General features: G+C 44.7%; 55 protein-coding genes. 25 read left to right on the top strand and 30 right to left on the bottom strand.

Going from position 1 to position 56,556, the window contains the following annotated elements; genetic code table 11:
- Positions 1 to 1,056 precede the first annotated feature (1,056 nt).
- From ABL924_RS05345 to ABL924_RS05335, 3 genes are all read right to left on the bottom strand, one after another.
- A complete protein-coding gene (locus ABL924_RS05345; protein ID WP_349026040.1) occupies positions 1,057 to 1,455 on the bottom strand; it encodes a glycine zipper family protein in 399 nt (132 codons plus the stop codon).
- A gap of 101 nt (positions 1,456 to 1,556) precedes the next feature.
- Positions 1,557 to 4,040 carry an FtsX-like permease family protein gene (locus tag ABL924_RS05340; RefSeq protein WP_349026039.1) on the bottom strand — a complete coding sequence of 828 codons (2,484 nt, stop codon included), beginning with the start codon at positions 4,038 to 4,040 and terminating at the stop codon, positions 1,557 to 1,559.
- A complete protein-coding gene (locus tag ABL924_RS05335; protein ID WP_349026038.1) occupies positions 4,037 to 4,720 on the bottom strand; it encodes an ABC transporter ATP-binding protein in 684 nt (227 codons plus the stop codon). Before ABL924_RS05335 ends, ABL924_RS05340 begins: the two co-directional genes overlap by 4 nt.
- Between ABL924_RS05335 and ABL924_RS05330 the strand changes: the two genes are divergently transcribed.
- From ABL924_RS05330 to ABL924_RS05310, 5 genes are all read left to right on the top strand, one after another.
- The gene (locus ABL924_RS05330; protein WP_349026037.1) at positions 4,719 to 5,321 is read left to right on the top strand and encodes an arylesterase; all 603 of its coding nucleotides are present in this window, start codon (positions 4,719 to 4,721) and stop codon (positions 5,319 to 5,321) included. The genes ABL924_RS05335 and ABL924_RS05330 overlap by 2 nt on opposite strands.
- Positions 5,322 to 5,341: 20 nt before the next feature.
- A complete protein-coding gene (locus ABL924_RS05325; RefSeq protein WP_349026036.1) occupies positions 5,342 to 5,770 on the top strand; it encodes a heme-binding protein in 429 nt (142 codons plus the stop codon).
- 606 nt (positions 5,771 to 6,376) lie between these two features.
- A complete protein-coding gene (locus ABL924_RS05320; protein WP_349026035.1) occupies positions 6,377 to 6,709 on the top strand; it encodes a hypothetical protein in 333 nt (110 codons plus the stop codon).
- A 110-nt stretch (positions 6,710 to 6,819) separates the two neighbouring features.
- A complete protein-coding gene (locus ABL924_RS05315; protein WP_349026034.1) occupies positions 6,820 to 7,275 on the top strand; it encodes a hypothetical protein in 456 nt (151 codons plus the stop codon).
- A gap of 188 nt (positions 7,276 to 7,463) precedes the next feature.
- Complete coding sequence (locus ABL924_RS05310) at positions 7,464 to 7,769, top strand: hypothetical protein (protein ID WP_349026033.1); 306 nt, start codon at positions 7,464 to 7,466, stop codon at positions 7,767 to 7,769.
- 227 nt (positions 7,770 to 7,996) lie between these two features.
- Here ABL924_RS05310 and ABL924_RS05305 read toward each other — a convergent pair whose 3' ends face one another.
- Together ABL924_RS05305 and ABL924_RS05300 are read right to left on the bottom strand one after the other, a co-directional pair.
- Complete coding sequence (locus ABL924_RS05305; RefSeq protein WP_349026032.1) at positions 7,997 to 8,380, bottom strand: hypothetical protein; 384 nt, start codon at positions 8,378 to 8,380, stop codon at positions 7,997 to 7,999.
- Positions 8,381 to 8,698: 318 nt separating this feature from the next.
- Entirely contained in the window at positions 8,699 to 8,974 is a 276-nt protein-coding gene (locus tag ABL924_RS05300) for a hypothetical protein (RefSeq protein ID WP_349026031.1), read from the bottom strand.
- A gap of 515 nt (positions 8,975 to 9,489) precedes the next feature.
- Here ABL924_RS05300 and yrfG point away from each other — a divergent pair.
- On the top strand, positions 9,490 to 10,146 hold the full coding sequence (yrfG, locus tag ABL924_RS05295; protein WP_349026030.1) for a GMP/IMP nucleotidase: 657 nt from the start codon (positions 9,490 to 9,492) through the stop codon (positions 10,144 to 10,146).
- On the opposite strand, the gene ABL924_RS05290 is transcribed toward yrfG, so the two are convergent.
- Positions 10,109 to 11,473 carry a DEAD/DEAH box helicase gene (locus ABL924_RS05290; RefSeq protein WP_349026029.1) on the bottom strand — a complete coding sequence of 455 codons (1,365 nt, stop codon included), beginning with the start codon at positions 11,471 to 11,473 and terminating at the stop codon, positions 10,109 to 10,111. The genes yrfG and ABL924_RS05290 overlap by 38 nt on opposite strands.
- Positions 11,474 to 11,571: 98 nt before the next feature.
- On the opposite strand from ABL924_RS05290, the gene trxA reads away from it, so the two are divergent.
- The 4 genes from trxA to ABL924_RS05270 all read left to right on the top strand — a co-directional run bounded on the left by trxA (position 11,572) and on the right by ABL924_RS05270 (position 14,818).
- Entirely contained in the window at positions 11,572 to 11,898 is a 327-nt protein-coding gene (trxA, locus tag ABL924_RS05285) for a thioredoxin TrxA (protein WP_349026028.1), read from the top strand.
- A 187-nt stretch (positions 11,899 to 12,085) separates the two neighbouring features.
- Positions 12,086 to 13,342, top strand: a complete 1,257-nt coding sequence (gene rho / locus ABL924_RS05280; RefSeq protein ID WP_349026027.1) for a transcription termination factor Rho — start codon at positions 12,086 to 12,088, stop codon at positions 13,340 to 13,342.
- Positions 13,343 to 13,377: 35 nt separating this feature from the next.
- Positions 13,378 to 14,205 (top strand): undecaprenyl-diphosphate phosphatase, encoded by an 828-nt coding sequence (locus ABL924_RS05275; protein ID WP_349026026.1) that lies wholly within the window; start codon positions 13,378 to 13,380, stop codon positions 14,203 to 14,205.
- Between the two features lie 82 nt (positions 14,206 to 14,287).
- The gene (locus ABL924_RS05270) at positions 14,288 to 14,818 is read left to right on the top strand and encodes a hypothetical protein (protein ID WP_349026025.1); all 531 of its coding nucleotides are present in this window, start codon (positions 14,288 to 14,290) and stop codon (positions 14,816 to 14,818) included.
- 156 nt (positions 14,819 to 14,974) lie between these two features.
- On the opposite strand, the gene ABL924_RS05265 is transcribed toward ABL924_RS05270, so the two are convergent.
- From ABL924_RS05265 to ABL924_RS05255, 3 genes are read right to left on the bottom strand one after another with little or no spacing between them, the layout of a single operon-like run.
- Complete coding sequence (locus ABL924_RS05265; protein ID WP_349026024.1) at positions 14,975 to 15,247, bottom strand: oxidative damage protection protein; 273 nt, start codon at positions 15,245 to 15,247, stop codon at positions 14,975 to 14,977.
- Between the two features lie 2 nt (positions 15,248 to 15,249).
- The gene (gene mutY, locus ABL924_RS05260; RefSeq protein ID WP_349026023.1) at positions 15,250 to 16,293 is read right to left on the bottom strand and encodes an A/G-specific adenine glycosylase; all 1,044 of its coding nucleotides are present in this window, start codon (positions 16,291 to 16,293) and stop codon (positions 15,250 to 15,252) included.
- Between the two features lie 18 nt (positions 16,294 to 16,311).
- A complete protein-coding gene (locus ABL924_RS05255; protein WP_349026022.1) occupies positions 16,312 to 18,453 on the bottom strand; it encodes an AsmA family protein in 2,142 nt (713 codons plus the stop codon).
- A 167-nt stretch (positions 18,454 to 18,620) separates the two neighbouring features.
- Here ABL924_RS05255 and ABL924_RS05250 point away from each other — a divergent pair, with 167 nt between their 5' ends.
- Entirely contained in the window at positions 18,621 to 18,905 is a 285-nt protein-coding gene (locus tag ABL924_RS05250; RefSeq protein ID WP_349026021.1) for a hypothetical protein, read from the top strand.
- A 52-nt stretch (positions 18,906 to 18,957) separates the two neighbouring features.
- Here the strand turns inward: ABL924_RS05250 and ABL924_RS05245 are convergent, their stop codons facing one another.
- Positions 18,958 to 19,563, bottom strand: a complete 606-nt coding sequence (locus ABL924_RS05245) for a peroxiredoxin C (protein WP_349026020.1) — start codon at positions 19,561 to 19,563, stop codon at positions 18,958 to 18,960.
- 284 nt (positions 19,564 to 19,847) lie between these two features.
- Between ABL924_RS05245 and ABL924_RS05240 the strand changes: the two genes are divergently transcribed.
- A complete protein-coding gene (locus ABL924_RS05240) occupies positions 19,848 to 20,357 on the top strand; it encodes a hypothetical protein (protein ID WP_349026019.1) in 510 nt (169 codons plus the stop codon).
- Between the two features lie 275 nt (positions 20,358 to 20,632).
- On the opposite strand, the gene nhaD is transcribed toward ABL924_RS05240, so the two are convergent.
- The 11 genes from nhaD to ABL924_RS05185 form a co-directional block, all read right to left on the bottom strand.
- Positions 20,633 to 22,054, bottom strand: coding sequence for a sodium:proton antiporter NhaD (gene nhaD, locus ABL924_RS05235; protein ID WP_349026018.1), 1,422 nt, complete (start codon positions 22,052 to 22,054; stop codon positions 20,633 to 20,635).
- Between the two features lie 63 nt (positions 22,055 to 22,117).
- Positions 22,118 to 22,765: a DedA family protein gene (locus ABL924_RS05230; RefSeq protein ID WP_349026017.1), complete on the bottom strand. Its 648-nt coding sequence runs from the start codon at positions 22,763 to 22,765 to the stop codon at positions 22,118 to 22,120.
- Between the two features lie 45 nt (positions 22,766 to 22,810).
- Positions 22,811 to 23,221 (bottom strand): biopolymer transporter ExbD, encoded by a 411-nt coding sequence (locus tag ABL924_RS05225; protein WP_349026016.1) that lies wholly within the window; start codon positions 23,219 to 23,221, stop codon positions 22,811 to 22,813.
- 2 nt (positions 23,222 to 23,223) lie between these two features.
- Complete coding sequence (locus ABL924_RS05220; RefSeq protein ID WP_349026015.1) at positions 23,224 to 23,892, bottom strand: MotA/TolQ/ExbB proton channel family protein; 669 nt, start codon at positions 23,890 to 23,892, stop codon at positions 23,224 to 23,226.
- Between the two features lie 90 nt (positions 23,893 to 23,982).
- A complete protein-coding gene (locus ABL924_RS05215) occupies positions 23,983 to 24,735 on the bottom strand; it encodes a TonB family protein (protein ID WP_349026014.1) in 753 nt (250 codons plus the stop codon).
- A 411-nt stretch (positions 24,736 to 25,146) separates the two neighbouring features.
- Positions 25,147 to 25,545 (bottom strand): type II toxin-antitoxin system VapC family toxin, encoded by a 399-nt coding sequence (locus ABL924_RS05210; protein WP_349026013.1) that lies wholly within the window; start codon positions 25,543 to 25,545, stop codon positions 25,147 to 25,149.
- Entirely contained in the window at positions 25,542 to 25,790 is a 249-nt protein-coding gene (locus tag ABL924_RS05205; RefSeq protein WP_349026012.1) for an AbrB/MazE/SpoVT family DNA-binding domain-containing protein, read from the bottom strand. Before ABL924_RS05205 ends, ABL924_RS05210 begins: the two co-directional genes overlap by 4 nt.
- 206 nt (positions 25,791 to 25,996) lie before the next feature.
- Positions 25,997 to 27,211, bottom strand: a complete 1,215-nt coding sequence (locus ABL924_RS05200; protein ID WP_349026011.1) for an exo-alpha-sialidase — start codon at positions 27,209 to 27,211, stop codon at positions 25,997 to 25,999.
- A 324-nt stretch (positions 27,212 to 27,535) separates the two neighbouring features.
- A complete protein-coding gene (locus ABL924_RS05195) occupies positions 27,536 to 28,678 on the bottom strand; it encodes a PepSY-associated TM helix domain-containing protein (RefSeq protein WP_349026010.1) in 1,143 nt (380 codons plus the stop codon).
- A gap of 352 nt (positions 28,679 to 29,030) precedes the next feature.
- A complete protein-coding gene (locus tag ABL924_RS05190; protein WP_349026009.1) occupies positions 29,031 to 29,603 on the bottom strand; it encodes a TonB-dependent receptor in 573 nt (190 codons plus the stop codon).
- The gene (locus ABL924_RS05185) at positions 29,600 to 31,267 is read right to left on the bottom strand and encodes a TonB-dependent receptor (RefSeq protein ID WP_349026008.1); all 1,668 of its coding nucleotides are present in this window, start codon (positions 31,265 to 31,267) and stop codon (positions 29,600 to 29,602) included. The genes ABL924_RS05190 and ABL924_RS05185 overlap by 4 nt, the downstream gene beginning before the upstream one ends.
- 808 nt (positions 31,268 to 32,075) lie before the next feature.
- On the opposite strand from ABL924_RS05185, the gene petA reads away from it, so the two are divergent.
- The 3 genes from petA to ABL924_RS05170 are packed head-to-tail and all read left to right on the top strand — an operon-like array spanning position 32,076 to position 34,817.
- A complete protein-coding gene (petA, locus tag ABL924_RS05180; protein ID WP_349026007.1) occupies positions 32,076 to 32,675 on the top strand; it encodes a ubiquinol-cytochrome c reductase iron-sulfur subunit in 600 nt (199 codons plus the stop codon).
- Complete coding sequence (locus ABL924_RS05175; RefSeq protein WP_349026006.1) at positions 32,672 to 34,090, top strand: cytochrome bc complex cytochrome b subunit; 1,419 nt, start codon at positions 32,672 to 32,674, stop codon at positions 34,088 to 34,090. The genes petA and ABL924_RS05175 overlap by 4 nt, the downstream gene beginning before the upstream one ends.
- Before the next feature lies 1 nt (position 34,091).
- On the top strand, positions 34,092 to 34,817 hold the full coding sequence (locus tag ABL924_RS05170; RefSeq protein WP_349026005.1) for a cytochrome c1: 726 nt from the start codon (positions 34,092 to 34,094) through the stop codon (positions 34,815 to 34,817).
- On the opposite strand, the gene ABL924_RS05165 is transcribed toward ABL924_RS05170, so the two are convergent.
- Positions 34,814 to 34,963: a hypothetical protein gene (locus ABL924_RS05165; protein ID WP_349026004.1), complete on the bottom strand. Its 150-nt coding sequence runs from the start codon at positions 34,961 to 34,963 to the stop codon at positions 34,814 to 34,816. The genes ABL924_RS05170 and ABL924_RS05165 overlap by 4 nt on opposite strands.
- Before the next feature lie 23 nt (positions 34,964 to 34,986).
- Between ABL924_RS05165 and ABL924_RS05160 the strand changes: the two genes are divergently transcribed.
- Together ABL924_RS05160 and ABL924_RS05155 are read left to right on the top strand one after the other, a co-directional pair.
- Positions 34,987 to 35,592 (top strand): glutathione S-transferase N-terminal domain-containing protein, encoded by a 606-nt coding sequence (locus ABL924_RS05160; protein ID WP_349026003.1) that lies wholly within the window; start codon positions 34,987 to 34,989, stop codon positions 35,590 to 35,592.
- The gene (locus ABL924_RS05155) at positions 35,589 to 35,966 is read left to right on the top strand and encodes a ClpXP protease specificity-enhancing factor (protein ID WP_349026002.1); all 378 of its coding nucleotides are present in this window, start codon (positions 35,589 to 35,591) and stop codon (positions 35,964 to 35,966) included. Before ABL924_RS05160 ends, ABL924_RS05155 begins: the two co-directional genes overlap by 4 nt.
- A 162-nt stretch (positions 35,967 to 36,128) precedes the next feature.
- Here ABL924_RS05155 and ABL924_RS05150 read toward each other — a convergent pair whose 3' ends face one another.
- The 4 genes from ABL924_RS05150 to glgC form a co-directional block, all read right to left on the bottom strand.
- Complete coding sequence (locus ABL924_RS05150; protein ID WP_349026001.1) at positions 36,129 to 37,115, bottom strand: malate dehydrogenase; 987 nt, start codon at positions 37,113 to 37,115, stop codon at positions 36,129 to 36,131.
- 155 nt (positions 37,116 to 37,270) lie between these two features.
- A complete protein-coding gene (gene malQ / locus ABL924_RS05145; RefSeq protein ID WP_349026000.1) occupies positions 37,271 to 38,749 on the bottom strand; it encodes a 4-alpha-glucanotransferase in 1,479 nt (492 codons plus the stop codon).
- A gap of 28 nt (positions 38,750 to 38,777) precedes the next feature.
- Positions 38,778 to 40,466, bottom strand: coding sequence for a glycoside hydrolase family 57 protein (locus ABL924_RS05140; RefSeq protein ID WP_349025999.1), 1,689 nt, complete (start codon positions 40,464 to 40,466; stop codon positions 38,778 to 38,780).
- 20 nt (positions 40,467 to 40,486) lie between these two features.
- The gene (gene glgC, locus ABL924_RS05135) at positions 40,487 to 41,746 is read right to left on the bottom strand and encodes a glucose-1-phosphate adenylyltransferase (RefSeq protein WP_349025998.1); all 1,260 of its coding nucleotides are present in this window, start codon (positions 41,744 to 41,746) and stop codon (positions 40,487 to 40,489) included.
- A 90-nt stretch (positions 41,747 to 41,836) separates the two neighbouring features.
- Here glgC and glgB point away from each other — a divergent pair, with 90 nt between their 5' ends.
- From glgB to ABL924_RS05120, 3 genes are all read left to right on the top strand, one after another.
- The gene (gene glgB / locus ABL924_RS05130) at positions 41,837 to 44,011 is read left to right on the top strand and encodes a 1,4-alpha-glucan branching protein GlgB (protein ID WP_349025997.1); all 2,175 of its coding nucleotides are present in this window, start codon (positions 41,837 to 41,839) and stop codon (positions 44,009 to 44,011) included.
- 86 nt (positions 44,012 to 44,097) lie between these two features.
- The gene (gene glgA, locus ABL924_RS05125; protein ID WP_349025996.1) at positions 44,098 to 45,531 is read left to right on the top strand and encodes a glycogen synthase GlgA; all 1,434 of its coding nucleotides are present in this window, start codon (positions 44,098 to 44,100) and stop codon (positions 45,529 to 45,531) included.
- A 41-nt stretch (positions 45,532 to 45,572) separates the two neighbouring features.
- Positions 45,573 to 46,385, top strand: coding sequence for a secretin N-terminal domain-containing protein (locus ABL924_RS05120; protein ID WP_349025995.1), 813 nt, complete (start codon positions 45,573 to 45,575; stop codon positions 46,383 to 46,385).
- 414 nt (positions 46,386 to 46,799) lie between these two features.
- Here the strand turns inward: ABL924_RS05120 and ABL924_RS05115 are convergent, their stop codons facing one another.
- Positions 46,800 to 46,982 (bottom strand): hypothetical protein, encoded by a 183-nt coding sequence (locus ABL924_RS05115; protein ID WP_349025994.1) that lies wholly within the window; start codon positions 46,980 to 46,982, stop codon positions 46,800 to 46,802.
- A gap of 910 nt (positions 46,983 to 47,892) precedes the next feature.
- On the opposite strand from ABL924_RS05115, the gene ABL924_RS05110 reads away from it, so the two are divergent.
- The gene (locus ABL924_RS05110) at positions 47,893 to 48,657 is read left to right on the top strand and encodes a complement resistance protein TraT (RefSeq protein WP_349025993.1); all 765 of its coding nucleotides are present in this window, start codon (positions 47,893 to 47,895) and stop codon (positions 48,655 to 48,657) included.
- Between the two features lie 469 nt (positions 48,658 to 49,126).
- Here the strand turns inward: ABL924_RS05110 and ABL924_RS05105 are convergent, their stop codons facing one another.
- The gene (locus tag ABL924_RS05105) at positions 49,127 to 50,950 is read right to left on the bottom strand and encodes a hypothetical protein (RefSeq protein WP_349025992.1); all 1,824 of its coding nucleotides are present in this window, start codon (positions 50,948 to 50,950) and stop codon (positions 49,127 to 49,129) included.
- A 12-nt stretch (positions 50,951 to 50,962) separates the two neighbouring features.
- Positions 50,963 to 51,442: a putative lipoprotein gene (locus tag ABL924_RS05100; RefSeq protein WP_349025991.1), complete on the bottom strand. Its 480-nt coding sequence runs from the start codon at positions 51,440 to 51,442 to the stop codon at positions 50,963 to 50,965.
- A 392-nt stretch (positions 51,443 to 51,834) separates the two neighbouring features.
- Between ABL924_RS05100 and ABL924_RS05095 the strand changes: the two genes are divergently transcribed.
- From ABL924_RS05095 to ABL924_RS05085, 3 genes are all read left to right on the top strand, one after another.
- Entirely contained in the window at positions 51,835 to 52,398 is a 564-nt protein-coding gene (locus tag ABL924_RS05095; RefSeq protein WP_349025990.1) for an SRPBCC family protein, read from the top strand.
- Between the two features lie 28 nt (positions 52,399 to 52,426).
- A complete protein-coding gene (locus tag ABL924_RS05090) occupies positions 52,427 to 53,389 on the top strand; it encodes a beta-propeller fold lactonase family protein (protein WP_349025989.1) in 963 nt (320 codons plus the stop codon).
- A 132-nt stretch (positions 53,390 to 53,521) separates the two neighbouring features.
- Complete coding sequence (locus tag ABL924_RS05085; protein ID WP_349025988.1) at positions 53,522 to 53,812, top strand: hypothetical protein; 291 nt, start codon at positions 53,522 to 53,524, stop codon at positions 53,810 to 53,812.
- A gap of 589 nt (positions 53,813 to 54,401) precedes the next feature.
- Here the strand turns inward: ABL924_RS05085 and ABL924_RS05080 are convergent.
- Positions 54,402 to 54,692 carry a hypothetical protein gene (locus ABL924_RS05080; RefSeq protein WP_349025987.1) on the bottom strand — a complete coding sequence of 97 codons (291 nt, stop codon included), beginning with the start codon at positions 54,690 to 54,692 and terminating at the stop codon, positions 54,402 to 54,404.
- Between the two features lie 532 nt (positions 54,693 to 55,224).
- On the opposite strand from ABL924_RS05080, the gene ABL924_RS05075 reads away from it, so the two are divergent.
- A complete protein-coding gene (locus ABL924_RS05075) occupies positions 55,225 to 55,872 on the top strand; it encodes a pilin (protein WP_349025986.1) in 648 nt (215 codons plus the stop codon).
- Positions 55,873 to 56,556: the final 684 nt, after the last annotated feature.

Below are 56,556 nucleotides of genomic sequence, written 5' to 3'. Positions count from 1 at the left end.
CACTCAAAACTAGGCTGTCAAACCCCGTTGGAATTTGTGAGGGATTTTGATAGGAATGCCGCCTAAAAAAGTGTCCGGTTTTAGTTGACCATTACAGTGGTTTGGGCTAGGTCCTTCCAGGACATGGGCTGTTGCTCGGTCTTGAATAAAGGCTTATTTTACCTGTTTTGAGGCTTGGGGTCGTGCAAAGGTCTCGTAATCATAGAGCCATAAAAAATACAACCCTCATCTGAACACTTGTCTGCCTGATAACCTTATCGAGCAAGTGAAAGAAAAGCTATTGCCAGTTCGACCATTATGTGCAAATTATATTCAAAAAAAGTATTCCAGAATTTAATGCTTATGAAATTTTAGAAATAGAATAAATCAAAAACATGGCTATGAACTTGCCACGGATCGCTAAATATAAATTCTGATCTGTTTACCTGGAGAACAGGGATAAACGACAAGTTTTTAGGAATATCAGCTGCACTTTTCGGATGTAAATCCATGTATTCAAGCCCCAAACATATTAAGGTTGTTTTATTCATTGTTGCGTTCGATACCGAGTAACATCTACGAAAAAGCTCGTGAGAAAATCATTTAAATTGGTAGATGTGCCCACAGGGGATGGTTCAATCCCATGAGTTCCGTCCTATTTGCAGTCTTTCAAGCAAGTGCCCTTCATTAGATCCCTGTCTGCACCTTTGTTAATAGCTATGATTATGCGCCTACATTTTTAAGCAATGAGCATCTGTTGTTGACGATGTGAACGTTAGCTATCGGAAAGTGTGAGCGGCTGTAATTAGTCGACAACAGGCGGCCAAAACTCGGTCAATTTACTCATTGTGAGCGACCGCTTCCGCGTTTTTGGCCGATTACACTTCGGAGTTGAATCCGCCGTTAAATTACTAAATCCAAGTGGCTGGTTGAAATATAAGGGTTGCTTGGTTAAACAGTTACTCAGTTTAGCTAAAAAACCGTAACGGAAAAACTCAAAGTTTTCATCAGTATTAGAATAGCTAAAAAAGCAACACATTCATGTGTTGCTTTTTCATAAAATATTGATTTACAGGCTTATCTGATCACGTTATGTCCACGACCGCTCATACATTGATTATAGGCATTACGGAATCTGTCTTCAGCTGTAAAGCCTTGCTTGGCTGCGCCGCCAAAGCCACCCGCCGCCGCACCTATGGCCGCTCCCGCTGCTGGATTTCCCGTGAATGCGCCGACCACGGCTCCACCCGCAGCGCCGACCAAGCCACCTACGCCAGCACCAATTGCGGTTTCTTTTACAGTGCTGCCACCAGATGAGTGTTGTGCTAACTGTCTGCATTCTTCCATATCCTGATTGATACGATACGCGTTTGGATTGTTGTAGGTATCAACGGTAGGCGTGTAGCCTCCTTGACTGTAGCATGCTGATAACATCAGGGCGCTTGTAATAAGCATACTGGCTTTAACTATTTTCATTTTTACTACCTCGTTGAGTGATTGTTTACATTGTTGGCGTTAGTTTAGACCATCAATTATGAATGCTCCATGAATAGGGTCAACATCATAGAAAAACAACATTAGCTCTCTCTTAAAACCCGAAGTGGTGGGCTGGTGACAACACGGCGCACACCCCAACACCCTGCTAATCCAACCATAAATGCACCGATTAACGGTAAGGCAATCCATAAGTACCAGGTTGGGGCGTAATCCAAATGCAACGCCTTTGAATACAGTGCAAAGAGCAAGGCTTCTGAAATCATCACCGCCAGCACACCAGAAACCAACCCCAGCAAAGCAAATTCTATAATATGTGTTCGTCGCAATAAAGAACGGTTAGCACCGAAAGTCCGTAGCAATGCGCTCTCGTAGATACGGTTGTCCAAGGTCGAATAAATTGCCGAAAACAAGACGGTAAAACCTGCCATTAGCGCAAAATACAGCAGGTAATTGATGGCTTCAGTCAATTGCGAGAGGATAGTTTTAAATTGTTTTAGGATTAAATCCACTTCCAAAATTGTTATCGCTGGATAGTGTTTTACCAGTTGATTTAGATAAGTTTTTTTGTTTTCTGGGAGGTAAAAACTGGTTAAAAAAGTGCTTGGAAATGATTCTAAAGTCCCAGGTGAAAAAATCATATAGAAGTTTGGCTTCATAGTGTCCCACTGGAGCGACCTTATATTACTGACGGTTGCAGTTAATTGCTGACCACCGACGACAAACAGTAATTTATCCCCAAGATTAATTTTTAGGCTCTCCGCCAGTTTTTGCTCGACCGAAACTTCTGGTTTTTTTTCAGGAGACCACCACGTACCGACAATGATTTTATTGTCTTCGGGTAGCTTTTCTGTCCAAGTCAAGCTCAGCTCCCTATGTGTCGCGCTTTCCCCTTGCGAATCTTTACTGACAATTTTTTTTACAGGTACGCTGTTTATCTCCGTTAGCCGTCCTCTTATCACCGGAAAAAATTGACTGTTTTCAATACCGTTGTCTTTAAATTCTGTTTGCAGCCCAGGTAATTGTTCAGGGAAAATATTTAGGGCAAAATGATTAGGCGCGTGTTCCGGCAATTGTTTGTGCCAGTTTTCGATCAAATCGCTACGCACGGTGAAACTTAGTGTCATCGCCACTAGCGTGATGGTGAAGGCAAGGATTTGACTGACTGTAGCGCGGCTATTTCGCAATAAGCCTTGCAAGCCGAAGCGCCAATTCAAAGGCATGGAAGACAAATACCGATGCGCCAACATCAGCATCAAGTAAACCAGCAAGCCAAGAACCAGCAATAACACTAAACCCGCACAGAAAATAGTTACCGTCATATTGAGGTCTTCGGTGTATCGCCAGATCAATATCCCCACAATGCCACCTGCCAAACCGTAAACCAACCATGCGCTGGTAGGTAAGGGTTCTAAGTCACGGCGCAATACTCTGGCCGGAGAAACTTTTTTAAGACGAAGCAAGGGCGGTAAGGCGAAGCCTATTAGTATCGTCATGCCCGTCATCATGCCAAAGAAAATCGCCAACCATCCTGGATTGGCAACGCTTTGGGGCAGTAAGTTCCGTAACAACTTAAAGAGCATTTCCTGAACAAACCAACCCAATCCGCAAGCTAAAGCGCTGGTCAATAAGCCCAAAAGTAGAAATTGACTGATAAACAACCAAAGCACCTCGTTTTGCTTACAGCCCAGGCAGCGCAGGATGGCAGTCGCATCCAGATGACGCTCGGTGTAACGCCGGGTAGCCATGGCGATAGCCACACCGGAAATAATGATGACCACAATGCTGGATAAGCCCAGATAGCGTTCTGCACGGTTCAATGCCGAACCTAACTCAGGGCGGTCTTCATGAATATCCATGATGCGCTGGGCAAGATTCAATTGTGGTTTAACCCAGCGTTTGAATTCAGCCAGTTGCGTCTGCTCACCGCTAAACTGAAAAAAATAATGGACGTGACTGCCCGGCTGGATAACTCCGGTTTCCTGTAAATCCTGCTTATTGATTATCACGCGCGGTGACAGGCTGTAAATATCACCCTGCTTATCTGGCTCGTAAGTAATGATTTTACCGATCACCAGTTTTTTTTCGCCGACCATGATCAGACCACCTACGTTAAGCTTAAGTGCCGACAAAACCCGCTTTTCTACCCAGGCAAATCCAGGCTCTGGGCCTTTGTGTTCGATAGTTTCATCTGCATAATCTGATGTGGTGGTTTTTAAAAAACCGCGCAGAGGATACAAGTTGCTAGCGGCTTTAATCCCCGCAAGCAATAATTCGTCATTCTCGATCAGGACACTGGAGAATTCTGCCGTTTGTGCTTGCGCTAAATTCAGTTGCTTTGCTTTTTCTAACCAGGATTCAGGAATGGTGGCATGGCTGCTGATAACCATATCAGCCGCCAAAAATTCAGCGGTTTGGTTGGTCATCGTTCGTTCCAAACGGTCTGAGAACAGCGCAATGGCTGTAGAACTGGTGACCGCAATCAGCAAAGCCAGAAACAGGATGGTCAGCTCTCCCGCACGGCTATCTCGCCAAAGCAAGCGCACGGCGAGGCCAAACGGCTTCATACTATTCTCCCAGCATCTAGCTTGATGATGCGTTGGCAACGATTTGCTAAGGTTTGGTCGTGGGTCACCAATATTAATGTCGCATTGTTTTCAAGATTCAACTCAAACAAGAGTTCTATGACTTTTGCCCCCGTTTTACTGTCCAGATTACCGGTTGGTTCATCAGCAAATAAAATGGCAGGTCTGGACACGAATGCCCGCGCCAATGCCACGCGTTGTTGTTCTCCACCGGAAAGTTGTCTAGGTGTGTGCGTGAGGCGTTCAGATAAACCTACCCGTTCTAATAAGCTAATAGCCGCATTCTTAGCATTTTTGTCACCTCTCAACTCCAGCGGCAGCATCACATTTTCCAGCGCAGTAAGCCCTTGCAGTAATTGGAAAGACTGGAACACAAAGCCGACCAACTGATTACGCATTGCCGCCCTACCATCTTCATCCATGCCGGTTAGGGATTTGCCATTAAGACTAATCGTGCCGATAGTCGGCGTATCCAACCCTGCCAGTAAGCTGATTAACGTCGATTTTCCTGAGCCGGATTCCCCAGCGATGGCGATGCTTTCGCCAGATGCCACCTGCAAGTTAATATCTGCCAAGATATGCAACGTTCCACTGGAAGTCTTAACTGACTTACCGAGATTTTCAGTTACAATGATGTTTCTTGATTGTTGAGTTTGCATCATGCTTAAGTATTTGGTTGCGATGGTTTTTGCGTTAGTATCCGTGTCCGCCACGGCAAAATCAATTGTTGTGTTAGGCGACAGCCTCAGTGCCGCTTACGGAATTGAAGTGGGACAGGGCTGGGTGGCTTTGGTTCAGAACAAGTTACAAGAAAAGCACAGCGACTACAGCATCAACAACGAAAGTATCACCGGCGATACCAGTGCCGGAGGATTGGCGCGAATTGACGATGCGTTGACCAGGCATAAGCCCAGCGTCGTCGTCATTGAGCTGGGGGCGAATGACGGTTTACGGGGGCTGTCGCCCGCTATCCTGAAAAACAACCTTGCCGAAATCACCCGTCGCGTACAGAAATCCGGTGCTAAGGCATTATTGCTCAGTATGCGAATTCCGCCCAATTATGGCAAACGCTACACCGAGATGTTTTACAATGTCTATCCGCAATTGTCCAAAGAGTTAGGCGTACCTTATGTGCCTTTCATTCTTGAAGATGTCGCATTGGCGAAACAATTGATGCAGGCAGATGGCCTACATCCCAATGAAAAGGCACAAGCCATGATTGTCGAAAAAATATGGCCGCATTTAGTTAAATTATTAGAATAAAAGCAGAAAAGAGATCTCAAATGACACCACTTACACTTGAAAAAGCCAATAAAATCATCAACGCCGCCACCCAAAAAGCCAGGTCATTAAACATGGCTCCACTGACTGTGGTGGTACTGGACGCATCGGGACATCTGAAAGCGTTGCAAAGGGAAGATGGCGCGACCGTCATCAGGCAGCAAATCGCCACGGCGAAAGCTTGGGGGGCCGTCAACATGGGCATATCCTCACGAAGTTTGGCGGCGGTAGCAGAACACCGCCCAGATTTTATGAATGCCTTGATTACCATCGCAGAAGGGCAGATTATGCCAGTTCCTGGCGGCGTATTGATCCGTGACAAAGGTAACACGATTATCGGTTCTGTCGGTATAAGTGGCGATTCATCAGAACAAGATGAGCGTTGCGCGATTGCGGGGATAGAGGCGGCGGGGTTTGTGGCGGGGGTTTAGATAGCGATGGATTTTGCGTTTAGAATGTATTAAAAAATCCGTTCGTGGTGAGCCTGTCGAACCAATGGGATGGACTTGCACAAAATATGTAACCGTCATTCCGGCAGGGATTGCCGGAATCCCGAATACAGGGATGTGAAAATATTAATGTGTCGTTAACGCGACGAGTATTTGAATGTGGGCTCTCGTATCCACGGACGAGATACTTCCTTTTGCTTCTTCAAGCCACAGGGAGGTGGTGAATGCGGTTGTGCAGGAGTACAATCAGCAAAAGAAAGTATCCAAAGAAAAGGCATCCCACCCCCTAGGGCTATTCTCGATAAACGCTCCGATGGTCAGCGCAGCGTACGGGATAGAGAAGTTAACTGTGGGTTAGGCGCACACAACAAATCACGCTAAGATTGTTTAAAGTTACCCGTGCGACGTAACCCAGCATTGGGCGGCAATTTTATCGCCAAACGTTGGGTTACGACGCGACCAAACACACATGGTTGTTTTGTCATTGTTGCCATGCGCGTCTAACCCAACCTTACCGGGCTTGGGGCTGCATTCCCACGCGGAGCGTGGAAATGATGAATGTTTTTCAAAGAATTTAACGGGGCTTAAATGTTAGCACGCTTAAAAACAATCCAATCTCAACTTGATAAATTAAAACTTAGTGAGTTTTCTGTTAAGCAACTTTACAAGGATATAGAAGATAAGATCAATGAAAGAGAAGGAAAAATAGAGGAAGTATCACGCATTGTTATTGATTTAGAAACAACTATAGGTGCTAATATCTATTGGAATCACCAAAGTGACTTAGCTCGGTTTACTGAAAAGAATTTAACTAATATCGGGACGCATTGGATAAATACCATAAACAATGATGCCGATTGGTACTTTGTACAAAAAGAAGTAAGAAGTACTGACTTATTGATTCGGCCTTTTAATGTTTGAACCGTTCGTGCTGAGCTTGTCGAAGCACACAAGCCTTTCGACAGGCTCGAGGCGAACGGAAGTTAAAACTTCACAAGGCCGAATCTATAGATTGGCTATTAATACAAATATTGATAGTACTTACATACTTAAATCAAAAAAAAGCAATCGATGAAAAGATTAGTAATTTTTTATTACCGAACATCAAAATATATGTAGCAAACTGGTTTGACGGAAAATACATTGCTATCTTGATTCAAACGTTAATGTTTTTAATTAAGTGGATTGTAATTCTTAGTATATTAATTGCGTTGTTTGCCAATTCAAGTGAAAACGTAGCGTATGGCTTGCTTGGTTGTGGATTTATTTTTTATTGGTTATATGGGCATTATAAAAACAAAATGCTTTACAACAAGTACAAGGAAGATGGTAATGAGAAGTTATTAATGATTCAGCGTGTATATGATTTAGTAGCGAGTTCAAATGTACATTGGGATATTTTAGAAAAAGAATTAGACACAACTAGAATGAGTGGGATCACGTGGCCGAGTGCTTTACATACAGCAATTAAGCAAAATAAAAAATAATAAGCACGTAGGATGCGGTTCGTAACTCACCGCATCCTACATTAACGCACGTTACGGGTTGAGATACGAGAAGGCTTAAATATATTAGCAGAGCAGCTCCGTACGGAAGTAACGCGAAAACGTGGTTTTTTTGGATAGTGCCGAGGGTGTCGTGCATTCTCCAAGTTTCGTTTTTTGAAGAGAACTTTATGGCAGCAGACTGCAATCAAGTGGACTGGTATTTAGAATTCCTTAAGGTCACGCCAACTTTGATCGTTGGGATTATTGCTGTAATTATTACTTATCAACAACGCAATATCGCCAAAGCAAAATTAAATCTCGATCTATTTGAGCGGAGATTAATGATTTTTAATGAAACGTGGGTGGTGGCATCAAGCGCGATTCAAAGCGTTGAACCTATATATGCCCCACCTAGCTTTACAAATTTATATCCCGAAGCCTCTTTCTTGTTTGGTGGTGAGGTTGAAACATATATGAAAGAATTAGCACGGTAGGTTGGGGTGAGGAACGAACCCCAACATAACATCGTTCATTATGTTTGTTGGGGTTAGCAAGTTAACTCCTCTACAATTGTCTCCATCTCACGTATGCCGCTCCGAGTATCGGAGCATTTATCGGAAATAACACGTAAGGCGGATTCGCCGTGAGGCAATCTGCAAAAATGCAATAAAAGGAGTTAGTTGTGCTGATTACCCGTCGAAAATTTCCTGAACCTGATACCTTATTTGTTAATGTAAACATTCCATGCCCGTAAAGCATTGCAACCGTCATTGCTTTCGGAAGTCACTTTAATCCACGCTTTACCTTCCAGCAAGGGTTCGGGCAACTTGCCCTTGACACGGAAATGCCCACTGGCAAGCGGCACGATGTCAGCATCAAGCAATTTATTATTCACCCACACCTTGATGGTTTTACCATCGGTATTGTCTGAAGTCATAAACTCGAATTCTTGGAACGAGCTAACGTGTGCGTTATCGAGCGGTTTTTCTTGGATAAATTTTGGCGGATGGCAGGTAACAATGAAATCGCCATGATGACCGGTGCGTGCCCCAGAAACTGCATTTGCCGATAGCAGCAAGAATAATAAAAACAATATATTTTTCATATATCACGATCCTATAACTAATTATTTATGTACCTAAATAACGGCCGAACTTGGATCTCAAAATGAACCTTGGTTGCTCTCATAGTCCATCGTAACCTAGCGTTAGGGTATATTCTTATACATCAGCCGTGTTGATTTGGATCAAGAATTCGGCATCCATCTGATTGAAAAATTAAAATTTTTGACCTTGTACGGTGGGATGGTTGCAGGGCGAGGTTAGCCGCGCAATTCACTATGCCTAAACTACGACTGGTGTCCATGCGCGGCGTAACCCGCCGAATGTGATGGGCTTCACTTTAAGCACATCCTGCAACCTAATTACTGTGCAGCCGGTTTATCCTGCTGCTGGCCCTCTGGCGGTGTTTGAGTTTCTGCTGGTTGCCCTTGCTGGGCTTCAGCCGCTTTTTTAGCTTCGGCCTCTTTTTTTCTGTTTTCAAGCTTTCTTTCTTTCACAGCCCTTTGTTCCGTGGCCTCATTTGCAGCTTTACTCCCACTACCACCGAGCTCTGCCTGGGTTAGTGCAGGAAATAAAAGTGCTGACAGCGCACAAAAATATAATGGCAAAATAATTTTTTTTGATCTGAAATTCAACATAATCACCCCTTTTATTTAAAAGTGTTTCAAAATTAGTGCAACGCGGTAAGATGTTCAAAAAATGCGAACTGACAACATACACTTCTACGACTATTTACACCGTAAATTAATTCAATAAAGATGCAAACTTTTTGCTTGCGAATGCCATAAAAGCCTGAAATAGTCAAACATCTGGGAAGGGTGCATTTCATGCGCCATAAAACGACAAATCATGAAACTGTCAGATTTGGGAGAGTGTTGCTACAAACACCGATGATTTTGGTGCGTAAAACGCACCCTAGTATGCTATGACAATCGCCCCGTTCCCGTATGCCGGGCCAAGTACCGGAGGTTTTGGCGGGAATCGCCTGAAGGGGTGCGGCAGCGAGGTAGCCTGGATGAAACATAGTGGAATCCAGGGTTATTAGTCCCCGTATTACGCTCTTTTCCTTACGGGCTACGTTATTTTAATGTCAAAGTTAATGGTTTTGCATCGTACTTCAGATTAAATCTAAGCTTAAATATAAATCACTCTCATGGTTAATTGGAAAGAAATTGATACGGTATTCCTAGATATGGATGGCACTTTGCTGGATTTGCGGTTTGATAACCATTTCTGGAAGGAGTTTGTGCCGCTTAAGTTTGCAGAAAAAGAAGGGTTGTCGGTTGACGATGCCAAAACTCATCTGATTCCTCGCTTCAAAAGCAAAGAGGGAACATTGGATTGGTATTGCCTAGATTATTGGAGCGATACCTTACAGTTGGATATTGCCGGACTAAAAGTCGAGCTTGCCGAATTGATAGCGGTGCTGCCTCATGTCAGCGAGTTTTTGGAGAAGATCAAGCAATCTTCGCAGCGGGTTCTGTTAGTGACTAATGCCCACCGCGACAGCCTGGATTTAAAGATGGAGAAAACGGGTTTGCTGCCGTTTTTTGACGGCCTGGTTAGTTCCCACGATTTTGGTTTGCCTAAAGAACATGCCGATTTTTGGCATCGCCTACAACATCAACATTCTTTTGAAAAGCAAACGACGCTATTGATTGATGACAGCCTTGCGGTGCTGAATTCAGCCCGTCAATACGGGATTGTCCATTTGGTGTCGGTAAGCCGCCCAGATTCTGGGTTGCCCAAGAAGGAGATAACAGATTTCCCTGCTATCGAGGATTTTCGGGAGTTAATGCGGGGGCTTTAGGTTTACGATTTTGGCTGTGTGGCGGACGTTTGGGACGCTGGGCTGGTCTGAATTCTTTAGGCTTTCGTTCTGGCTTTATGACCTCTGCCAATAATTCTTTGACTATGGCTTTGACGGGGATTTTTTGTCCGATAAATTCTTCAATATCCGGCATGGAATAGGCATATTCCTCGCAAATAAAGCTGATGGCTTCGCCGCTTGCACCAAACCGCGCTGTCCGTCCTATCCGGTGAACATAATCTTCTACATCTTGGGGTAAGTCATAATTGATAACGTGGGAAACATCGGCGATGTGCAAACCTCTAGCCGCAACATCGGTGGCAATCAGCAGTGAAATTTCGTTCTCCTGAAAACTAAGCAATAACTTCTGCCGTTTTTCCTGCGGTACGTCACCACTTAAAGCAGCAGTTTTGTAGCCATTAGCATTAAGTGTGGCATCCAGTTCTTCCGCACAGCGTTTGGTATTGACGAAGATAATGCTTCGTTGCGGTTGGTCGTGTTTCAATATACCCAATAGCAGCGGTATTTTTTGCTCGTTTGACGGGCAGTAAGCACTTTGATTGATAGCTTTGGAGGTGACTTCTTCGGTCTCAATTTTCACCAACACTGGGTTGTTCATATGCTCATAAGCCAGTTCAGTTACCTTATACGACAAAGTTGCCGAGAACAGCATGTTCAGGCGTGTTTCCGGTGCTGGCATACGGCGCAGTAGAAAACGGATATCCTTGATGAACCCTAAGTCAAACATGCGGTCTGCTTCATCCAACACCATGACTTTGACATGATCTAGCGTGAACGCGTTTTGTCGATAAAAATCGATAATACGCCCTGGCGTACCGATAATAATATCGACATTTGATTTTACTTTGACCAGTTGCTTTTGGTAATCCGTGCCGCCATAGATTAAGGCAAATGTAAGGTTAAGATGTTTGCCCAATTGCAACGCATCTTTATGAATTTGAATGGCTAATTCTCTGGTTGGTGCGAGTATGATCGCTCTGGGATAATTGATGGTTTTGTTTCTAACAGGTTTAACGATTACCTTTTCTACTGCCTCATCAATAGCATCTTCATCGTCATCCTCTTCTTCATCTAGATCAGTTTCATCATTGATAAGGTGCTGAAAGGTAGCCAGCAAAAATGCCGCCGTTTTGCCTGTTCCAGTTTGCGCTTGACCTGCCACATCCTTGCCCCGTAGTGCCAAAGGTAGGGTTTTATCTTGTATCGGTGTGCAGTGATGGAAGCCCGCTTCTTTTAAACCTTGCAGGATGGCCTCGGACAACTCAAGGTTGCTGAAAAGGATTTCGGTTAAATGGGTATTATTCATGGGTTATAGCATACCGTAAAAAGCAGTTTAGCCGAAAATTGATTGACGGCTTAGTTTATCCCTCCTATAGTTACGCTTTTAAATGTTGGAGATGTAATGTGAGCGACTTGGTTCTTCATGTCAATGATAGTAATTTTAGTGAAACTGTTCTTAGTGCCACTGGGCCTGTATTGGTTGATTACTGGGCGGAATGGTGCGGCCCTTGTAAGATGATTGCCCCAATTTTGGATGAAATTGCCAAAGATTATGAGGGTAAATTGACTGTAGTTAAGTTAAACATTGATGATAACCCAGCGACTCCACAACATTATGGCGTACGAGGTATACCTACGCTTATGCTATTTCTAGATGGCGAAGTAGAAGGAACAAAAGTGGGTGCCTTGACAAAATCACAACTTGCCGGATTCGTTGACAACTACCTGTAATAAAAAATAAGAATCAGACCCGTTACAAAATATTGGACGGGTCTAAATACTTACGATATACTGCTCCGACGCGACGGAACTTGCTCGCGTTTTCAAACCGCATCGTCCGATAGACCGCACCCCTGAATCCTAAACCCGTCTTACAGCTTAAATGCGTAGGCGAATTCTTTCGAATTTTCTCTCCCTTATGAACCTTACCGAGTTAAAACAAAAACCAATTAATGAAGTCATTGAAATAGCCGAATCTCTGGGGCTCGAAAACGTAGCCAGATCCCGTAAACAGGATCTCATCTTTGCTATTCTTAAAAAGCAGGCAAAAGCGGGCGACGACATCTCTGGCGATGGTGTTTTGGAAATTTTACAAGATGGCTTCGGTTTTTTACGAACCCCCGGCTGCTCTTACTTGGCGGGCCCGGATGATATTTACGTTTCACCTAGCCAAATCAGGCGATTCTCTCTCAAAACTGGCGATACTATTACTGGCAAGATCAGACCACCGAAAGACACTGAACGTTACTTCGCTATGCTCAAAGTTGACCAAATCAATTTTGAGCCACCCGAAAACACCAAAAACAAAATCAACTTTTCAAACCTGACACCGCTCTTTGCTAAACAGCGCTTCGTGCTTGAGCAAGGCAATGGCAGCAGCGAAGATTTGACCCGACGCATAATAGATTTGATCGCCCCCATCGGGAAAGGTCAGCGCGGCTTGATTGTGTCGCCACCGAAAGCCGGTAAAACCATGATACTGCAAAGCCTAGCCCAAGCAATTGCTGAGCAGAACCCCGAATGCTACCTCATCGTATTGTTAATCGACGAACGCCCTGAAGAAGTTACCGAAATGGAACGCTGTGTCCGTGGCGAAGTTATTTCAAGCACTTTTGATGAACCAGCAACCCGGCACGTACAGGTCGCCGAAATGGTTATCGAAAAAGCCCGTCGTCTGGTCGAGCATAAACACGACGTGGTTATCTTGTTAGACTCGATAACCCGACTGGCAAGAGCGTATAACATGGTAGTGCCATCTTCCGGCAAAATACTAACGGGTGGTGTCGATGCCAATGCCCTGGAAAAACCTAAGCGTTTTTTTGGCGCGGCACGTAATATCGAAGAAGGCGGTAGTTTGACCATCATAGCCACTGCTCTGGTTGATACGGGCTCAAGAATGGACGAAGTCATCTACGAGGAATTCAAGGGTACGGGCAACATGGAGTTGCATCTTGATCGTAAAATTGCCGAAAAACGGATTTACCCTGCCATCAACATCAACCGTTCCGGCACACGTAGGGAAGAATATCTGGTTGATCCCGACACCCTGCAAAAAACCTGGATACTGCGTAAAATTCTTCAACCGATGGACGAAACCGCTGCTTCCGAATTCCTGATCGGAAAACTCAAAGATTTTAAAACCAACGCGGAATTTTTCGATTCGATGAAGCGATAAGTAAATAAACGTTACCTATCAAAACCCCATAATTTATGTCGGATACACACTTACTTTTTCCTGCCTTTATTCTAGGCATTGTGGAAGGCTTGACCGAGTTTCTACCTGTATCTTCGACAGGCCATCTTATCCTGGTTGGACAGCTACTGGGGTTTAACGACGACAAAGGCAAAGTCTTTGAGATTGTTATCCAGTTTGCGGCGATTCTAGCCGTGGTTTGGGAATACCGCGTTCGGCTTACCCACACCTTGGTTAGTATTACCAAGGAGCGTACCTCGCAGCGTTTGGCTACTAACTTAATTATCGCATTCCTGCCTTCTGCTATCTTAGGGTTTTTGTTCTTGAAGCAAATTAAAGCTTATTTGTTCAACCCAACCGTGGTTGCTTCGGCTTTTATCATCGGCGGCTTGTTGATTTTATGGGCAGAACGCCGTCAACACACTATCCACACCGAAACCATCGACGACATGACTTGGCAAGATGCCTTGAAAGTAGGGTTTGCACAGGCTTTGGCAATGATTCCTGGTACTTCCCGTTCCGGCGCAACCATCATCGGTGGATTGTTTTTTGGCTTATCCCGCTTGGCGGCAGCAGAGTTTTCATTTTTTCTCGCCATTCCCACCATGTTTGCGGCTACACTTTATGATGTTTACAAAAATCGTGACTTGTTCAGCAGCGATGACATCAGTTTGTTTGCCGTAGGTAGCGTCGTTTCATTTATCAGCGCATTCCTGGCGGTTCGCGGCCTAATTCGATTCATCAGCAGACACGACTTTACTGCATTTGCATGGTATCGTATCGCCTTTGGTATACTGGTGCTTAGCTCAGCGCATTTTGGCTGGGTAGATTGGAGTAGTCACTGATAGAATAAAAAAGGTTTAAAGCACAGTTTAGATGTCAATTTACAACTACAACTCCCAGTTAAATAAACTTTGAGATCCTCGTATGAAACGCGTAGGCACAAGAATTTTTTTCGTTATTTTTGGAGTCCTATTCATCGTTGGTTGTAGGTATAACCCTATAACCAACGCATCTTCCACCGAGACATCTTCGGTAGTCACTAGCCAAACAGCACTATCTAATGCCAATAAGGAGATTCTGATAAATGACGGTCGCTACAATAGACCCTACGAAATTCTAGGCCAAGTCGAATATACCCTAGAGAGACCCTCCTCCTCAGATAATCAAATTCAGTTACGCACAGAAGGCATAGATCTTTTAAAAAAAGAGGCCTTGACTAAGTATGGCGATAAAGTTGACGCGATCATCGATACCAAGATTCAAGAAAGTAAAGAAGAGGGCTACGATAACCCTCTAAGCATCACACATGTTGATGGAATCGCTATTTCTTTTAAACCTGAAGAGAAAGTGGTCGCTGGTCATAAAACAAAACACAGAACAAAATCATCAAAAAAAATCTTACGTAAAACCAAACCACAAGAAATAAAAATTACCCCATCGGAAATACTAAAATAATATATTCTAACTCTTAAGGCTGGGAAATAAGTAAATATCTTGAAAAGATTTTAACAATCAGCGACCTTTTTCAACCCATTTTTGGCACGATCACCCTTAACACAAAGCTATAAACTCATTTCATAGATAGTGCTATATTTGAGTATGATCCTGAACTTAGTCTTTGGGTGGCACATAGCCCTGCGGCATGTCGTCGTTACCTTCAAACAAAAATTTATTCCTTTCCTCAGCAAGATACGATCTGGCTTTTGGATCGTAACTGGCGAGTTTGTTTTCATTTATCAGCATGGTTTGTCTGCTGAGCCAGTCTTTCCAGATTTGTTTGGATATTTTCTCGAATATTTCCTGACCTTTTGGACCTGGAAAAGGCGGTTCATCTAAGCCTTCGGCTTCTTTACCTAATTTCACGCAATTAATTAATCGGGTCATTCTTATTCTCCTTTGAAGTGTTGTTGCAATAGCAGTTTAATAGGGGCTGCAAGACCGAGCTGCTTGATTTGTTCAATGTTATGCCAGGTAACTCGACCATCTTCTTGGATAATATCCATGGTGCTGTTAGTTTCGATGAGCAGCGGATTATAGTCCAGATGATAGTGGGAAAAAGTATGCCGCTGCTTTTCATTGGATTGTTGGCGAACAATTCGCAGATTATTGCTTATGCACCAATTCACAGCATCGCTTTCATTAGCAAACTCCGGCATACTCCATAGTCCGCCCCAGATACCGGTAGGCGGTCTTTTCTCCAACATTACCTGCTGATTATTGTGTAATAGCAAAAATACCAGCTGCTTGACGGGCAATTTTTTTGTCATTCTTCGTGTTGGAAAATCAGCTACTGTTTCAGTTTTCCATGCTAAACAAGCCGTCACAAGCGGGCATTCTTCACAAGACGGTTTACTGCGTGTACAGACAGTAGCCCCTAAATCCATCATGGCTTGGGTATAGTCAGCCACCCGCTCATCAGGAGTAAGCCGTGCGCTGATTTCCCAAAGTTGCTTAATGACCTGGCTGTTGCCCGTCCAACCTGAAACCGTCTTATATCGCGCCAACACCCTCTTCACATTACCATCAAGGATAGGGTGACCTTTGTTGAAAGCAATACTTAAAATAGCGCCGGCTGTCGATAGACCTATGCCCGGCAATGCCATGAGACCATCCAACGTATCGGGGAACTGGCCTTGCTCACCGATAATCCGCGCCGCTTTGTGCAGGTTTCGCGCACGGGCATAATAACCCAAACCCGACCACATCTGTAACACCTCATCAACAGGAGCTTGCGCCAAACTGTCCACGTCAGGAAACTTGGCAATGAATGCCTGGAAATACGGGATGACCGTGGCAACTTGAGTTTGTTGGAGCATAATCTCAGAAAGCCAAACCCGATACGGGCTAATATTTTGTTGCCAAGGTAAATCTTTGCGGCCATGTTGGTCAAACCATGCCAACACGTTTTGTTGAAATGTTACTGGATTCATGACGGGTACTTGTTCCTGCTAAAAAATCTTTTTCAGCAGATCACCGACTCCAGGGCCAAGCTTTTTATCCAGCTTGTCCATTAACTTGTCAATTTTTACTTTGTTTTTGTCCAAAAAATGTTCGATTTTTGCCTTGTTCTTATCGGTTAATAATGCCGCCACATCCAGGGTATAAGTGGGCTTGCTGAATGTGCCGCCTAAATGAATGCCGATAGGCGTATCGTGTACTTGTTCGGGCGTAGTAGTGGTGGCTGCCGTCTTAAGCAATTTGATCAATAGATTGTAATCCACGCCCTCGGTATTAAGATTGACACTGCCCTTACCCTTGCTGCGTAATTTTGCTGTATTGGCAATAAGGTCATTATTTTGCAGCAAGCCTTTATTGATAGTTGCCGTGCCGCTGATTTCGGAGAAATTGGTTTGGTCGTGCTGTGAATCTACGGGTAACGCGCCACCTTTGACCAGTTTTTTGCCGTTTTCAACCATTTTTTGCAGATTGAAACCCTTTATAAAACCGTCTTTTAAAAAAAAATCGACCTTCCCTGTTAGGTTTGACTTGATTTCTTTTAGCTTACTGCCCTGCCCGTGCAATTGGGTTGATAAGGCGACAAATCCGCCCATCTTAGCATCTCCTTTGATGGCTTTTAGGAAGGGTTCAAGGTGAATGTTGGTCAAATTTTCATTCAATACAAAAAACGACTTTTCTGCACGTGTATCAATACTGAGATTACCTGAATACGATCCCTGATAAAACTGCTTCGCGGTTTGCTCTACCTTAACAATGCCTTTCTTTGAACTCAGCGTTAAGTGCAGGTCTTGTAAGGTCATTCGATTAAATGTCATGTTACCCAACGCCAACTTACCTTCTGCATCGAGCTTTCTAAGCCAGTCCAGCGGAAAGCTGAAAGTCCCCGCCGCAAAAGCCATGCCAGGGCTTACTAGGGGTTTGCTTGATTTTTCTGGCGGTGCTAGGTAGCGGTCAACATCAATCGCATCCACAACCACATCAAACACAACGGCTGGCAGGGCAAAATCTTTAATTGTTACAGAGCCTTTACCGTGGCTATTATCTAAGGCAACATCAAGATTGGTCAATTCAACTAGATCAGGGTTTGCCTGGAAATGAAAGCTCATCCCTAGATTGGTCAATGCCTTGGCATCGCTCATAGTGGGAAGTGCAATATCCCATTGCTTTAAAACTATGCCAGGATTAAACGGCGTAGCAACGACAGTACCCTGAAAAGACGGTTTATCTAAGAACTGCTCACCGGTGATTTCGGCGGCAAACTTAAGGTCTCCAGATTGCAGTTGCAGACCCGAAAACTTAAGCGTTTGTTTGGTAACGTTCACGGCTGTATTTGGGGTGGTAATTGTGATGGCTAATGACTGACCGGACGCTAATTTTTTGGCATCTAGCCATTCCAAATGACTATCGCTGAACACAAAATTATCCAGTTTCTCATCAACACGCAAATCGGAGGTTAATTTTACAGACCCAGGAAATTTTAGCTCTTTACCGGAAGCAGCCATCGCCAAATCGATTTTTACTGGCTCACCAAAGGTAAACTTATCGACTGTGAAATGGATGTTCTTTAGCTCCAGACGTTCCCCTGTTTGTTGATTATCCCAATTCACCTGAGCATTATTTATAGCAATGCCACCAACAGTCAGTGCGGCCAGCGCGGATTGGGGTTGGATATTTTTGGTGTCAGGCTTAACTGCGGTTGCAGCTGCATTCGACGGTGATACTGGATTGGGGGCAACTAAATCAGCCCAATTACTTACTCCTTGCTTATCCTTAACCAAATTTAAGGTCAAACCTTCTAAGGCGATAGTGCTCACTTCGATTTTCTGCGACAACAAGGGCAACAACCTAACGTTGATGTCGCTTTTAGCAACGCTAATGAACGGCAATTTTTGAGAACCCAGCCTGTTGCTAATCACCATTTTTTCAGTCTTCAAGCCTACCCAAGGGAATACGGACACCGTAATATCACCCTCAAACGCGACATCACGTCCGGTCTTATCTTTAATCAAAGCTGCAATGTCGGTTTTATAGTCATTGGGATCAACAAGAAAAGGTATAAGACAAACAGCGATGACGACAACAAGTAGCAATACCGAGCAGCCAGCTAACAAATATTGGGTTATTTTTCGCACAAGTCACTTCCGGTTTTGACTGGTAAAATTGAGATAATATAAATAGTCTTATGAAGATAAAGAAATAGGATAACAAGCCAGTGAATAAATTCATTAATAATTGTAAAATTCAAGCCATACGCTGAATTTCAATAAATTTATCATAATTACTTTGGAGAGGAGAAAACATGTTACTTTTAGCAAAACTGGCCGCACTCGGCATCGCTGTATGGTTTTATATGACAGCAGATAAGGTGGGCGAGCCACCAGCAAAATGGGTGATAATTGGACTAATCGGCTACTTGATTACTTGGTTTCTGATAGATTTGACGTTGGTTAAAGCATTAACAGCGGCGGTAGCCAAAAAAAGCACGGCGATTATTGTGTTTACCCAAATACCTGCGCTTTGTGGATTGGTTGCTGCTTATTTCATTAGAAGGAAATTGCTAAGTAATCTCAAGATTAACAACTAAACCATCAAGACGCATTGCGTTAAAGCAATGCGTCAGTTGATTTTTTGTTGGCTTACAGCTTATCTGCGTTTTTATCCAAATACTCAGCAACACCAGCAGGGCTGGCATTCATACCTGCATCGCCCTTATTCCAGCCGGCTGGGCAGACTTCGCCGTGTTCTTCAAAAAATTGCAGCGCGTCGATCATTCTTAACAACTCATCCATGTTACGGCCTAAAGGTAAGTCATTAACCACCTGATGACGAACCATACCATTGCGGTCTATTAGGAAAGTACCACGATAAGCCACAGCCGGAGCTGCCGCTTCAACATCATAATCCTTACAGATAGAATGCGCCATATCCGCTGCCATCGTGTAACGGACAGGGCCTATGCCGCCTTTGTTGATTGGCGTATTGCGCCAAGCGTTATGGGTAAAATGTGAGTCAATAGACACCGCAATCACCTCAACGCCACGGCTAGTGAATTCAGCCATGCGGTGATCCAGCGCAATCAGTTCGCTAGGACATACAAAAGTAAAGTCCAGCGGATAAAAGAACACCACGGCATATTTACCGCTGGTCGCCGAAGAAAAACTAAATGAATCAACGATTTCTCCATTCCCCAGCACGGCTGGAACGGTGAAATCAGGGGCTTGTTTACCGACTAGAACGCTCATCAAATATCTCCAGGTTATCCAAAATAAAACAAAAAGCAGTAACTGTGCCAAACCGCTTGGCAGCTTATTGAGCCAAAACGGGGTGAAGGTCATTTTACACGAGATTAGCTAAGAATTGTCTTAGCATACATTTTTTTACTTGCATCACTTGCTTTTTTTAAAACTTCAGCCATAATTTGTAGTCATAAGCTTACAAATCAGGCTGAACACTATTTTCCCTAGACGACCATTGGGATGGCAACATAACTCTGGTGTTACTTGTTTTAGTTTAATCGAGATTTTATATGACAAAAGTTAAGCACATCACTGAACCCGATGTGTTCGGGTATCAAGTTCGGATCGTCAGGCGCGGCAAAGAGAGTAGCCGTTATTTTTCCCACAAGATGTGGGGTAACCGAGACAAATCTTTAAATGCCGCCATTACTTGGCGGGATCAAATGTTAGTAGCGCTCAAAGGCAGCAAAACGCGTTTTCTCAAGCCTCCAAAAAACAAAACCACTACAGGCGTTACTGGGGTTTCCAGAACTATCAAATTCGATCACCGCAAAAACAAAAGCTATCTTTGCTATACCGTATTTTGGGTAGATAACGGAAAAGCCAGAAACAAAACTTTCCAGGTAGGCAATGTGGAGAGCGTTACGGCAGATGCTGAGTTACATGCATTCCGTACGTCTCGTGTGTTTAGAAGTTGTTACGAACATGCTATAGACAATGACCTTCCTTTTCATGAAGAGGTTTTTGCCGGATGGAAGAAAGTCCGCGTATACGAAAATGAGAATCTAAACGCCGTATAGGCCGTTTTAGTTAGGGTTCGGCATAAAAGCCAAAGCCATCACGTTAGTTGGTTGTCGTTTATTTATTGAGTTTAAAGCTGAATTTTAGGGTTTCTTTGTTTAGTGACGGCAACACCGCCAGATAATTCAGGTTTGAAACGCTATTGGCTGTGTGACGATTTTTTTGGATTATTGATTGAAATATTATTAGTGAGCCAACAATACGGTGCTACCCATTAATTTGGAAGCTTTGCTGAAGCAGTTTCAGTACCCATATACATCAAAAATAGCTGGCATTAATCCACAAATGCACTGCAATGCTGGCCAACATATCCGATCAAAATGACTGGTGTCCAACGCATATGGTAACCAAAGGTGTAGCCTTCTTTAGTTTGACCGAGTAGGCCGACCCCAGGCGCCGAACCGATTGCCAATAAACTACCGCCCACGCCAAGCGTCAATGTGAGCAGCAACCATTGTCCAGATGGAATGTCCGGATGCATACTCAGTACGGCAAACATCAGTGTGCCGTTATCGATAAAGGCCGAAGTCAATCCAATGATAATATTGGCATCAGTGGGCGAGTGCTGTCCGAATAAAAAATTCGCAACCGCATCAAGGTAGCCGACAAAACTCAAGGCACCGATAATCATCATGGCACCGTAAAAAAACAGTAAGGTATCCCATTCTATATTGCCGACATTCTTATAAATGTCAAAATCTTGCTTTTCATTCCCGACGGGAACATCCACGCCAAAAAATTTGTAGGCATAAGCGAATTGACTCGGATGATTTTTAACTGTCCTGGTTAAAAAATAACTGAAAAACTGTAACAGTGCCAAGCCTCCCATCATTCCAGCAGCAGGAGGCAGTTCAAGATAGACGTTACCTAAAACCGTTATAACGAGCGTTACCGCGAAAAGAAATAAAATCCTTTTGCTTCCCCGCCGAAGTAAAATCATCTTGCTTGATGTGGCAGGTGTTTCTTTGGGAACGTAAAAATGCATGATGACGGCAGGAACGAGGAAATTAACCAGACAGGGAAGAGCCAAGACAAAGAATTCAGCAAAATGCAAGATTTGTCTTTGCCAAACAAACAGCGTAGAAATGCCGCCTAACGGACTAAACGTACCCCCCGCATTGACCGCCACAACGATATTGATACAGGCCAGTCCGATGAACTTGTTCTTATTTTTGCCAACCGCAGTAACCACCGCTCCCATTATTAACCCTATCGCAAGACCACTGACTACAGTTGAAAGCAGAAAAGCCAGGAAGCCCGTTATCCAAAACAGTTGCCGGTAGCTGAATTGCTTGTTTAGCAGCCAAATCCTCAGTCCGTCGAAAATGCCGCGCTCCTCCATAGCATTCAGATATGTCATGGAAACTAGGATAAACAATAGCAGTTCGACATACGCGAGCAAATTGCTCTCGAAGGCCAGCGCAGCCACTTTGGCTTGCCCATGCAACGCATAGTAAATACAAATCGCAAACCAAACGATAGACGATCCCAACACCATCGGTTTTGACTTCCGCAGGTCGATCACGTCCTCCGACATGGCAGCCACGTAGGCCATTACCGTTAGTCCTACTGAAAAATAACCGACAATATGATGGGTTAGATCCAAGGGGACGGCTACACCCGCTCCTGAACCTACATCCGCGAAAACGGTTGTGGGTAAAAAAAATGAAACGATGGGTAACAATACGCCTTTCACAGGATTCCCCGAATTAAAATAAATGATAAAAATGCAACCTGCATTTAGAATCCATAAATTTGATTATTTTGAATTCGCCCGAATATTACACCAAAATTGATGGGCCAAAGGCAACAGCGAAATCACAACAATGCTTAAAATAACGAGTTCAAAGTTACGCTTTACGATGTCGAGATTGCCGAATTGATAGCCTAGTGTGATAAGCCCACCCACCCATAAAATGGCACCGGTTATACAAAAAAGTAGGTAACGTGGATAGTGCATATTGCCAGCCCCCGCCACAAAAGGGGCAATCGTCCTGATTATTGGTATAAAACGGGCAATAATGACAGTCTTACCGCCATGTTTATCATAATAGGTTTCTGTGCGGTCGATATATTCACGCTTGAAAAATCCAATTTTTTCCCGAGATTTGATTTTAGTCCCGAAAAATTTACCTACGACATAGTTGAGATTATCGCCTGCTAAAGCCGCAACAATTAAAAGCGCGATCAAAATATAGACATCCAGTTTTCCAGTGCTCGCCCCCAGCGCGCCAACTGCGAAAAGTAAAGAGTCGCCCGGCAATAAGGGTAAAACTACCAGGCCGGTCTCACAAAATATGATGAAAAATAATATGGCGTAAGTGAGTGTGCCATAGTGCGCCAATATATCGGCAAGATGGGTATTGAGGTGAATAAAAAAATCAAGGAATTGAGCAAATAAGTCCATAAGCACCAAGTTTTAAACGTAAAATAGATGAGACAGGAGGATACACTACTCTTCTACCGTTACGAATGCTATTTTAGCGATTCCTGCATGTTGCACAGTAGCCATAACTTCGGCAATTTTTTTGTAAACCACTCTTTGGTCGGCATATAAATGCACTGCAACTTCCTTGTTTTTTACAAGCTCATTCTTCAAGAATATTTCCAGCGCAGGCAGATTTTCGATAGCTTGTTTGTTGAGCGTTATCAACCCTTGCGCGTCGATGGCAAGCTGTAATGGCTGCTCGTTTATATTCGCCGTAGTCTCGGCAGTTTTCGGCAAGGTCACATGGACGGATTGCGTTAGCAATGGCGCAGTTATCAGGAGAATAATGACTAATACCAGCATGACATCAACAAGCGGGGTGACGTTAATCTCGCTCATTGCGCTATCGTTTTCGGATTGTGGTTTAAAAGCCATGTTTATTCCTTCTTGCTTTGAGTATCCGCACTTAAGGCAACGTGCATGAAACTGACTACGAAATTTTCCAGTCCGGCGCGGTGCAGTTTGACGCGGCGTAAGAAAAAGTTGTATGCCAACACGGCTGGCACGGCAACCGCGATGCCGATGGCGGTGGCAACAAGGGCATCGCCAATGGGGCCTGCAACTACATCTAAGCTGGTCGAGCCGCTTGCAGTGATCTCGTGCATGGCGTGCATGATGCCCAAGACCGTCCCGAACAACCCGACAAATGGTGCGGTGCTGCCGATGCTCGCCAATATCGTCAAGCCGCTTTCCATCGAGTGCAATTCTTCCTGCAATTGCACGGACAAGGCGTGTTCGAGCAAATCACTTGGCGTACCCCGAAACTTAAGGCTCTTGGCTGCGGATTGCCGACTTTCCGCCAGCCATGCCAAACCTCGCTTGGTAATTCGTGCCAATGGCCCTCGAAATTTGTTTGTGGGCATAGCTTCTGCTTCAGACAGCGATTCGGTTTCCCAAAACGCGCTTTCAAAACGTCGATTCCAATAGCTGTTTCTTGAAAACTGCCAGGATTTAAAAACTATAAGCGTCCAAGTCACTACCGAAAAAGCCAGTAATACATATAAGGTCCCGTCTACAACGGCGGCGGGCGAACTATGATAAAGCATTGGGATTTCCTTCTTTAGTTGTTCAAAATAAAAAGTACAGTCCGGTTATGATTATAACCGCCTAATTGATTCAATACGTTTTAACAGGCATTAATTTGTTAGCTTAAATCTAGACATTTTTAAACCTCTTTGTGTCACTGCTATGCCATTAACTATCTTTGGCTTGAATTTACAATTCTTGGTGGCTTCCAATGCCGCATCGTCAAAAATGCCTGAAGGCTGGGCGCCGACAACTTTCGCATTTGTCACTGCTCCCGTTGCGCTAATCATCACCTCGATTTTAACCCAACCTTCAATATGTCGGCTCATAGCACGTGCAGGGTATTTAGGCTTAGGGCATCCCAACTCAACAATACCTGAATTAACACCTTTGGATTTAGCTTCGCCATTGCCAGGTTTAGCAACAGGCTTGTTAACAGCAGCCGATTGGGACTGTGATGCTGGCATTTCCGGCTTTTGAACAGATTCCGAAGGCGATGGTTGTGTCGGCTTTTGTTCATCAGTTATCGGCTGCGGTTTTGGTATCTCGCCCTGTTTATGGATAACTGGCTCTTTCTTCTTGACGGGCGGTTTGACGGCCTTCTTTTTCGGGGGGATTTTTTTGGGTGGAGCCGGTTTTGCTGGCGCGGGTTGTGCGGCTTCGGCTTTTGGGCTAGGCTCAGAAAGCAACGCAACTTCCATAACTTTTAGCGGCTCAGTCACTTTCTCTGTTTCGGTAGGCTGTAATAACAAAACAACCACCCATAAATGCACCAACAGCACCAAAACGGTCAATAAGCCAACGATAGGGCGATGATGTATTTCGCCAGTCAACGCTTCAAAAAGAGGGGATTTTATTTGCACTATCGTAATCTTAGCGTAAGTCTATGTTATCGTTAATTATGGGATCGTTACAATGGGCTTAAGTCAAGCAGAACCACAACCAGACATTTATTGCGTCGGTTAAACATAGCGAATACCAGTAGTCATATTGTTGTTGAAGATCACCTGTTTGTGGACTTGTATAAGGATTGTTTGTTGGATCACTTATTGAGGTTTCTAACCCGCCATTTTACACTAAAGGGAAATTGGGTAAATTTAAGATTTAGTTAACTATTCAGCGAGAGCGCCAGTCCGCCGGACGGGACATATTGTCCCGTTCGCAGGGTTTCTACGTATTTCAGGGTAATAACATTAGCAAAACTTTAGTGACTGAAACCCGGTCACGCTCAAGGCATCCCTCTGGAGAGGTCTTTTTCGGCAAAAATATTAACTTTATTCCAACAACCGAAAATACTTAAATGCAGCAGCTTTTTTATCAAAAGTGAAAACCTGTTGGCAATTAGAAGCCTTTGCAGAATGTGCAATCAATAGGTCAGCAAGCCCCAGTTTTACATCGTGTGCCGAGGCGATAAAACCCTGGATCGTCGATTGCCCTTCAAACTTCAACACAGGCATCAACAAAAGCTGGTTAATCGCCGAGACAATATCCTCATCCGCTATGTCGTAAATGGACTGCAAAACCCATACGGTTTCCAGCACCACCAATAACGGCACAAACAACGGCTCTTGCTTTTCTTCCGATTGCTTAAAAAGCTGATAAACCGCAGCTGCCTGATGGTCATCGTCCTTTACCAGAAAGCGCACCAATACATTGGTGTCCAAGGCAATCACTGGAAACTATCCCGTATTTTTTGCCTTATAGCGGCATCCATTTCCTCAACACTCACCGCAGTCCTGCCCGACTTATGCAGCACACCAAAAACGTCATCCACCTTTTTAGTGATCGGTTTAAGTAATACCTCGTTTTTATCAGTAATCACAAACTCAACTTTATCGCCAGTATGCAACCCTATAAAATCCCTTATATTTTTCGGGATAGTAATTTGACCTTTACTGGTTAATGTTGTCTGTTGCATGCTTATTCCTTACCAACATGTTTAAGTATTACTTTATGGTAAGAATAAATTTGGCCTCAGTCAAGTTACCAATTGCACTCCTTAGCCGGATGGCATATTGTCAATGCCGTTAAGTTAAGCGGTAGCCGTGTAGGTCACATTAATGCGTGAGCGGTTATGTGACATTTGGGGCATACAAAGTCAGGTAGCGTTCAGGCGCAACCTGGTTACAAAGCAACCGCCACCAACCGAACCGTCTTTTTAATCGGGTCAGTCCAGGCGATGTAAACCTCATTGCCAATTTTTTCCAAACTCAGGTAGTTGCTAGGCCATCGCGCAAAACTACCGCGAAAAACCGTTGTCCGCTCAGTTACTTCACCGCCAGGAGTTACTCGCGCCACCAGCAATTCTTCTTCAGAACCAGCATTGCTGCGCCACGCCACTACTGCTGAACCATCATCCAGCAACAACGCTTTCCCAAAACCAATGGCATGGTCATCTACGACAATGGGTGGTTTGAAGGCGTTACTATTAGATGCAAAACCAAGCCGAAGCGTACCTTTGCCGTCCCCTGCGCTGAACCATGCAACAACAGTCTGCTTATCTGACAAATCCACAGACGGGCCATTGCTGGGGCAGCCATTGATTACCCAATGATCGTCATGTACCGGAGCCGCATGGATTACGCCGTCATGATTCCAGCGCACTGCGCTGATGTCACGGACTTCCCCTTTAAGATGGTCTCGATAAACCGTCATAAGCTCATCGTTTGCTACATCGGTATTAACGCTACAGCAGGAGCAGACATCATTGTCCAAGGTTATTTCTTTGCCCACTAGCCTATCTTTGCCCAGCACAGCAGCCATTAATTGGTAGCGGCTGGTTTTATTGGGGCTGGTTTCATCTTCATCATGGTTGACGTGTCTACTATCTGTCCACACCAGCGCCAAAAGGGCATCTGGTAGTGGCGTAAGCGACATTTGGGCATCGTAAATGCGGGCTTGCTCGCCATAGGGTTTTAAGGGTGCAGTCCAAGTTTGCCCACCATCTTTTGAATGCGCCAAATAAATATTGGCGGCATAAGGGTCTTTCTCGTTTTTCACGGATTGCATCCATGCCGCAGTCAACGAGCTATCGCTCATGCCCAGTACGACTGGCGAGGCGGCAAGTTTGCTGTCAGTGCTGATTACGGTCTGCGTTGGCGACCAGGCAGCGTTGTCATAAATGGCAAAGCGCACGGTGTTTTTTGGCCCCTTGGTTTCCACCCAGCTTACAATCAACTTATCGTCGGACGTGTGAGCCAAATGATGATGTTGATTAACACCCACCGCCGGAAGCGTTAACTCTCGCACCTGAAGTTTTTCTGAAACACTGGTTGTCTGGCAGCCCTGGCAAAGCAGAAGGCTGGCTACCGCCATTATTTTAATTATAAGTAACTTCATATCTCGTCCTCACTGTGTTTATGCATAAACTCTTCACCGAATCAGTCAGCGTTTCATTCTTATTGTAATGTTCCCACAGTTAAGAGATAAAACGTCATCTCGGCAATCCCTGCCGAGATGACTGCTTAACTTAATGGTGTCTACTCGCTATCCAAGTCAGAAAAATATTCACGATTGTCAACAAGAACTGAAATTCTACAATCCAGATCCGCTATATCAGCTTCTACACTGGTCATGTCTCTACCCAAAATGTCCTGGATGCACTACCCATTCTTTGACTTTATACAACTCTTTCAATACGGGGTAGTCGGCAATAAACGACGGTCATTGCAGTATTCGGTTTTGTCTGCTGGTGTTGTGCAAACATTTGGCTTTACGCTTTTGCAGCCATCGGATCACGCCCGTAACAAACAACACTGGACAAGTAAGGCCACCCAAAAAAACCAATATTCGTCCAGTCCATCCGAACGCTTGACCGGAATGCAGCGGCCATTGCCAATCCAAAAAAACATCGCCATTATTTCCAGTGCCGTATTGATAAGTTGCCAGGATTGCGCCGCTGTATTGGTCAATGACAAAATCCCGGTAGCCGATAAACCGACTGAGATCATCGGCATCGCGTTTCTGGATGATATAAACGCCGTTATCATCCTTCGGCGCATATAAATGCCATAACCTACCGGATGGGTAACGGTTTTGTACTGCGCCTTCTAACGCAGCGTAGGAAACTGGCTTTTGCCCAGGATGTCTTGTGGTGGTAAAATTCGCCGTCCCCAATCCACTCCAGGGATTATCACGGGTGATGGGCGAAAATAGATTAAACACGAGATTCACCCGATCAGGCAAATTGAAATACACCCCGGAAAACAGCATCGGCAATAACACCAGCGTCGTATAAAATCCGATGGTTTTGTGTAAGTCGAAATTGAAGCGCACCGCGCTGGCATGGCGTTTAAAGGTTAAAGCCTGCTTGAATTTACCCGTTAACGGCCACCAGAGAATAAGCCCAGAGAGTACAGAAATAAGCGAAAGCGCCGCCAAAATCCCAACCGCCATCTCACCCGTATCGCCCAACAGCAAGCAATAATGCAGTTGCATGATGAAACTGACGAAGGGAATGCCCCAATATCGCTCGCCGTCGGCAAAATACCAAAATTGCACTCCAGTTACTTTCGCGGTGTAAGGGTTAACGAAAATATAGTAGCCGCTGCCGTTGTTGTCCTGTTCCGGCGCCCTCACCCTGTACTGCACCTTGTAGGCGAATTCGGGCGTACGCGGGTAATATATCGAATAGAATTTGCTGCCTTTTGGCTTTGCCGTTTCTGCCGCTGCGATGATTTCATCCAATGGGAGAATGTTGCGCTGGCTTTCAGGCGGAGCCGAAATAACGATTTGCTCCGCATTGAGGATTTCTTGCAGCTCTTCGAAAAACACCAAGATACTGCCTGTGAAACCGACGACAGCCAAGATAGCACCCGCAAAGCCCCAAGTAAAAGTGGACTTGAAGCCAGAGTTTGCGGCGGGTTTGGAGTCTCAGAAGGGATGGTGAGCGGTTAGCCGTCGTTTTCATAACTTCGTGCACTAAGCAAAGCTTTCTAAAAAGCAAAGGTAGTAAGTTAAACCTGTAACTTGATTGATAGGGCGGAGTGACAAACTTTTTATGCCCCAGAGGGTAAGGTTTGTCACTCCAATATAAACGCGACTTACATATATTAAATCGATAAGTCCATAAAAAACATAGGTTTAACCAATTACCCGTTCCTTTACTATATATCCCTGTTAGGGCTATCCATAAACAAGATAACTTTAAGGATTACGCTTAATACTCCAGCTTGATCGAACCCATCACTGTCAAAGGCTCGGCTGGTAGGTTGTTTCTCCGCCTACGCAAGTTATAGTACTCGGCATCGTTGACATTGTTGATGTTAAGTTGCGTACTTAACGTCATATCGCCCAATTTCTTTTTATAACCCGCCATTAAATCCAATCGTGCGTAGGCATCGTCAGAATAACTGTTGGCGGTATCGCCGAAGCGTTTGCCTGCCGTATAAACGCCTGCACCAAAGCTCAACCCCTTAAACATGCCGTAATTAACATCGTACTTCAGCCATAAACTGCCTTGATGCACGGGTGCATAAGGCAGGCGGTTACCGACATTTGTTGGGTCTTCCTTATCTTCTAAAATTTCGGTATTGGTGTAAGCATACGTGCCAATCAGGCTTAAGCCGTCATAGACTTGCCCTTGAACATCCAATTCAACGCCGTTGCTGTGGCCTTTGAAGGGAAACGACGCAGACAGGGGAAAACCATTATTGTTGAAATACTGGGTTCTTTCCAAATCAAAATAAGCCAAGTTGGAGGTCAGCCTGCCGTCAAAGAATTCCGTTTTCAAACCCCTTCAAATTGGGTTGCTGGGAAGAGACCTAAAAGCTTTGGCCCACCATTGTCATAATCGAAGGCAGGGCCAAAGGATTCGGAAAAGCTGCCGAACACCGACAACCAATCGGTGGCTTCGTACAGGAGGGCGACACGGGGGCTGATATAATCATCGCTACGAGAGTCTATCGCTTCATTGATATTTGGTGTTTTCGGATCATCCCAATAATTCAAATTTTGATCCCTTTCCACCCAGTCGTAACGGAAGCCGCCAATGACGTGGAACTTGTCCCAAAAAGTCATTTGGTCTTGCAAATAAATCGCCTTGGTAGTGGTTTCCGTTGTCACATCATACGCCACAGCTTCGTTTCGAAATTGGTTTAATCGAGCATCCGATATGTTATTGGGTCTCTTGTTATCAAAAATATTGATTGTATCTATCACACCATTCGATACTCGATAGTCCAAGTTGTTGGTAAAGTATTCGCCGCCCAATAGCACTTTATGCTTAACACCATAGGTTTCAAAATCGAAAGTACCGTTAACGAAGGATGTCCAGGAATTGAGTTTTTCTGGCCCGAACCAGTAATTGCGGGTGGCATCACCTATTCTTTTGGTAGGGTCTGTTGGGTCCAGTGCCTCAACAACTCTGCCAAGATAGATAGTTTCCCATTGCTTCTGGTTATGGGAATAAACCGAACCCGCGTTGAGCTTGATGTTATCGCTGAAGCGGTGGTCAATCCTGAAGTCAATTAAATCGTTGGTGTTGGTGTTGGTTAAGTTTTGCTGCATGAAACTTCTTGAGCGCGGAATATCGGCCAACCCCTTACCAAAAGCTGGGGTGCCGCTATCGTAGGAATTATTCTCGTCAAAATGTTCATACATCAAGGTCAATTTGGTATCGGGCGAAACATCCCAGCTTAAGGTCGGCGCAAAAAAGATCCTATCCCTGTCGATTGCATCACGGAACGAGTTGGCATCCAAATACGACAAGTCCATGCGGTAATTCAGTCCATGTTCTTTGCTCAATGGCCCAGTGGCACTGGCTTCGGTACGGTAGTGGTCATAAGAGCCGAAACGTTGCTCAATGGAATAATACGGCGTTGAGCTCGGCTGCTTGGTGACCGTGCTGATAAAGCCGCCGGGATCGCCCAAACCGTAAAGCATGGCGGACGTACCTTTTAATACCTCAACACGCTCGACATTGGCCAAGTCGAATTTGGTAGCCGGAACGCGGACGCCGTTGTGGTAATTCGCTTCACTTAGCTTGAATCCGCGCATGATAAAGGTTTCGTAATCACCACCAAAAGAATGCTGGGTTTGTACACCGCTGACGTTCTTGATCACATCCTCCAAGCGGAAAGCTTGTTGGTCGTGAAACACACTTTTGGGGATCACCTGTATTGACGCTGGCGTTTCCATGATGGGCGTATCGGTTTTAGTGGCACTAGTGCTGTTAGTGACGGCATAGCTTTCGCTATTCTCGTCGGTTTGTCCGGTGACAGTGATTTCCGACAATTCAACCGCGCCAGATGAAGATTGCGCTTGCTGCTTGCCGTCTGCTTTTTCTGCCGTTTGGATTACGTTGCCGTCCTCTGCCTCCAAGGCAGATGCCTGGGTTACGCCTGTCAGGGCAAGCGTAACCGCCAAACTGAGATGCTTTAATTTTACTGTGTTCACATTGAATCCCCTGTTATGAATTATTGTTATTTAGTACAAAAAATGGCTGAAATGAGTGTTAATAAATTTCAAGCTCAACCAAACTATACAGCAATAACCATGCCATAATATTTATAATATTGATTTATAACATTATTATTTTATTTAATGGATTTAAAGTCAGCAAAGACTGACAAATAGCCAAAAAACTGTGTCATATCACACACTTTTCACGAAAACTGTGTGATATGACACAGTTTAATTATTTTTTACAGAAAAAACATAAGGTTATATTTTAATAAAACAACCAAAAACTCGGCAAAAAAGGGTATTTTTCCGAATATTGAGTAAAAAGTGTGTGATATGACACATTTTTAAATTTTCGAATGAGTGACGGGATATATAGCCTGTCACTCACGTTTTACCGACGGTGACGTTTTTGAACCACGTCGAAACCCAACGAACGGGGCAACATGCCCCGTCTGGCTCAAGCCTTTTCCCTGTATTAATTCTCCTCACCCCAACCCTCCCCAACAGGAGAACGCGTTTACTTCCTTAACTTGACAGCATTGCGTGCAAACTCTGTAACTAGTTATTAGAAGTATTGACCCCGATCAAGGTCTGAGACCGTCGGAAGACCACAACACTCAGGCAAGTTTAGCCCGAATGGTTTCAAACTTTATCGAGCTAAATCAATAAAGATGCCTGGCAAGTTTCCCCGCGCATTTATTAATTCAACCCAGCACTTCAAATCCACTAGCTTCTAGTGGTATATTGCAACTGTGAACAATGTGCATAGCACGAAGTAATAATAATTGGGAGTTACACAATGAATAATGAAGGCGTCGATGAGTCTAAACGCCAGTTTTTAACGTCGGCCTTAACCGTCGTTGGCGCTGTCGGCACAGGCTATTTAGCCGTCCCTTTTCTTGCACAAATGCAACCCAGTGTTAAAGCGATGGCTGCTGGCGCGCCGGTGGAAGTCGACCTAAGCAAAATGGAATCTGGGCAATTGATTAGGGTTGCTTGGCGGGGCAAACCGGTTTGGATTCTCAATAGAACCAAAGCCGTACTTGAAACTTTAAAAACGCTGGAAGACCAGCTTAGTGATCCGCATTCCCGCGATTCTATTCAACCAACAACCAGCAAGAACTCCTTTCGGGCCATCAAACCTGAGATTTTTGTTGCCGTAGGCTTATGTACCCATTTTGGTTGCTCACCGACATTTCGCCCGGAAATAGCCCCAAATGACCTTGGCGCTGAATGGAAAGGCGGGTTTTTCTGCCCTTGTCATGGCTCCCGATTTGATTTGGCTGGTCGTGTTTATCGTGGAGTACCAGCTCCAACCAATCTTGAAATACCGCCACATCACTATATTAAAGACACGCTGCTCGTCATCGGTGAAACTACAGAGGGAAAAGCCGCATGAAAACCAATCGTATCACTGAATGCAGTAACTGGGTTTTAGCGCGCTTCCCGCTATCCAAGCTCTGGAATGAACACATGGCGCATTACTACGCGCCTAAAAACTTTAATTTCTGGTATTTTTTTGGCTCTTTAGCTTTGCTGGTTTTGGTCAATCAGTTTGTCACTGGCATTTTGCTAACCATGAATTACAAACCGGACGCGAAGCTGGCTTTCGATTCGGTCGAGTACATCATGCGCGATGTGAATTGGGGCTGGCTGGTTAGGTATATGCACTCAACGGGTGCGTCGGCTTTCTTTATCGTCGTTTACTTGCACATGTTCAGGGGGCTTATTTACGGTTCATATAAACAACCACGTGAGTTGATCTGGATTTTCGGGATGCTGCTTTTCCTGGCGTTGATGGCCGAAGCGTTCATGGGCTATTTGTTACCCTGGGGCCAGATGTCCTACTGGGGCGCACAAGTTATCATTTCATTATTCAGCGCTATACCGTTCGTTGGTGATGATTTATCACTGTGGATACGTGGCGATTATGTGGTTTCAGACGCAACGTTGAATCGATTTTTCGCTTTCCACGTCATTGCCGTGCCGTTGGTTTTGGTGATGCTGGTTTTTCTGCATATTGTTGCGCTGCACGAAGTTGGCTCCAATAATCCGGATGGTATAGAAATCAAGAAAACCAAAGATGCGAATGGCATCCCGCTGGACGGCATTCCTTTCCACCCTTACTACACCGTCAAAGACCTTGTAGGCGTGGGGGTGTTTTTGATTTTCTTCGCAACCATTATTTTTTACCTGCCTGAAGTGGGCGGTTTTTTCCTTGAGTCAGACAATTTTATTCCAGCCGACCCACTAAGAACACCTGAACATATTGCCCCGCTTTGGTATTTCACCCCGTTTTATGCGATTCTTAGGGCGATACCGGATAAATTTGCCGGTGTAATCGCCATGTTTGGTTCCATCGCGGTGTTGTTTATATTGCCGTGGCTAGATCGCAGCCCTATCAAATCGGTACGTTACCGAGGTGGCATCTTTAAAAAAGCGCTATTCGTCCTTGTGGTCAGCTTTGTCGCTTTGGGATATCTGGGAACGCAACCGGTAACTCCGACTGGAACCATTTTTTCACGCATATTTACTTTGGGCTACTTTGGTTTCTTCCTATTGATGCCGATTTATAGCCGTTGGGAAAAAACGAAGCCCTTGCCGACACGGTTAACAGAACAGCCAGCACTGGAAGATCACCTGCCTGCCCTGAAAGAAGCGTTCGAAGAAATGACTGTGCTAAAGCCTGCTACTAATCCGAACGACACGAAGTCTTATTATGGCTCGACACTGTCAAGAAGAAGACCTAATCCAAAGGGAATTCTCAGAGTTATGGGCCGAGTGGCAAAAAAAATAAAAGCGAGCTTCGATTAATATGAAAAATATTTTTATTACTATCTTATTATTGGCATTATCTTTTGGTGTTGTTGCCGAAGAAACCGCCCACCTCCAGCACGCAAACATTGACCCTACGGACAATGAATCCTTGCAACGTGGAGCTAAACATTTTGTGACGTATTGTCTGGGTTGTCATTCCATTAAACACATTCGTTATCAGCGAATGTCCCTGGATTTCGGTATTGACGATAAAAAAGTGTTGTCAGAGATTGCCCCTCAAGGCGCGACTATCTATAAACAAATGCACACGGCGATGAATGCCCATGATTCGGAAAAATGGTTCGGTATCCAACCACCGGATTTGTCGCTGGCTGCTCGTTCCCGTAGCGCAGACTGGATATATAGCTACTTAAAAAGTTTTTACACAGACCCTAAAAAACCATTAGGAACCAACAATTTAGTATTCAAAGATGTTGGTATGCCCAATGTATTTTGGCAACTGCAAGGCGAACAAAAAGCTTTATTCAAAACTGGCGATAGCGGCCAAGAAGAAGTAGAACAACTGGTCGTTGATGTGCCCGGCACTTTATCAGAACAAGAATTTGATACGATGATCAACGATCTAGTAAATTTTCTGGTATATGTCGGAGAACCGATAAAGCTGGAAAGGGAACGTATGGGCAAATATGTGTTATTTTTTCTGGGCATGTTTCTGGTAATAGCCTATTTGCTCAAAAAAGAATATTGGAAAGACGTACACTAACGCCAGTCAAGGAACAAGGATGTTCCGATTGCCAGTGCCTTAATCGCCGTATCCATTAAGGAAACCGCAGCAAACTTCTCTTCCATGCTATAATGCCGCCATTTTAACCGCCCCGCTCGCTTACAAGAGGTTGTTATTTGTGGCAAATATTTTTTCCCGTAGATCCGTCATGACGCTTTTCTCCACCCCCACTTGCCCAATGAGCCATTCTGCCCGTTTCGTTTTGCACGAGAAGGCTATTGTCGCTGAAATTGAATATTACGATCCGAACGACCCGCCAGAGGAGCTGCTAGAACTTAATCCCACAGGTGTATCGCCAACCTTAGTTGAACGGGATCTGGTACTTTACGACTCGCGCATTATTATGGAATATCTGGATGAGCGCTTCCCGCATCCACCTCTACATCAAATGGATCCGGTGTCACGAGCCAATGCCCGAATGATAATCAAGCGCATTGACCAAGATTGGTATCCGTTATTGGATGAGATATTGGTGTCGGGCGATAAAAAATCTGGACGGGCAAAAAAACAGCTTAAGGAAAGTTTACTCGCCGCAGCGCCTATTTTTGCCGATAGGCCATTTTTTATGAATGAAGAATTCTCCCTGATAGATTGTGTGATTGCGCCCTTATTATGGCGTTTACCTTCTGTTGGTATTGATGTCAGCACACCGAATGATGCTATCGTTAATTATGCCAAGCGCATTTTTAGTAGGTCCGCTTTCAAGAGCAGCCTTAGTGAAGATGAAAAAGAGATGGCTGAGCTTCCGAAATGACCCCGCTCAAGCCTTATTTGATTCGTTCCGTCTACGCGTGGATTGTTGACAATGACTTAACACCCCACCTTCTGGTCAATGCGGAAACCAACAAAGGAAATTTGCCGACAAGCTATATCGAAGACGGCAAGATCATTCTGAACATGCGCCCTCAAGCAATAGACGCGCTTTCCCTTGGCAATGAATTCATCGAGTTCAACGCCAAGTTTAGCGGAAAACCGATGCAAATAGCCGCGTCTGTGAACGCAGTTATGGCAATTTACGCCAAGGAAAACGGTAAGGGTTTGGTTTTCGACCAGGAAAACAACGACGATGGTGCGCCCCCACCGGAGCAACTAACGCCCAATAAGCCGACTTTGCGAGTGGTTAAGTAAAAATTGATTCTTGCCTTGAAGTAATACCAATCCCAATAAGTTGTTATTTGAACCCCCTCATCCTAACCTTCTCCCACTGGAGAAGGGATAACATGTGAACTTATTGGGATTGGTATAGTTTAATGATTACTCAATGCGTTAAGGCCGGAAAAATAAGGACGGTCAAAGCAAATGCTTTACAACCTCCCTTTCTTCCCTTTCTTCCCTTAATTCTGCTTCTGTTGCTTGCATTTTTCGTAGGCTGAATTCATTGATGTCCAAACCTTTTACAATAGAGATTTCGCCGTTTGCTACCGTTACGGGAAACGAGTATACCAAGCCTTCTGCAATACCGTAACTGCCGTCAGAAGGGATGCCCATGCTGACCCAGCTACCTTCAGTTGTACCTAAAGCCCAATCCCGCATCTGGTCTACCGCCGCATTTGCAGCCGATGCGGCACTGGATTGCCCACGGGCATTGATAACTTCCGTACCTCTCTGTTGCACTTTGGGGATGAAGTCATTTTTAAACCAGTCGTAATCGACTAATGATAAGGCATTCAAGCCTTTAACTTCAGCATGATGAATGTCAGGGTATTGGGTGGCTGAATGGTTGCCCCAAATAATCACATTTTTGACATCTTTTGAAAGTACGCCGCATTTTTCGGCTAATTGGCTTAAAGCGCGGTTATGGTCTAGCCTGCTCATGGCGGAGAAATTTTCCGGTTTTAAATCAGGTGCATTCCGCAGTGCAATAAGCGCATTGGTGTTAGCGGGATTGCCTGTTACCAGTACTTTAACATTCCTATTTGCCACTTCATTGAGTGCTTTGCCTTGTGCTGCAAATATCTCGGCATTAACAGTCAACAAGTCTTTACGTTCCATACCTGCACCTCTTGGACGTGCGCCCACCAAAAAGGCATAATCGACTTTTTTAAATGCCTTGTAAGGGTCATCGGTTATTTCAACACGATGCAGCAAGGGATTCGCGCAATCACTTAATTCCATGACGACACCTTCCAAAGCTTTCAATGCAGGGGTAATTTCCAGCAAATGCAGGATAATGGGCTGGTCAGGGCCTAATAACGCGCCGGCTGCCAGCCTAAACAGCAAGGAATAGCTAATATTGCCTGCTGCACCTGTTACCGCTATGTGCACGGGTGTTTTCATGGTTATCCTTGTGTTGTTTTATGGCGATAGCAGGAGTTTAACCAGCATCACCCCATCCAGCAATAGCTAATTGAGTAATAGGCGTGAATTAGAGGTTGTATTGGCTGAATATCAAAAAACTTAGGCGGCAAGCAGATATATTCACAAGACCAAAATCACACTTGTCGATTAAACAATCTAATAAGATGTTTTAGCCTATCTGACCGCTCGGGCGTTACCTGATCCCAGTGAAAACGCCACGTCCAATTGCCTGTGGTCGTTCCCGGCGTATTCATCCGGTGTTTTGAGCCCAGTTCCAGAATATCCTGCATCGGGATAACGGCAAGATTGGCGACAGAACCCAAGGCGGCATGGATCAAGGCACAATGTATTGAAGTCTGTGGGTTACCCAGGTAATCGTAAATTTTGTCTTGCTCCTCAGTAGTGAGGTTTTCCGACCAGCCTAATGTCGTATCGTTGTCGTGGGTTCCGGTATATGCAACACAATTGGTGACATAGTTGCTAGGCAGATAAGGATTATCAGAGCCATCACCAAAGGCAAATTGCAGGATTTTCATGCCCGGTAGATTAAATTCATCCCTAAGTTCCTCGACTTCTGGCGTAATAATGCCCAAGTCTTCCGCTACTAAGGCAATATCTCCTAACGCTGTGTTGATCGCACTTAGCAAGGCTTTTCCCGGTGCTTTTACCCATTGCCCATTGATGGCGGTTTCCTCGTAAGCAGGTATTTCCCAAGCGGCTTCCAGGCCGCGGAAATGGTCGATACGCAAAATATCAAACAATTCCACTTGGGTTTGCAAGCGATCAATCCACCAATGAAAGCTGGTTTTCTGTAAATAATGCCAGTTAAAATGCGGATTGCCCCAGCGTTGTCCGGTTGCAGAAAAATAGTCGGGCGGAACGCCAGCAACAACTAGCATTTCGCCGTTGTCATCCAGCTTGAACACGTCGCGGTTAGCCCACACATCGGCACTATCGTAAGATACAAAAATAGGAATGTCGCCGAACAGCAGTACGCCCTGCTGCCCAGCATAGGCTTTTAGCTCTAACCATTGCCGGAAAAATACATATTGCTGGAATTTGATACAGTCGATAGGTGTTTTTAATCGTCGCCGGGCTTCCTGTAAGGCTTTTACTTCGCGATTCTTAAAATGCTCAGGCCACTGATTCCAACATTGCTGTTTAAATTCCTCCCGCAATGCCATGAACAGGGCAAAATCATCCAGCCAAAACGCCTTTGCCTGACAAAAATCGGCAAAATCTTTTTTATGTCCTGCATCGGTACGTTCCACAAAGCCATGAAATGCCTTGGTCAGCAGATAGCTTTTGGGATAATAGAAAGCAGATTTTGATTCCGTAGCAAGTTCAGCCAACCTCAGCCAGCCTTGCTTACATAACCAATCAACGCTGATTAATTCGGGATTACCCGCATGGGCGGACAGGCATTGATAGGGTGAGAGGTCTGCGTGGGTGATGCCTAAAGGCAGCGTCTGCCAGACGGTGACACCGGTATCATGCAGAAACCTAACGAAATGATAAGCTTCCTGCCCCAAATCACCCGTTGCACTTGAGCCAGGGAGTGAGGTAATATGCAGAAGGATGCCTGCACGCCGTTCTTTTAAAATAGCAGACATCCTTAAATTCCTTGGTTATTCTGAGGGGTTATTCTTTTGTCCCGTGACGCATTGCGCCACCCATTGCAGGCGCACCAAAACCTTGGGTAAAAGATAACGCCAGATAAGCGGGTGGATCCTCTCCTAATAAGCGGTATAAATTAGCCAAATTCAAGCGGAATTGCTTTTCAAAATTACTGACGGCTTCGCCAGGATTGTAATCGCCAAACCACCAAAACCAGTCAGAACCTTCGCAAACCGCCAATTGAATCTCGGCTTTCTTGATCTGCTTATCGGTCAGTCGGTTCGCCGAAATGGCTTTATCGAAAGCCAACTTTACGTCGCCTAACATATCCCAGCCGCAGTTTTTATCGGTATCACCTATCCAAGTTGAAAATGTCCCATAGACCCAACTGCCTGCGACTAGTCGATTCAAAGGCTTAATTTCCACTTTATTTTTCAGGCATTCAGAAAAAGTCGTGAGTTCGATTGCGGGATGCAATGCTAAGCGTTTATACAAGGTGCTCAGAAAATAATAGCCATTATCAGGAAAATATTCCCAGGCATTTTCACCATCCATAATAATAGAAACCACCGAGCCTTCCTGTTCATTGGCGGCAATCGTCTCCAGGTGCTTAATCAAATCACCAACGGCATCATCCGCATGCCACTTTGAGTATTCAAAGCCAATCAAGTCGGACAGTCCGTCATCCCTGAAAAAGCACGGAATACTGGTTTTTTTTAGCTTAAAGGGATGATGTAAGCTTACTGGTTTTTCGTTTTCGGGTAAATTCAGGCTGTTATGCAGTACAGAGCCGCCACTGGCAGTCCATTTAAACCCGAAATCTCCGAGTATCTTTAAGGTTTTGTCACTGATGCTACCCTCTGATGGCCAGCAGCCTTGGGGACTAAACCCAAAAAACCGTTTAAAGGTATGTACGCCTTTTTCAAGATGCCACTGAATTCTTTCTTCGCCACCTGGATAGGCTCTCAAATCCGGTAATGGTGCAGTCGGCATGGCTTCATGGGTAGAATTCAAGTCCAGCAGCAGTGGCATGATGGGATGGGCGTAAGGGGTTACCGAAAGCTCAATTTGGCCTTTTTTAGCTAACGCTTTGTATCGACAAATCACCGTTGACAGTTGTTCACCAATTATTTCCAGTATTTCGATCCGGTCATGCAGGGTGTAGTTACTGCCTTTTTCAATGAGGTATTTTACGCGGTTATCCGTTAATTTTATGGTTTCTCCCATCCAGGCAAGATGATACCAAGCGAGAATGTCACAGATAAATTGGGAATTCACATAGTCCAGGGAATCGTAATTTTTTTCCAGCCACTCAGCCATTGCGGCCAGTTTCTTATAGGCAGGATAACGGTTGACTTGGCGCTCTTGATTTGCCCGCAAGCAATCTTTCACCAGTTTCATACGGTCTTCTGGCGAAGTTGGTATGCTGGGATCAACCAATGCTGCCAGCAAAGGATCGGTGATGGCGATGCGGTCATGCAAATAGCCACTAACCTGTTTGGCGTATTCTTCTATTTGCTCCAGCAAAATCGGCGCAAAATTGACCACTGCTTTCGCATTAGGTACGGCTTCCAGATGCGCCGCCATATCCACATAATCTTTAATAACATGCAGATATGTCCACGGCAGCTTGAATGTGCCGGTGTGCAGATCACGGTATTCGGGCTGGTGCATGTGCCAGCATAAGACTAATTTCAATTTATTTTTTTCCATGTTCTTTATTTAACGGCTCTTTATCTGACGTAGCGCAATTTTTGACCAAGCATGTCCGGTGTTACCAAAATTACCCCATTTGGGCTGATGTAATATTTTTTTTCATCTTCTGCCCGGTTTTCACCTATCACCGTGCCTTCGGGAACTTCGCAGCCTTTTTCTATAATTGCCTTGGTTATACGGCAATGACGGCCTATCGTGGTATCAGGCAGCACAATACTATCCTGCACGGTCGAAAAAGAGTTCACCCTGACATTTGAAAATAACAGGGAGTGGCGCACTTTCGCTCCCGAAATCACACACCCCCCTGACACCATCGAATCGATAGCCACGCCGCGCCGGTCATCGTCATCAAACACGAATTTGGCGGGTGGCGTTTGTTCCTGGTAAGTCCAGATCGGCCAAGTTTTATCATACAAGTTCAATTCAGGATTAACGCCAATCAATTCCATATTGGCAGCCCAGTAGCCATCAATAGTACCTACATCCCGCCAATAACTTTGTCCACCCGTTTGCAAATCCAGAAACGGGTAAGCATTCACCAAATATTTATCGATAACCGATGGGATAATGTCTTTGCCGAAATCACGGCTGGAGCCTTTGGTATCAGCATCTTTAATTAACTGTTCGTACAGAAAATCAGCATTAAAAATATAAATCCCCATGGAAGCTAGGGCAGTATCCACTCGCCCTGGCATGACTGGTGGGTTGGCCGGTTTTTCCACAAAAGCCCTGACCCTGCGGTTATCATCGACATCCATCACGCCAAAAGCAGTCGCTTCTTTTAGCGAAACCTCTATGCAACCTATTGTTAAGTCTGCATTTTTTTTAACATGGTCGGCAAGCATAGCACCATAATCCATTTTGTAAATATGATCACCAGCTAACACAAGGATGTGTTTGGGATGCCGCGTTCTCAGGATGTCAATATTCTGAAAGACTGCATCAGCCGTGCCTTTGTACCAAGAATCTTCATCATGCCGTTGTTGGGCGGGGAACAGCTCAACGTACTCACCGAATTCTCCGCGCAAAAACCCCCAGCCCTGCTGTATATGAAGTATTAAGGAGTGCGCCTTATATTGAGTTAAAATACCTATCTTGCGGATACCTGAATTCATGCAGTTGGACAACGGAAAATCGATAATCCGAAACTTTCCACCGAACGGCACAGCCGGTTTGGCTCGCCAATCGGTCATATTCATCAAGCGTGCTCCACGGCCACCCGCTAAAATGAGTGCAATGGTATTTCTGGTTAAGTGACTGACGTGACGTTCTGACATAGTTTATCTCCAGGTTGAATAGACGCAGAGTAAGTGTTTTTTTGGTAACATGGGTTCAAAATGATTCTACTACATTGAGGCGAATATAAGGTGAAAAAACCAGCGATAAATTTACTGGATGCGGAATCTGTAAAAATTTCCGAAGCTAGGCATCATGATCCTTTTGTAGTTTTAGGTAGACACCTAAAAAACAATGAAAACCATATTAAGGTTTATTTGCCTTATGCAGAGACTGTTGAACTCAGCCATAATCATCTGGTACTTCAACGCATTACGGGGTCGGATTTTTTTGAGTGCAATGCGGGTGTGAAACCCTTACCTCAGCATTACCAGTTATCTTGGACAGATAAAAGCGGTAATACCCACTTAGATTACGATCCTTACGATTTTCCGGTGCAGTTGCCGGAATTTGACCAACATCTTTTTGGTGAAGGTAAGCATTGGCATGTTTATCAAAAACTGGGCGGACATCTCCATAATGCAGATGACATCGACGGGGTTTTGTTCACGGTTTGGGCACCCAGTGCTGGGAGGGTTAGCGTGGTGGGCGATTTCAACCACTGGGATGGCCGTTGCCACCCCATGCGTAGCCTGGGCGGAGGTGGGCTTTGGGAATTGTTTATCCCAGGACTAACAACAGGCTGTCTCTATAAATTTGAAATACTAAACCGCTTTAGCAACGAAGTGCTATTGAAAACCGATCCTTATGGTCAGCAGTTTGAATTTCGCCCCAATACTTCATCCATTGTTGTTGATGAAAATAGTTACGAATGGTTTGACCACCAGTGGCTTAAGGAACGTACCGACAGTAATTGGTTACACATGGCCATGTCCATCTACGAAGTCCATCTGGGTTCATGGCGGCGTGATAAGCTAGGCAATTTCATCAACTACCGCGATCTGGCAGACCAATTGGTCGAGTACGTAAAGCAACTGGGCTTCACCCATATTGAACTGCTGCCCATTACCGAGCATCCGCTTGATGCCTCCTGGGGTTATCAAACCACGGGATATTTTGCGCCAACCAGCCGTTTTGGTTCGCCCGACGATTTCCGCTATTTTGTCGATACTTTTCATCAGAACAACATAGGCGTGATCCTGGATTGGGTACCGGCACATTTCCCCAAAGATGCCTTCGGCCTGGCTCGTTTTGATGGCAGTGCCTTATACGAACACGAAGACCCCCGCAAAGGCGAACACCGCGACTGGGGGACGTTAATCTACAATTATGGTCGTAACGAAGTCAAAAACTTCTTATTGGCAAGTGCGGTTTTTTGGCTGGAAGAATTCCATCTCGATGGCTTACGCGTCGATGCCGTCGCGTCCATGCTGTATTTGGATTATTCACGAGAAGCAGGGGATTGGATTCCTAACCGTTATGGCGGACGGGAGAATCTGGAAGCCATCGATTTTCTAAGGGAATTGAATGCCGTCACCCATGACCAGCACCCTGGAACTGTCATTATGGCGGAGGAATCCACATCCTGGCCGCAAGTAACACGTCCAACCTGGACTGGCGGACTGGGTTTTTCAATGAAGTGGAATATGGGCTGGATGCACGATGTGCTGTCTTACATGAGCCAGGAATCCGTACATCGTAAGTATCATCATGACCAGCTCACGTTCGGTATGCTATATGCTTTCACGGAAAATTTCACCTTACCTTTTTCGCATGATGAGGTCGTCCACGGCAAAGGTTCTCTGCTAAATAAAATGCCTGGTGATGAATGGCAACGGTTTGCGAATTTGCGCTTGCTATACACCTTTATGTTTACCTATCCGGGAAAAAAACTGCTATTCATGGGCTGTGAATTTGGTCAAGGTACCGAATGGAATTTCAACAAGGCACTTGACTGGTACGTGCTGGATTATCCGCATCACCAAGGCATACAAACGCTGGTAAAGGATTTGAATCGCCTATATAAAGCCCATACAGCACTTCATTACTATGATTTTGATCACCATGGTTTTGAATGGATTGATTGCCATGACGTGCAGCAATCCATCATCAGTTATCGCCGTAAAAGCGAGCAGGAAGATTTATGTATCGTGCTTAATTTCACCCCCGTAGCCAGAGAGAGTTATCGTATAGGCGTACCTAACGCTGGGATTTACACGGAGATTTTCAATTCCGATTCTAAATATTATGATGGCAGTAATGTTGGCAATGGCGCGGTGCTATCAGAGCCAGTTCCCTGGATGAACCAGGAAAATTCGATTTGTTTATCTTTACCGCCTTTGGGGGCAGTCATCCTGAAACCCTAAACATTGAATATCCCAAGACTGACATGGGCTGAAGATTTTCTACCAGAAACGAGATAGATGGAAGTGATCACTAAGAATCATAAAATATGAAAAAAATATTATTTGTTACCAGCGAAGTGCACCCCCTGATAAAAACGGGGGGGCTTGCCGATGTTTCGGGCAGTCTGCCAAAAGCTCTGGCTGAATTAGGGCAAGACGTGCGCTTGATACTACCGAATTATCAAGCTATAAAGACCGATAAGGACTTACGGTTTTTGTGTTCGTTGCGCGTCGATAACCGTGAAGTCAATCTCCTTGAAACGCAAATGCCGGACAGTCAGGTTATCGTCTGGTTGGTCGATTTTCCTGAATTCTATAATCGTCCGGGCAATCCGTATTTAAATGAACTAGGGGAACCTTGGCCTGACAATGCTGACCGCTTCGCGCTGTTTTGCCGCATTGTCGTTGAAGTGGCGATGGACAGAGCTGGACTGGACTGGCAACCCGATATAGTCCATTGTAATGATTGGCAAAGTGGCTTGGTGCCTGCCTTTTTATCGCTTGAGACAACTAAACCAGCCAGCGTGTTCACTATCCACAATATGGCCTATCAAGGTTTATTCCCTGCTGAAAGCATTCAGGGATTAAACTTACCTGGCCAGTTGTGGAATCCAGAAGGGTTGGAATTTCATAATATGCTGTCCTTTATCAAAGGTGGATTGATTTATGCAGACCATATCACAACGGTCAGTCCAACTTACGCACTGGAAATTCAGACACCCACGTTTGGTTATGGTTTAGAGGGGCTGCTTGAACATAGAAAGGATTATCTGAGCGGCATTATCAACGGTATTGATACAGATCTTTGGAATCCTGAAACTGATCCCTTAATTACCCAACATTACAGTGCCGCATCTCTACCCAAAAAACAATACAATAAGTCCGAATTGCAGCGTAGATTTTCTTTGCAAGTTAACGACCATATTCCTTTGTTTGGATTAATCGGGCGGTTGGTGGAACAAAAAGGCATTGACCTAATTATAGACTGCCTACCCGATTTGATGTCTATGCCCCTGCAGCTTGTGTTGTTAGGCGCGGGTGATAAAATTTTTGAGCAGCGCTTACAGAATCTGGCGCATATTTATCCTGATAAGTTGGCGGTCACCTTGGGGTATGATGAATCCTTGGCGCATTTGATAGAAGCGGGTTCAGATGTTTTCCTCATGCCGTCGCGGTTCGAGCCGTGCGGACTAAACCAGATGTACAGCCAACGTTACGGCACATTGCCGATTGTCAGAAAAACAGGTGGGTTAGCTGATACGGTTGTAGATGCCCTTCCAGAAACTATTGCTAACAAAACGGCCACAGGGTTTGTCTTTAACGAAGCCAGTTCCAGTTCGCTGTTGGAAACTGTCAAACGGGCCATGATCCTTTATGCCGACCAAAAGAGCTGGGTGAAAATCCAGACCAATGCTATGCACAAAGATTTTTCCTGGCGGCACAGCGCGGAACAGTATTTGATGCTTTATAGGAGTTTATAACTCAAACTGGTGCCATTTGCTGCAATGATTGGAGATGTACTTTGAAAAAAGAAGTATTGGTGTTGTTATTTTTACTTGTTATGGCTCCATCCATAGCATTAGCGGAATTCATCGTCGAAGTCATTTCCGTCAACAATCGACCCGCATCTGAAATCCAGCCCCTACTCATGCCTTTGCTGGAAAACACCGACCAGATCGTCGCTAATGGTGATACGCTGATCGTAAAGACCACACCTGAACGCTTGCAAACCATCACCAACCTTATCCGCAAGCTGGATAATCCGGTGAATAACCTGTTGATTACCGTTATCCAAAGCAGGAATACCACTGCCGAACAACTTAATGCCGGCATCGGTTTCGACATCAATATACCACTGCATAATCCCAGTAATCCCAGAGGGCGTGTGGAGGGTTATTACAATCAATCCCAAGGCCAGAATAATCGCCAAAACACCCAAACTATAAGGACGATGGATGGCGTGCCAGCCCATATTAAGGCAGGTAACGTGGTTCCGATAACCAGTTATCAAACTTATCGCGACGGTTATGGCAATCCTTATGAGAACCGATCAACCCAATTGGTTGAAGCTACGACTGGCTTTGAAGTTACCCCAAGGTTAGTGGGCAAAGAAGTTCTTCTGGACGTGTCCCCCTGGTCGGATAATATCAATGCCCAAGGGCAATTCCAGACCCAGGAGGCTAATACCTCTATCAGGGTAAATCTGGGCGAATGGGTGGATTTAGGGGGCGTTGATGAAAGCGGGCAACGCGACAACAACTCAACGTTTGGCTATAACCGCCAGTCAGGGCAAAACAATCTACACATTCTAGTGAAAGTCGATGTAGTAAATTAGCTACAGGGCTAAGATTTCCCCCCAAACTGCGTAACTGCTGCGATTAAATTCACTTATAAAGTACGTAAAGGTTAATTCGCAAACTACTTCACGCCGCCAAGAAAGCAGGATCGTCTGCGGTTCATCGGCCTTCCCAACAATACGGCAGGCATTCAGCAGTATCCCCCTGTGTCAGAATAGTTGTCGCCTCAAATTTTTAGATATATTTAAATTTGAGATTAGCGATGAAGAAATATACAAGGGATTCTGAGAGCTTTTAAAGAGCAAGCCCTTGCAAAAGTTTACTGCCGAGAAAATGAGCAAACGCTTCATAGCATTGCGAACGACTTGAGCATCAGCTTCAAAGACTCTAAAAAATGAATGAACAAAACCGAATTGGACAGCCCCTCAGGCCCAAACCGAAACGCCCCACCATCAGGCGGATGGGCTTGGATGGCCTGTCCTGGCCTTAGCTGTAGTCTTGGCAAAGACACGATCCAATTCCGACCAGGGGACAACCTGTGCCAAGCGCAGCAGCGGGTCACGGAGATCGAGTTGCAGTAACAGGTCGATGCCCAAAAAGTTGGTCTGGTGGCCTGTGCTTGAGGGCGTTAACATGTTTTGATCCTTTCGACCGGAAAACAGTGGGCTATTTTAGCATTTCCGGTCGATTAGTTGGGCATTATTTTTATAAAAATTTATATTATTCAATGGGATGAGGTGTTTTTCAGGGTCGACTAAGTAGTTATACCTATTGAATAAATTGGCTAACTTGATTTATGATATACCATTGAAAGATAGCTTAAGCGTTAATTTGGCATTAACGCGTTAGATTGGGTCAAATAAAAATAAAAGTGACTTTTTTAATGAATAACTGCTTTGCGACTTACAAACAGAGATGAATATTCTGGTTTAGGCAAAGTAAATTTAATCGTCAAAACAAGGATATTCAGAATCTTGGACGATGGATAAATGCGTTGGCTATGAATACATTTAAACCATGTGACCTCTAAGCCAAAAATTTTTTAAAATCAAATCTGGAGACAGCATCATGAAGCTTGACAAGAATTTTATATACGCAGGTATGTCAGTCATTTGCATAATCCTTAGTAGCGTTTCTTTTGCTGGCGACGACTATCAAGCTGAGATGCAAAATAGACTAAATCAGGAGGTGCTTTCGAAGTCATTTAACGTCCAAGACGATGCCACTTTGACTAAATCCGATAATGAAGCAACAGAAAGAGGTAAACCTACCAAGTCGAAAACTCAAGATAGCTACTACCGATACCGTTATAACGGATTTTACTATCCACATCCTTATTCGTACTACGGATACTCCAGATACTGGTATTGAGAAGAAATAACTTGAAAAACTGCTTTCTTCGGGAGCAGACATAACTGAATTTAAAGACCTAACAAGTAAAGTCATGCCTCTATGGTAATTAGAAGCTATAATATTAAATTACTTAGTTTTTTCTTAAAATTTTAGTAATCAACTCTGTTTTACATAACAACAATTGGGGGATTAATGATTATCTTGGGGTTTAAAAAAATTCTGGCACTTTTGTCAGTCCTTGCTTTTCTGATGGTTCTAGGTGGTTGTGCTGCCGTTCACACGTCAATTGCTAAAAAGGATTTGGACGTACAAACGAAAATGAGCGATACCGTCTTTCTGGATCCCGTAGGCCCAGATAAAAGAACCATTTATGTGGATATCCGAAATACCTCTGATAAATCCAATTTTGACATACATGCCTCAATAGTCCGTAACCTTCAAGCGAAAGGGTACACTGTGACCAGCGATCCTGACAGAGCCCATTACTGGTTACGAGCCAATGTTTTGAGTGTCGATAAGGCCAGCCCAACTGCCGCTGAAAATGCGCTCCATGCCGGTTATGGCGGTGCTGTCACAGGTGCGGCGGTAGGCGCGGCAACCGGAGCCGCATTAGGTGGCTGGGGCGGCGCAGGTATCGGTGGATTGGCTGGGGCGGCTGCTTTCGGTATCGCTGAAACTGTTGCTGATGCTTATGTCAAAGACATCACCTATATGGCAATTACTGACATTGAAATTGCAGAGAAAGCAAAGAAAGGGGTCATAGTCCGACAAGACAGCAAGCAAGATGCCAAACAAGGCATAGGTGGTGGCAGGTCACAAACATCATCGGAAATATCAGACAAAAAACAATATCGTGTGCGCGTAGTCAGCACCGCCAATAAAGTCAATTTAGAATACCCAGAAGCTGCACCCCTATTGACCGAAGGCCTAACTCGTTCAATTTCTGGTGTCTTTTGATTTAAGGGAATCTCTAATAATACCTTCTCCCTCTGGGCATAGGTATCTAAACAAGTATCTGCCCCTTCTTCCTCGAGGGAGAAGGATGGGATGAGGGGGATATAAAAAATTGATTCTAAAAAGCCTTCATCTCAACCTTACTCCCGAAGGGACAAGGTGTTTTTTGAATTTTCAGACGTTATCTTAAGATTACAAATGTGATGGTGGGATGCTGCTAAAGCAACTCACCATCGTTTTGCCTACATCTATCTGCCTGATTAGCAAGATGCTTCAACTAAAAAGAACCGATCCCCTCTCCCTTCGGGAGAGGGCTAGGGTGAGGGGGTTCAATAAGGCTTTTTGCTTTTTAGATCCCCTCATCCCAACCTTCTCCCGAAGGGAGAAGGGGTTGCCCAGCGTTTGGCTGAAGCATCTTGCTAATCAGGTATATCTATGGGTGTCAGCTAGCATACTTGCCTCCATACCAGCACTAATGCTCTATGGGATAAGGGTAACTGCCCTTCCTTATATTAAAAAAGGCCAACTCTGGCAGACTCGTTAAAACTCCTCTGGCGCCAATTTTTATTTCCTTGCCATTGTCAAACGGCCAACTTAATAAGCCAAGAACACTTTGGCTAGTTGCTGCCAAGGTATTGATTGCACCAAACAACGGCCTAAGCAAAACCGCATCATCGGTAAAAAACACAAACCAGGCATCGTCTGGGTTATGGTTGTATAAACTTGAACTGAATACATTGGATTCACGGGCATACACCCAACTATCGACTTCCCTATCATACATCTTAGTCAATTCTTGTTTTCGATAAGCGGGTACTTCCCTGGTTTTGACGACGTTATATGTCTCTCGTACCGAACCGAATGCTTGAAAAGGGATGAAATTTAATTTGGGGTCAATAAATCCGCCCAATATTTGCTTTGATTGTCCATACACCGCCTCATTGATGAGTTCAAACAGGGCTGTGACACAATTCTTAGTCAGCAAGTGATAAGCGTTGCGGTCACTATCCTCTTTGATTAGGCGGTCAGATGCTATTTCCTGAAGACGTAGAGCCTGTTCTAACTGTCCAGCGGATAAGCCAGTCAACAAAAATCGCGTTAAGGGAAGCGGGGCTTCCGGTAGGGCTTGTTCGCTTTGATAACGTAATTCGCTTGTTTTTTCGCTTATTAGCCACTGTTGGTAACGGTTTGCCATTATTTCCAGATTAACGTAGCGTCGCTCATAATAACTTGGCGCATCAGATAAGTCTGAGGCCGCTTTGTGCAAGCGTTGTAAATCTCCGAGACGTTGTTTTAGCAATTGTTCAGCATAAAGCGCTAATTGCTCGTCAGGAATAGGAATGGCTTTTTCGTCGGTATCATCCAAAAATGTCCATTGCCGAGTTTGTATGGATTGCTCAATAACAATCAATCGCGCCAATGTCACAAACAGGGCATAACCCCAATCAGGTCGCTTTGAAACCATCAAGGATTGAACTGACCGCAATAAATCTTGCTGAAACGCTCGTGCTTGTTTGATTTCGGCATCATTCAACCTCATTTCAGGGAGAGGGACTTGGAAACACGCGTTACTTGTCAGGGCTTGGGCTTTCTGCAAAGTCTGTAAGGCCAGCAGATCGTTCAGAGTATCGGTGTAATGTTCGGAAAAAGAATAGCTGGCATTATTTTCGGCAGGAGAAAGACGACTAAGCTCTTGACTTAAAGATGTTATTTTTTGTGACAGAAAATTTTTACCGTAGCTGTTCTCAAGTTGCTGCCTCACCTTGGCGTTAATTTCTGCACTTGAGTTTGTCGTATCACATTCTACAGTTGGCTTTTTTATCGCCCCCGAAGCGCTATCGCTATAGAACAAACCTGCACCTCGTAACAGTAGCGAAGTTTCAGATGCAGACAAGGAAGTGACTGGCTTTCCCGTTTTCCATTGCAATAAAGCCTGCAACAGGGTTTGATCGTGTTGTAACGCTTGTAACTGCTTTAGTTTTTGACGTTGCTCAAAAAAGCGCACGTTAAAATGATTGCTTATGTCGTCATAAGCCGTATCGGACACCTCAATATCTGCAATGTGCAGGCTGCGGTTTTGTAACAGTTGATAATTAACGCGAAAAGCGTCGACATTGTGCTTAAACAGGCGAATCAGCGCATTTTGGTATTGATAATGATAGACATCATCGCCTAATTGGACGGCAACATGACCGCCACTGGAATTACCTTCGCTCGCTTCTATGTAGATAAATTGAAAGACTTTGGCATGTGTGCTGCTAGCAAACAGCAACAAGCCCAATAAAACAGCTTTCACACTGGATTCGTCTTAGTTCTCGTAACCTTCTTGAATATCATCCATCTTGCTCCTATCGTTATCGGCAAATTTCTTTTTGTAAACTTGGTACTGAGAACCTGAAACCTTGGCCCTTTTTAAGCCCTTGCCGATGCCACGATAGGTTTTTGGATTCGCCTCCCAATCCACGATACCGTTCTGAGAAGCGACATCGCTAATGCCTTTCATAAAACTGTTTTGGTCGGTATGGCTGGAATTAGTACGCAAATACGTCACGGTGAAGTCCTTGACCTCATTTTCATATCGGCTATCTTTACTATCCGTCGAAGAATTTGCATCATTTTTGCTGGACGTTGAAGAATTTGAGATGCTTTCCGAACTTTTGGCAATCGAACCGCCACTATCTGAAATAGAGCCAGCACTATCAGATATGGAGCAACCGTTTAGCGCAAACACTGTACTTACCCCCAAAACTACGAAACATAATGTTCTTTTGTAACCTAAAGCAACCATATACCTCTCCAAAATATACAAAAAACCGAATAACAAAAACGTTAAACCCAACCAGCCCTAGAATTGGCTATCCTCAATATAGACTTGTTCACCCTTATATTTAAGGTAACCTCTATAAATACAAAAAGCTCCTTCTCCCTCTGGGAGAAGGTTGGGATGAGGGATTTAAAATCAAGCATTTACAACCATCACCCTAGCCCTCTCCCAAAAGGAGAGGGTATTTTTAGAAATTACCTTAAGTGAACATCGTACCAGTTTATTGTCAGGGTTAGAAACCTATTAACCCCGACAATAAACTCTGATAGTTTACGATAATTAAAACTCTAGCTTGCATCGCAAGACCCTCATATTATAATCGTTGTGTTTTTCACGACCCCTTTAAGGAAAATAATATGAAGAAGTCTTACCTGTGTATACCATTTTTACCCTTCTTGTTCGTGGCGGCTGCCCAAGCGCATGGCCCTGTCCGCCAAAAAGTGGAAGAACAAATTACCATTAACGCACCTGCCCAAAAGGTGTGGGGCATCATCAAGGACTATGGCGACATGTCTTGGTTGCCTGCGATTAAGAATACCACCGTTAACGGCGGCAATACCGAAGGCGCAACCCGTGTATTGACCTTACAAGACGGCGGTACGATTACTGAAGAACTCAAAAAGTATGATGAAGGCAAAATGTCTTACGCTTACAAAATCACTGAAATGAGCACCGCAAAAACCATTACCCATGCCGGTGCTGAAGAAAAAGTACCTGTTCTGCCAGTGGACAACTATGCCGCCAGTATAGACCTGGAAGCAAAAGGCGAAACCACAGTAGTTACTTGGAAGGCGGGCTTTTACCGTGCCTATGTCAATAACAACCCACCACCAGAAATGAATGAAGAAGTTGCTAATACTGCGGTAAAAGGCATTTTTAAAGCAGGGCTGGAAAATTTAAAGTCTTTGGCTGAGAAGTAAAGTTACCTCAGCAAATCAGGCCAACAAGGTGCTAAAACCAAAATACCTTACAGTAGCCTTCGCGTTGCTTACTGCTGTTTTGGTCACGCCGCTTGCGGCAGCGCCTTTTGCCTACATCAGCAATCAATTGGACGATAGCGTATCTGTTATTGATACGCTATCGGGAAAGGTGGTTGACACGATTGCCGTTAAAGGCAAACCCGCTGGGGTTGCCGCATCGCCAGATGGCCATAAGGTCTACATCAGTACGCCCGAAGCCAATGGTTTTGCTGTGATAGATACGATACAGCACAAAGTTATTGCCACAGTCAACGTTAGCGAAGGCTCATTAGGCATAGCCGTTAGCCCAGATAGCAAGCACATTTATGTTGCGGACTGGTATAACAATACCGTCTCGGTTATTGATGCTGATAGCTTGAAGATAACTGGTGCGATTCCAGTTGGACAATCGCCTTCCGGCCTGATGGTTAGCCCCAATAATCACTGGCTATATGTCGCCAACCGTATTGACAATTCCGTATCCAAGGTTGATACCCAAAAGAGGGTCGTCGTAAAAACAATGCAGGTTGGCGAACATCCCTTTGGGCTTACGCTCGATACCCGTGGTGATCGTCTTTATGTCGCCAATGTAAAAAGCGATGATGTCACCGTTATTGAAACAGCGACGATGAAAGCCATAGCCACCGTAAAAGTCAATATGTTGCCTTATGCAACGGCCTTGGCACTTAACGATAGCCGCTTGTTCGTGACCAACCAAGATGATGGCTCGGTGTCGGTTATCGACACGGAAACGTTAAAAGAAATAGCTTTGATTCCCGTCGGCGAAAAACCCGAAGGCATCAGCACCCACCCCGATGATCGGTATGTCTATGTAGCCAATTGGTTTGACAGCAATGTTTCCGTCATAGATTCCAAAAATTTAAAAGTCGTCAACACCATTAAAACAGGCGAAGGCAGCCGTGGTTTTGGGCAGTTTTTTAGCAAAAAATAGCGTTCCTTCTCCCTATCTACACAAGCCCTAAGCTCCTTCTCCAGAAGGAGAAGGTTGGGATGAGGGGGATTTTTATTCCCTCTCCCGCAAGGAGAGGGCTTTTAACAATACTCAAACACATCAGGCAAAACAATGGCAGAAACAGTAGACGACTTAACCATCAATTATGAAGATGGCGGCATTCAAACAGTTAAGGAACTGGACAAAAAAGTGCTGACTAAAGGTGCTTGGGCTACGTTAATGTTCCGGTATCAAGACTGGAACAATGCCAAAGGTGAATACGGCCCCGATAAATACACTATCCGCCGTTATCAAAAACAGAATGGCGAATACCGACAAAAATCCAAGTTCAACATTTCCAGCAAAGACCAAGCCAAGAGCATCATCGAGGCTTTGACGGATTGGGTTGGGGATGAAGCCTAAGTAATACCAATCCCAATAAGTTCACATATTATCCCTTCTCCAGTGGGAGAAGGGGCTGCCCTGCGTTTGCCTGAAGCATCTTGCTTATCAGGTGTTATAACAATCCCAATAAGTTCTCATTGTTACCTTCTCCAAAGGGAGAAGGCTAGGATGAGGGGATTTATATAACAACTTTTTGGGATTGGTATAACACTCCTGGCAACACGATTAGCGCCCCAACATTCTACGCATGCTTAACCGAATTAATCTCCTCAATCTACCGATCAACAGAACACTGCTTTTGCCATTCTTGTCGGTCTTCCACATAATTCCGTAACCTTTACTGAATTGCTGCATTTATCGTTCCCATGCTCTGGTGTCACTGCCATTAAGTTAAGGAATATGGAGTCAAAAAACATGTTTTTTGATTCCTTCTAAACAGTGAATGCCGACGCGCAAACCTAGGTTTGCACTCCAAGTTAACGATGCCTCAACGCTTAACTTAATGGCAGTGCTGCGCTACTCGCTTTTTTTTACATCTAACCACGTATCGTAAGCAAGATACGCCAAAAAGCCCACAAAACCAATCATCATCACAGCAAGTAAAATGCTATTCATTTTCCAAATCCTCCAATAACCGTTTTATTTGTTTGTAACTCCACAGCGCAAAAACCAAACTACAAAAAAAGCCCAATGCACATAGCAGCAATATCCAGAAACTAACCGTCAAATAATGCTCTGCCGCCCATCCAACTAATGCCAAAATCACCGCCAGCGCAGCAAAAAACATTTTTTCATGAAATGAGATTTCGGCCTTAATCCGTTCTATTCTTGGCATTTTCTCAATGACACCATCCATACGACAAGGTTCATTATACCACGCGCCAACACGTAACAGCATTGCTTGCACCCCGCCCGAATGCTAACAACTCAACAACTGACAAAAATTATGCTTGTTCCCCAGCCCTCGGCTACGCTCGTTCCCAAGCTCCGGCTTGGGAAGGCTATTTGCGCTCGTTCCCAAGCTCCGGCTTGGGAACGCTATTTTTGGAAGCTCTTGCTTCCTTCATTAATACTTGAAGCTGGAGCTTCTGAGATTTGGATTCCCAAGCTGGAGCTTGGGAACTAGCATAAAGAAAAACTCAACAACTGACAAAAATTGTCACATAGCGACAGGATCAGCAGACAGCTTTGGCTAGCCAACGCACAGCCCAACGTCTGTGGCTTCGTTGTGTTGGGCTTCCTCGCGTCAGCCCAACCTACGCATGACTAATTTTTTTATTAAAAAACAATATTTTATGAGTTTTTAACTTATCTTTACACTATTTTTTTAAGGTCTTAAAAAAACTTGGCACACTACCTGCTTTAGTTATTGCGTAGCACCAGTGGCACACAGATTTTTACTCACTCTTCACTAACAAAGGAAACATAAAATGAAACAACAAATGCAAAAACTCCAACAAGGTTTTACCTTGATCGAACTGATGATCGTGGTCGCCATTATCGGTATCTTGGCGGCGGTGGCTTTACCGGCTTATCAAGATTACACCGTCCGTGCCCGTATCACAGAAGGTTTGGGCATGGCGGACAGTGCAAAGCTTATGCTTGCTTCTGAGGTTAGTGCGCCACCAGATCTTATAAGAGTTGTGACCACCTGGAATGCGCAAGCCGCTGCTACGGGCGCGAACAGTAAATATGTCCAAACCATTTGTATGAACGCAAGAGGTGCCCCAGCCTGTGCAGCGCCTGCTGCTGGTGTTGCCCCATCGGGTACAATATTTATCAACTACAATGCAAACTCCGTTGGTTTGGGTGCTGATAACGCAAACGATACAATACAGTTAGTTCCTTACATCCGTGGCGCGAATGTTGCCGCTGTCGCAGTAGTTGACAGAATGGATGTTCAAGTAGGCAATGGTATATCTGGCACCCTTGACTGGGGCTGTAGGTCTGAAACTGCTACCACTGAAATTGCACGTTTTGGCGCTGCCTCCCCTGTTCCTTCGGCTACTCCACCACTTGCTATGGCTGCTGCTGAGTTCCCTGTCTTAGCCCGCTTCGTACCTGCTGAGTGCCGTTAATCGCCAAGCGCTAAACTGACCGGGGGATGCCATTTACCATCCTCCGGCCCAGGCAACAAACCTAACCCCCGCCAGGTTCTTCCCGCCGGGGGTTTTTATTTCCAAGCAGATGTATATTACCGCGTCTTATTTGAAATGAGTTGAGGTTGGTTTTAGTTTTTATTCTCCCTCATCCTAGCCTTCTCCCGCTGGGAGAAGGGACTTACTCCCTGCTTAATGGACGACTGCCTAGCTGCAACCATCCTAGGAGGGTAGCTCCCTCTCCCTGCGGGAGAGGGTTGGGGTGAGGGGAATTAAATTAAGCAAAATGCTTATTTATACCCTCATCCTAGCCTTCTCCCTCAAAGGAGAAGGGACTTACTCCCTGCTTAATGGACGATTGCCTAGCGGTAAGCATCCTAGGAGCGTATCTCCCTCTCCCTGCGGGAGAGGGTTGGGGTGAGGGGAATTAAATTAAGCAAAATGCTTATTTATACCCTCATCCTAGCCTTCTCCCTCAAGGGAGAAGGGACTTACTCCCTGCTTAATGGACGACTGCCTAGCGGTAAGCATCCTAGGAGCGTATCTCCCTCTCCCTCAGGGAGTGGGTTGGGGTGAGGGGTGTTAAATAACGCAAAATGCTTATTTATACACCCTCATCCTAGCCTTCTCCCTCAAGGGAGAAGGGACTTACTCCCTGCTTAA

This window comes from Methyloglobulus sp. (genome assembly GCF_040079455.1).
GTDB lineage: Bacteria > Pseudomonadota > Gammaproteobacteria > Methylococcales > Methylomonadaceae > Methyloglobulus.
This window is presented reverse-complemented; position numbering and strand designations above follow the sequence as displayed.

Bases quoted from the DNA above. Each gene is read 5' to 3' on its own strand.
- ABL924_RS05075 (WP_349025986.1), top strand. From the start codon at position 55,225: ATGAAACAACAAATGCAAAAACTCCAACAAGGTTTTACCTTGATCGAA.
- ABL924_RS05175 (WP_349026006.1), top strand. From the start codon at position 32,672: ATGAAAACCAATCGTATCACTGAATGCAGTAACTGGGTTTTAGCGCGC.
- ABL924_RS05110 (WP_349025993.1), top strand. From the start codon at position 47,893: ATGATTATCTTGGGGTTTAAAAAAATTCTGGCACTTTTGTCAGTCCTT.
- rho (WP_349026027.1), top strand. From the start codon at position 12,086: ATGAACCTTACCGAGTTAAAACAAAAACCAATTAATGAAGTCATTGAA.
- ABL924_RS05335 (WP_349026038.1), bottom strand. From the start codon at position 4,720: ATGATGCAAACTCAACAATCAAGAAACATCATTGTAACTGAAAATCTC.
- ABL924_RS05240 (WP_349026019.1), top strand. From the start codon at position 19,848: ATGACAAAAGTTAAGCACATCACTGAACCCGATGTGTTCGGGTATCAA.
- ABL924_RS05345 (WP_349026040.1), bottom strand. From the start codon at position 1,455: ATGAAAATAGTTAAAGCCAGTATGCTTATTACAAGCGCCCTGATGTTA.
- ABL924_RS05300 (WP_349026031.1), bottom strand. From the start codon at position 8,974: ATGTTGAATTTCAGATCAAAAAAAATTATTTTGCCATTATATTTTTGT.
- ABL924_RS05220 (WP_349026015.1), bottom strand. From the start codon at position 23,892: ATGCTTTATCATAGTTCGCCCGCCGCCGTTGTAGACGGGACCTTATAT.
- ABL924_RS05140 (WP_349025999.1), bottom strand. From the start codon at position 40,466: ATGGAAAAAAATAAATTGAAATTAGTCTTATGCTGGCACATGCACCAG.
- ABL924_RS05320 (WP_349026035.1), top strand. From the start codon at position 6,377: ATGTTAGCACGCTTAAAAACAATCCAATCTCAACTTGATAAATTAAAA.
- ABL924_RS05115 (WP_349025994.1), bottom strand. From the start codon at position 46,982: ATGTTAACGCCCTCAAGCACAGGCCACCAGACCAACTTTTTGGGCATC.
- ABL924_RS05100 (WP_349025991.1), bottom strand. From the start codon at position 51,442: ATGGTTGCTTTAGGTTACAAAAGAACATTATGTTTCGTAGTTTTGGGG.
- ABL924_RS05245 (WP_349026020.1), bottom strand. From the start codon at position 19,563: ATGAGCGTTCTAGTCGGTAAACAAGCCCCTGATTTCACCGTTCCAGCC.
- yrfG (WP_349026030.1), top strand. From the start codon at position 9,490: ATGGTTAATTGGAAAGAAATTGATACGGTATTCCTAGATATGGATGGC.
- petA (WP_349026007.1), top strand. From the start codon at position 32,076: ATGAATAATGAAGGCGTCGATGAGTCTAAACGCCAGTTTTTAACGTCG.
- ABL924_RS05250 (WP_349026021.1), top strand. From the start codon at position 18,621: ATGTTACTTTTAGCAAAACTGGCCGCACTCGGCATCGCTGTATGGTTT.
- ABL924_RS05305 (WP_349026032.1), bottom strand. From the start codon at position 8,380: ATGAAAAATATATTGTTTTTATTATTCTTGCTGCTATCGGCAAATGCA.
- malQ (WP_349026000.1), bottom strand. From the start codon at position 38,749: ATGTCTGCTATTTTAAAAGAACGGCGTGCAGGCATCCTTCTGCATATT.
- ABL924_RS05265 (WP_349026024.1), bottom strand. From the start codon at position 15,247: ATGACCCGATTAATTAATTGCGTGAAATTAGGTAAAGAAGCCGAAGGC.
- ABL924_RS05290 (WP_349026029.1), bottom strand. From the start codon at position 11,473: ATGAATAATACCCATTTAACCGAAATCCTTTTCAGCAACCTTGAGTTG.
- ABL924_RS05230 (WP_349026017.1), bottom strand. From the start codon at position 22,765: ATGGACTTATTTGCTCAATTCCTTGATTTTTTTATTCACCTCAATACC.
- ABL924_RS05080 (WP_349025987.1), bottom strand. From the start codon at position 54,692: ATGCTGTTACGTGTTGGCGCGTGGTATAATGAACCTTGTCGTATGGAT.
- ABL924_RS05325 (WP_349026036.1), top strand. From the start codon at position 5,342: ATGACACCACTTACACTTGAAAAAGCCAATAAAATCATCAACGCCGCC.
- glgC (WP_349025998.1), bottom strand. From the start codon at position 41,746: ATGTCAGAACGTCACGTCAGTCACTTAACCAGAAATACCATTGCACTC.
- ABL924_RS05205 (WP_349026012.1), bottom strand. From the start codon at position 25,790: ATGCAACAGACAACATTAACCAGTAAAGGTCAAATTACTATCCCGAAA.
- glgA (WP_349025996.1), top strand. From the start codon at position 44,098: ATGAAAAAAATATTATTTGTTACCAGCGAAGTGCACCCCCTGATAAAA.
- mutY (WP_349026023.1), bottom strand. From the start codon at position 16,293: ATGAATCCAGTAACATTTCAACAAAACGTGTTGGCATGGTTTGACCAA.
- ABL924_RS05310 (WP_349026033.1), top strand. From the start codon at position 7,464: ATGGCAGCAGACTGCAATCAAGTGGACTGGTATTTAGAATTCCTTAAG.
- ABL924_RS05085 (WP_349025988.1), top strand. From the start codon at position 53,522: ATGGCAGAAACAGTAGACGACTTAACCATCAATTATGAAGATGGCGGC.
- ABL924_RS05150 (WP_349026001.1), bottom strand. From the start codon at position 37,115: ATGAAAACACCCGTGCACATAGCGGTAACAGGTGCAGCAGGCAATATT.
- ABL924_RS05155 (WP_349026002.1), top strand. From the start codon at position 35,589: ATGACCCCGCTCAAGCCTTATTTGATTCGTTCCGTCTACGCGTGGATT.
- ABL924_RS05270 (WP_349026025.1), top strand. From the start codon at position 14,288: ATGAAACGCGTAGGCACAAGAATTTTTTTCGTTATTTTTGGAGTCCTA.
- ABL924_RS05340 (WP_349026039.1), bottom strand. From the start codon at position 4,040: ATGAAGCCGTTTGGCCTCGCCGTGCGCTTGCTTTGGCGAGATAGCCGT.
- ABL924_RS05225 (WP_349026016.1), bottom strand. From the start codon at position 23,221: ATGGCTTTTAAACCACAATCCGAAAACGATAGCGCAATGAGCGAGATT.
- ABL924_RS05170 (WP_349026005.1), top strand. From the start codon at position 34,092: ATGAAAAATATTTTTATTACTATCTTATTATTGGCATTATCTTTTGGT.
- ABL924_RS05275 (WP_349026026.1), top strand. From the start codon at position 13,378: ATGTCGGATACACACTTACTTTTTCCTGCCTTTATTCTAGGCATTGTG.
- ABL924_RS05330 (WP_349026037.1), top strand. From the start codon at position 4,719: ATGCTTAAGTATTTGGTTGCGATGGTTTTTGCGTTAGTATCCGTGTCC.
- ABL924_RS05200 (WP_349026011.1), bottom strand. From the start codon at position 27,211: ATGAAGTTACTTATAATTAAAATAATGGCGGTAGCCAGCCTTCTGCTT.
- ABL924_RS05095 (WP_349025990.1), top strand. From the start codon at position 51,835: ATGAAGAAGTCTTACCTGTGTATACCATTTTTACCCTTCTTGTTCGTG.
- ABL924_RS05160 (WP_349026003.1), top strand. From the start codon at position 34,987: ATGACGCTTTTCTCCACCCCCACTTGCCCAATGAGCCATTCTGCCCGT.